The sequence below is a fragment of the Arthrobacter sp. zg-Y238 genome, assembly GCF_024385525.1.
Classification (GTDB): domain Bacteria; phylum Actinomycetota; class Actinomycetes; order Actinomycetales; family Micrococcaceae; genus Arthrobacter_B; species Arthrobacter_B jinronghuae.
Genome location: NZ_JANFLU010000008.1, coordinates 167,278 through 208,774, shown reverse-complemented (window position 1 = coordinate 208,774; position 41,497 = coordinate 167,278). Strand labels below are relative to the sequence as shown.

Sequence of the window (41,497 nt, the reverse complement as noted above, 5' to 3'; positions counted from 1 at the left end):
GGCCCCAAACCCCCACCCCCGAATAAAAGAGTACCAAGGGGGGGCGGGTCCTGCGGCCCCGCCCACGCTGTGTTTTAACCGGCGCGTCCGGACTGTTCCGGCCAGCGTGGTGTGCCGGTCCGAATAGGCCGACTGAGCCAACGCGGGCCGAGCGGGCGCATACCGCCCGACCAACCCGGGCCGAGTGGGTGTAGGCCGGCTGAGTCAACGCCGGCCGAGCGGGCGCATACCGCCCGACCAACCCGGGCCAAGCGGGCGCATACCGGCTGACCAATGCGGGCCTGCGGGCAGCCGCCGCTAGCGCCCGGACGCCGCCAGTGCGATGACGGTGACGGCCCGTTCCACGGCATACACCGGGTCCCGTCCGGCTCCCTTGACCTGTGCATCGGCTTCGGCGAGGGCCTGGACGGCTTCGATCAGGGATTCCGAGGTAAACCGCTGCGCATCCCGCCGCGCCTTGTCCACCTGCCACGGCGCCATGGACAGGTCCTTGGCCATCGAGGCGGAGGATCCACGCAGGTTGGCCACCCGCGCCACTGCGCGGACCTTCATGGCCAGGGCGCCAACCAGCGGCACCGGATCCACTCCGGTGTCCAGCGCGTGCCGGAGCATGGACAGCGCCTGCGCCGCGCGGCCGGCCAGGGCCGCGTCGGCAACTTTAAAGGCCGTGGCCTCGACCCGCCCGCCGTAATAGCGCTCTACCAGTTCCTCGGTGACCTCGCCGGTGGAATCGCTGATCAGCTGCTGGCAGGAGGCTGCAAGTTCGGAGAGGCTGGACCCGACGGCGTTTACCAGCGCCCGGGCCGCACCCGGGTCGATTCTGCGGCGGGCAGTGCGGAACTCCGAAGTGACGAAGTCCAGCTTCTCAGCATCCTTCTTGAAGGGCTGGCACTCGACGACAGGCGCTCCGGCAGCCTTAACTGCATCCAGCAGCTTCTTGCCCCGGTTGCCGCCAGCGTGGTGCAGCACCAGAACGGCATCCGGAGACGGATCCTTCAAATAGGCCAGCGTTTCGGTGAGGAAATCCTCGTTCATCGACGCGAGATTCACGGCCTCGATAAGTTTGGCTTCCCCGAACAGCGAGGGGCTCGACTGCAGTGTGAGTTCCCCGGAGACATAGGTGGAAGCGTCGAAGTGCACCAGTTCCGTGTCGGGCTGCTTCTCCCGGAGCAGTCCGCGCAGCCGGTCCCGGGCCCGGGAGGCCAGATAGTCCTCGGGGCCTGCCAGCAGGACCACCGGGGCTGGTTCGACCTCGCGCCAGGAGACCGTCGCTGAGGACTTGCTTGCGGAGGACTTGCTTGCGGAGCTGCGTTTGGAAGGGACTGCCGGATTCACAGCTGGTGCTCCTGGGATTGTGCGGCGGCCTGTTTCGGCCTGCCGGGGGTAAAGGATTGAAAGGTACCCGCACCGCGGATAGCCTCCCTCCAAGATTGCCACGGTCCCGGTCCGCGGCCAATTTTTCGGCCTGCGGCGGCCGTGTCTCCCGATCCTCTGCGCTGCGGGTTCTACGGGATCTACGGGCACTGCAGGTTCTACGGCGGGAGGCTCTGGACCTCAAGACCGTTGCCTTCACGCACCACCACTACTGTGCCGTGCTGGTCGGTGCGCGCCACCGCTGTGCCGGCGGCCCTGAGCTGCGTCAGGATTTCAGGTGCCGGGTGCCCGTACTCGTTGTCGGCACCAACGGAAATCAGTGCCAGGGACGGTCGGACTGCACGGATCCAGCCTTCACCGCCGTTGCGTGCCCCATGGTGGGCTACCTTCAACACGTCGACGCCGGCACGAAGATTGGCGTGTGTTGCGAGAATCGTTGCGGCGGCCTCCTCCTCGGCATCACCGGTGAACAGTATCCGCAGCGGCCGCTCCCCCTGGCCCGGACCCCCGACAGTCACCAGCAGGACGGCACTGGCGTTGTTCTCCTCCCCGTCTCCGGCAGCAGGCACCGCACTGTCCGGAGCGGGCGGCCAGAGGACCTCCCACTGCACGAGGCCGGCCGTTCCGGCCATCCCCTGGGCCAGGCGTGTCCGGGGTGCTGCCGTTCCGGCCAACACCCCGGTCAGTTCTTCCGGCAGTTCACGCTCCGCCGACGAGTAGCCCACCTGCAGCACGGACCGTCCGGAAAGCACTCCGGCAGCACCGCCGTAATGGTCCAGGTGGGCATGAGTGAACACCAGGAACTCAACGGTCCGCACCCCCAGCCGGTCAAGGCAGGCATCCATGGGGTCGGGCTCTCCGCCGGCATCGATCACCACCGCGCTGTCCGGACCAGCACGGACGGCAAACCCGTCCCCCTGCCCGACGTCGCAGGCGGCCAGCATCCACTCATCTTCCTGGTCCGGTTCTCCCTGCAGTGCACGGACAGCAAGGACCGCGCCGCCCGGCAGGACCAGCGAAGCGGCTGCACCTGCCGCTACCCAGCGCCGACGGGGCAAATACCACCCCGCGAAGCCTCCCCGCGGGTTTGCCGTCGAAGCCCGGCGCCGGGGCCCGGCGCGCCTGTTCGCGTCGCCCTCCCCGTTCGCCTCTGGCGCCTGTTCTTCCCCGTTCGCCCTTTCCGCCCGTCCCGGGAATACCCAGCCAGCCGTGCGCCGCGAGAGATACAGGATTCCAACAACCGATGCGCCCGCACACACGCCCATGAGCACCACGCCAAGGCTGCCCTCCGGCCAGGCCACCAATGCACCGGGAACGGACTCAAAGAACCGGGCAGTTTTAGCCACCCACAAGGCTCCGGCAGCCGCAAGCAGAAGCGGCGGCGCCGCCAGAAAAGGAGCAAGACCCACCAGTGCGACGGCAAGCATCCCGGCAACGGTCACGGCAGGAACGACGGGCGCAGCCACCAGATTCGCAGGGACCGAATACACCGGCAGCTGAGGTTGCAGGAGCACCAGGACCGGAGAGCAAAACAGCTGGGCTGCGACGGGTATGGCCAGGGCCGCTGCCAACCAGCGGGGCAGACGCATCGACAGCACCCGCACCAGATGGGGTCCCAAAACAATAAGCCCCAACGTCGCGCAGACCGACAGGATGAAGGCGTAGCTTCCGCACAACCAGGGATCCACGCACAGCAGTACGGAGATCGATAGGAAGAGCAGTGCTGCCGACAGACGTCCTCGTCCGGAGAGCACGGCGAGGGCGCCCAGCCCGCCCATTACCGCTGCACGCAGCACGCTGGGATCCGGCCTTACAAGGAGTACGAACGCAACTAGCCCGGTCAAGGCCAGCAGCACCGCCGGCGCAGGGGGCATCCGCAGCGCCCGGGCGCCCAGGAAGATGAATGCCAGCAGATAGCTGCAGTTGGCGCCCGAGACAGCTGTCAGATGGGTCAGGCCAGTATTCTTCATCGCCTGCTCCAAGGCGGGATCGAGGCCGCCCCGGTCACCGAGCACCATGCCCGGAAGCAGTCCCTCGACGTCCGCACCCCGGTCTTCGGCCGCCTGGACGAAGGCACCGCGGAGTCCTGCCGTTGCGGCGTACCACCCCTCGGCAGGTGTGACGTCGGGCGGAGCGGCAGCCCGCAGGAGGGCAAGGTTCCTGTCCCCTGCAGGGAGGGCCTGCAGGGAACCGGCACTGCTGAACCTGTCCCCCAACCTGATGGGGGCATAATCCTCCCCGCCGACAACCAGGAGCGTTGCCGAAGCGCCGAACCGCTGGCCGTCCGCAGCGCCCGATTCCGCCACGGCGTCGATGAGATATCGCGGCTTTCCCGTGAATCGGTCCGCCGCTGCCGGTCGTGCGTCTGAGGCGGCCCGCAGTTCCGCGGTAATCACGGCTTCGGCTGTGATGAGCTCCGAAATAGGGCCGCTCGTACGGTTGGCCAAGCTGCCGGCCGCACTGGCACAGACCAGGGCCGCTGCGGCCATGGGAACAGCCGTGCCGCGGAGGAACGCGGCAGTTCCCCCGGTTACGCGGGAGGCCGTCAGGAGCATAAGGACCGCTAGGACGGCCGCCAAACAAGCCAAGGCCCAGCCCGCGGGCATGGGCACCCGAAGAACGGCTACGGCAGCCGCCCATACCGCCGCTGCGGCAGGCAGGAGCCGAAGCTCGCGGAGGGGCTCCGGCGGCGATGCGTCTGACGCGGCCTTACGATTGCTCCAGGCTTCACGCACTGCCCGGTTAACTCCGGTTGTCCGCACTGCCACGGCAACCTCTGTCGTCCGGACCCCCGCCACAGTGATCCCTAGAGGCGGCTCAGATTCCCCGTCTTCCGGCCGGTCGGAGCCGCGGCCGCCGGGATTCAGCGCCGAGGCCACATATCGTGACCACCTGCTCTCGCTCCGGGCCATCCGGTACCCGCTAGACCATGACCAGTGGAAGCAATGCCGCCATCATTGCTTTACCGATTCCCGGTATTGCGTCCAGGTCTTCCGGCCGGCTGAACCTCCCATGCTCGGTGCGCCACGCCATGATCCGTTCAGCCAGCACCGGCCCGACCCTCGGGAGTGTTTGCAGCTGGGCGGAGTCCGCCGTGTTCAGGTTGACGCTGCCGGAAGCCGCACCCGTCCCGTCCGCAGCGGGGGGACTCCCGCCGGCCGGGTTGCCTCCCGGGCTGCCGGCTTCGAGACCCGACGCGCTCTCATCGATCCGCGGAACTAGCACCATCACACCGTCCTCCGCGACCGCAGCCAGATTCACTCTGGCAAGGTCGGCATCCGGCGCCGTTCCCCCGGCGGCCTCCACCGCATCAACGATCCGGCTGCCCGGATCCAGCCGCACCACCCCCGGATGCTGCACAGCCCCGGCGACGTGGACCATGATCATTGCTGTGCCCGCCTTCGGCTCGGCTGCACCGGACGGAACCTGCGCCGACGCAGCGGAAGGAACAGTAGACGGAGTAACGGTATTGCTGCTCCCCGCTTCAGGAAGCGGCGAGGGAGCAGTGCCGGGCGGGGACATTCCGACACTGGCCACCGGAACAGGCTCCCGGTCGCGCAGCACCAGGATGGCCAGCCCGCAGCCCAGCATCATGCAAACTGCCAGGACCGCCGCAGGCAGGGAAAAGGCCCACCGACGCCGCGGCTCTTCAAGGTCCCGATCCCAGGGCCCGGGGCCGTCAGCGTCCTGGCTGTCGACGGTGTCCCAACGGTGTTGTGCCATGGCCCAAAGGTAGCTATCCCGGCTGTCCGGTCCCGTGTTCACTATCGGACAGGTGGAGGACCGGGTCCTGTCCGCGGCCTAAAGCCGGCGTGTGGAGGACCGGACGGTCTATCTTGCGACGCCTTAGCCCGAACCGGTTGCGTCAGCTAGCAACCAGCACTATGACGCCCGCGTCTTCGAAGCTCTTCACGACAATCGCGTCGACTTCGTCGTCCACTATTACATGAGTAAATTCATCAATACCGCCCAAACGGTGCAACGCTCCATGGTCAATCTTACTGTGATCTACCATGAGGACTCTTGTTTGCGCAGCAGCCATCATGGCCCTTTTCGCAGTGACGATTTGCTGGTCCTGGTGGTACACGTCGAGCCCCCTCACTGCGGAAGATGATGCAAAAAGAACGTCTGCATAGAGGTCGGCAATGCTCCGCTCACACATGAGGCCCAGGAACGACTGGTATCGCGGCACGTACTCGCCCCCAAGAGCGATGAGGTGCACATCCGGATTATTAGTTACCTGCTGCATAGCAGGCATGAAGTTGGTGATTATGGTCAGCGGAGATCGGCCAATTAGCAGCGGAACGACCTCCAGTGACGTTGTTGAGTCGTCCACCATCACGACATCGCCTTCGGAGACGAGTTCCACAGCCACCCGTGCCATTTTCTTCTTCTCTTCAACCGCGCTCATTGCGCGAAACTGCACGTCGCTTTCAAATTGCGTCGATCGGTGGACAGACGCACCCCCACGAACCTTGCGCAGCGCGCTGACGCGCTGCAACTCATCGAGATCCCGGTGTACCGTCATGCGGCTAACCCCGAGCTGCTCAGTAAGGTCATCGACGCTTACAAATCCACGCTGATTTACGACCTCGCCGATGAGGCTGAGGCGGGCAGCCTTACTGCGAGGTTTGGGGTGATGAGCGTCATGGGACTGGGCATCGTGGTCTAGGGCATCAATCATGTTGTTGGGTGGATTGTCTGCACGTTCAACACCCGTCCTTTCCGTTCGTCACGTCATTTTATCTCGCCCTATGCGCCAAAGGGCGCCGGCTGGCGGGGCAGCCTCAGGCAGCCAGTCTGGCCTGGGTTTGCTGGAATTTGGCGACTTGATTCCTGTCCACAATTCCGGCATCTGATCCCAGTCCAGTCGCGACGAGACTGCCACAAGCCAATCCCCGTTCCGCTGCACCCATGACATCCAGGCCGTCGAGCAACCCGGAAATCAGCCCGGCACTGAATGCGTCTCCACAACCAGTAGTATCCACGACGCTGATGTCGTAAGCGGGCAGTACAGTTTCCTTGTCACCATTGGCCGCGACACTCACCCCGCCGCCGCCCATCGTTAGCAGAGTGTGCCCCACGCCTTGGGTGTGCAGCCATTCAATGATCTCTTGGCGATCTTCGGTACCGACCAACCACCCGGCTTCCTCGATGTTGGGCATGAGGTAATCCACATATCGTAAGGACGGACCAATTACCCTTTGGGCGTCATCCCGCGGGCTCATCAGGAAGTCCATGGTGACGGTTAGGCCGAGTTCCTTCACTCGCTTCAGGACCCGCCCCATAGGGGCACCATCCAATCCCGGCAGGATAAAGGCACCACCAAGATGGAAAATCTGAGCCTTTTCAACGATTGACCAGGGAACATCTGTTTCAGTCAGGCCCGCATTGGCGCCGATAACATGGAGCGCCGGGCGTGAGCCGTCACGGCGAATCGGCAGAAGACTTGCGGAGGTCTGTCTCCTTGCATCGACCACCAAATTGTCAGTGTTGACCCCGTAACTGTTCATGGTGGAACGAACAAAGTCACCAATGGTGTCGTTGCCGATCCGACCGACGGCACCAACCTCAACACCAAGCTTGGCCAGGTTCACCGCTGGCGCAGCGGCGGTGCCGGCCACAGTAAATTTGATCTGCTCCATGAATTCGAGGCGTTGGCCAGGCGGTACGGACGTGAACGGCCAGCCGAGCGCGTCGGCAATGTGTGCACCCATTGAAATCACTTGAGACGTCATCATTCCTCCATCAATTAGGTCCAGAGATCCATTTGACTTCTGGTACAGCCCTTCATCGCCTAGCGGGCAGATCTCTAGATGACCCTGTCGTTGCCCCCATCGACGGGCACCTGAGCACCAGTCGTTGATTGGAAAGCCGGCGTGCACATTGCTCCTACCATCTGAGCCACGTGGAGGCTTGATACCTCCGTGGAAAGTAAGTTACGGCGCTTGTATTCCTCAACGCTCACTCCGTATCTAGCCGCGCGTTCGGCGAGCAGTTCCGGAGCCCATAGGCCGGTGTCGAAGACGGCGTCGGGATGCACGGTATTGACCCGGATTCCGTCCACTGCCCACTCCAGAGCAGCAACTCGGGCCAGCTGGGTCAGCGCGGCCTTCGACGCGGAGTAGGCGGCGGCTCCCGGACCAGGTGCGGCCACGTTTTTGGAACCGATGACGACAACCCGTCCGTAGGTGGGTGACTCGGCCAATAGCGGCTGAGCGAGCCCGAAGAGAGCCTGAACTGAACCGACGTTGATGGCCAGGGTTCGGTCCCACGCCCTTCCGTCAAGGCCGGTTATCGGCACGCTTTCCGGGAAAACTCCCGCGGCAACTATGAGCATGTCCAGGCCGCCAAAGCGCTGCACAGTCTGTCGCAGCGCGCCTTCTATGGCAAAAAGTTCTTGTACGTCTGCCTGAATGCCCAACCAGGAGTCACACGAAAAGGTGGTCGTGACATCCTCGGAGATGTCGACTCCGACCACGCATGCACCCAGGTCAAGCAGTTTGTTGGCGATGCTGCGACCAATACCGGAGGCTGCCCCGGTTACAAACGCCACTTGGCCGGCCAACTCAGGTGAGACACCACCCCTGCGCAGCTTTGCTTGTTCGAGCTCCCAGTACTCTATATCGAAGAGCTTGTCCTCAGTCAGGGATGTGTACCGCCCGATTTTTTCGGCTGCCTCGATGACATCAAACGTGTGCATGGCTATGTCACGCACTATGTTGGCTTCTTTCACAGTCCTGCCGACCGTGAACATACCCCTCTTTGAATCGAGCATAAATCTGGGCGTGGGATCCAGCATGGTGAGCGGCACAGGTGACCGATCACGGTTTCGCTCGAAGTAAGCCTGATAATCCTGGACGTAGGCTTCAACGTCGTAACCATCGATGTCCCGGCCCACCAGCGGAATGCGCTTCGTGTGAATGATGTGATCGGGGGTTGCAGGTCCACGAGAAACTATCCGAGTCAGGTCCTTCCGTCCTAAAAAGTTCCGGACTCTAGGGCCGATGTGCTGGCACATGATCATCGACTGCCCAGCGTGCCGGGAAATTGCTCCGCGCAGGCGGGCGACAGCCAGCAGATCGACGCTGTCCATGTCGTGCCTTGCAGTTGATGCGTCGGTCTCCGTCAGGGCTTCAATGGACAAGGGCACGGACGGGGCAGGCCCTTCCGTTTCCGAGATGAACCTAAGGTGGTCTTCAGCCGCTGAAATGATCTCTACATGCCGGCTGTACGCTTCCTCCATAGTGTCGCCGAACGTGAAAAGTCCGTGATTGAGCAGCACCATTCCCCGGGTTTCAGGGGTCGCGAGTTGCGGCCAGAGTTCATTGCAACGACGGGCGAGGTCGAATCCAGGCTTGACATAAGGAACCAGTACCAGCTTGTGCCCGAAAAGGGCAGAGACGACGGCTGCTGGGTCAGGTTGATTGGTCAGCGAGACGATTACGTCGGCGTGGGAATGCAGCACAGCCCGATAAGGCAGGAGTGCATGCAATAGAGACTCTATTGACGGGTCAGGAGCAGATGCGTCGACCAGCGCACTTCGCAGTTCATTGACGAGCGCAGTATCAGTGATCGATTTGACCGTCAGGAGCTGTCGCAGGCGGTCCATGCGAAGCGGAGCGAATCCCTGCGGCTCGATGGAGGCCATGTCCCAGCCGCTGCCCTTTACATAAAGGGTTTCGATGTCGTCGCCAGTGACGTCCACAACTGTGGCTTTGATGGATGAGTTGCCTCCGCCGTGGAGCACGAGGGATTTGTGTGCACCTATCGTGCGTGATCCCTGCACGCATTCGTCGACGGCGTTCTGTCCGCTCTTCAGCGGTTGCCACAGGCTTTTCACTGGAACTCCTTTGTTCGCGTACGGTCGCCACGATGGTGTGTGTCGTTACAAATCAGCGAGAAGACCGACGATATAACGGAAACATACCAGAAGCCGTACAGCCGGCATCCCAGCATCGTGAACCTCGCACCTACCTGCCTTTGTCCGGACTTACAGGCAAATTTGGCCAAAACGTTGCGAAGCAAAATTTCGACCACATTGTCTGAATCCGTGTTTTACTGTTACAACCGTCACGGCCGGTACGACCGCAGCGGGCGTTTGTAACACGGCTACGTTCAAAGGAGAACAACTATGAAGCGTCCAGCGAGCTTGCTCAGCCTCGCGGCGACCGCGATTGCGGCAACCGTCCTCTTGTCCGGGTGCGGCACCCTAGGAGACACGGGTAGCGGAACTAAGGCATCCGGTTCCGATGACGGCGTTTTCCGAATCGCGACCGTGTCAAAAGTCGAGGGAATCTCTTGGTTCGAAGCAATGCGTACCGGCGTTGACCAGTTCAACACCGACAACGGCGACGTGGTCGAAGCATGGCAGACCGGCCCGGACTCAGGGGATCCTGCAAAGCAGGTTCAAATCGTCGAAGACCTTATTGCACAGGGTGTCGACGCCTTGGTCGTTGTTCCAAACGATCCGCAGTCCATCGCCCCCGTCCTGAAGAAGGCCCGCGACGCCGGCATCGTTGTCGTAACTCATGAGGCACCGGCGCTTGCCGCAACAGACAGCGTCGACTACGATCTCGAGGCCTTCGACAACGTCGAGTTCGGAGAAAAGATGTTCGAGCAGCTCGCCGACCAGATGGGTGGCTCGGGAACGTTCGTAGGCGAGGTGGGCTCTCTCACCAGCGAAACTCATATGGCTTGGTACAACGCGGGCCTCGACTATCTCAAGGAGAACTACCCAGAGATAACCCCTGTATCGGCTCAGCCCTATGAGGACGATAACGATGACTCCAAAGCCCGCGATAATGCCCTTGAAATCCTCAAGGCCTACCCTGACTTGAACGGCTTCATCGGCACATCGGTTTCTGCCGGGGCCAATTTCGCAGCGGTACTGAAAGAGAAGAACCTGACCAACATCGCCACGTCCATGCTAAGCCTGCCTTCCGTTGCAGGTCCGTATCTCGAGGACGATGTAGTCGGCTCGGCACAAGCATGGAACCCTGCCGGTGCAGGCTACGCCGCAAACGAGGTGGCCTTGGCCGTACTCCAGGAGCGGGCTATCGAGTCAGGTAGCGATCTCAAGTTCGAGGGCTACGAAGACGTCACAGTAGATGGCAAGCTCATCAGCGGCTCTGCGATTTTGATGATCAAGAAGGGCCAATACCCCGACGGCAAGTACCCGTTCTAAGGCTCCAGAAGCCTCACTTCGCTGCGGTGGTGGCGTCTTTCCAGGTGACGACGCCACCGCACGGAGTGTTCACTCTTTCATCCCTATGTGCGGCCTCTCTCCGACCCTGCCGCACATCTTTCTCGACTAGCGAATAGAGCGATCATGGGTGACTCAATCCTCACCGCGGAGAATCTCTCCATAGACTTCGGTGGCGTAACCGCACTAGAAAATATCAACCTGTCGATAGGCCAGGGTGAAATCCTCTGTCTTGCCGGCGAAAATGGATCGGGCAAATCGACATTCGTCAAGATCGTGTCCGGTGTCTACTCGCCTAGCTCCGGCAGTGTTTCGATCGACGGATCCCTAGTCGATTCGCATGGCCCGCGGGGCGCGATCAGTGCCGGGGTTCAGGTTATTTATCAGGATCTCTCCCTCTTTGATCACCTCACGGTGGCAGAGAACATCTCTATTAATCGCATGATGCACGATGGATCCAAGCTCGTGAAGCGTTCCGCTATGCGGACTATTGCTGCGGAACAGCTTGCCCGAGTTGGTGTCGAACTCCCCCTGGATGAGAGGGTCTCCACGCTCTCAGTGGCCAACAAACAACTAGTCGCCATCGCGCGGGCGCTCAGCATGGACGCCCGGATCCTTTTCATGGACGAACCCACCACCGCGCTGACCACCAACGAGGTAAAACGGTTACTGAAGATCGTATTGGAGCTCAAAAACCGCGGATTGTCGATCGTATTTATTAGCCACAAACTCGACGAAGTTTTCGCCATCGCGGATCGGATCATCATTTTTCGCAACGGGCACAAGGTTGGCGACTTTCCCGCTCATGAACTTGACGAAGAATCGCTGAGCTTTCACATGACCGGTCGCCGTGTCTCCTACGCACGCTACCACCGGGAACCCAATGATGAGGCTCCACTTTTGCAGGTCCAAGGCCTCAGCAGGCAAGGGAACTACAGCGACGTCAGTTTCGATTTGCGCAAGGGAGACATTCTGGGGCTCACCGGGCTTCTCGGTGCTGGCCGCACAGAACTGGCGCTTTCGTTGTTCGGCCTCAACACCCCTGACTCCGGGCAGATTCTGATCGATGGAAAACTAACCAGCATCAGCTCTCCACTTCATGCCATGGGCCATGGGATCGCGCTGGTACCCGAGGATCGAAAGGCCCAGGGTCTGTTTGGGGCACAGTCAATCCGAAACAACGTCTCGTCAAATGTGATCGACTCGCTGGTTGGCCGTACCCGCCTGATCGACCGGAAAGCGGAGAAGGCTCTCGCAGAGACAACGGTGCAGAAAATGAACGTTAACAACAAAGATATCGACACTCCCGTCGAGAACCTTTCCGGCGGCAACCAGCAGAAGGTAGTGATCGGCAAATGGATCGCCCGGGAACCCACGATTTTCATCCTCGATAGTCCAACAGTCGGCATAGACATTGGATCAAAACAGGAGATATATGACCGCATTCACGCCCTTGCCGCAAGTGGAATCGGCGTAATCGTGATTTCCGACGAACCCGAGGAGATCATTGCCAATTGCAACAGGGTGCTGGTGATGCATGAGGGAGTTGTACTCGACCGCTTCGGTGAGGCCGATCTCCGTGCCCCCGAATTCAAAGATCGCCTCGCAACGATCATCAGTGACCCCGGCGCCCACGTGAAACACGTAACGGTCCCCCTAACGTCGACCTCAGGAAATCAGCAATGAAGACCAGTCCGTTTCGCGTCATCTTCAACCGGCCCTCCACCGCGATGGAGAAGTATCTGCTAACCATTATCCTTGCGTACATAGTGATCGTGGCCTTGAAGAACCCGCTGTTCTTCAGCCTGGAGACCTTGTTTGACATGCTTCGGAGTGGGTCCGGCGTTATGATCCTCGCCGTCGGCGTACTCCTCGTGCTCATATCGGGCGGCATTGACGTCTCGTTCACAGCAATCGCGGTGGTCTCGGGCTACACATCGGTGCAGCTCATGATGGCGTTGGGGATCGACAACGTTCTGTTCGCATTCATGGTGTCCATTGCTGTGGGATGTCTGCTCGGCGCCGTCAATGCTCTGCTTATTTCCAGATTCAAACTCCCAACCCTAATCGTGACCCTCGGTACCGCCAGCGCCTACCACGGCCTGATGGCAACAGTTCTCGGCACAAAGTCCTACCCCACTGGTGCGATGCCTCAGTCCATGGTCGAGTTCGGGTCCGCCAACTTAGTGGTCATAAACTCCGAGACCGGCAGATACGGCCTCACGGTGTTCCTGCCGATAGTGATTTTTGTGCTCGGACTCACCTGGTTCATCCTCTACCGCACGATGCTTGGCCGACAGATCTTCGCCGTCGGTAGCAATGAGGAATCCGCCTCACGTCTCGGAATTAATATCACCCGCACCAAGTTGTTTGTCTACTCCTACTCCGGCGCTCTCTCCGGATTGATGGGAATCATTTATTTCAGCGAACTAAAGTACGTCAATCCTGTCTCCCTCGTGGGCAGCGAGCTGATGATTATCGCCGCTGTCGTCATTGGGGGTGCGAAGCTCACGGGCGGCGAAGGAACGATTCTCGGCACAATTCTAGGCATCGTTGTTGTGCAGTTGTTTCAATCCACTCTGGTATTCCTCGGCTTGGGATCCTCGTGGAATGACCTATTCTTCGGTGCTGTATTGCTAATGAGTTTGGGCGTTATGTACTACCGCCAACGCATCCAGGACCGAAAGAGTCTCGTCTTCGCGACGAGCTAAACCGGAGAGCAAGGGGAACCAAAAAATGAATTTAGTCGCCCGTATCGTCGCCCGGGACAAAAACCTGTCCGTGCTGGTCCTCATGACAGCCAGTACACTAACGGTCCTTGTTGCCTTGCTCGGCGGTCGATTCCTTTCCGCCGGCAATCTGCAGTCGATGTCCTCTCAAGTCAGTGAATTCGGCTTTCTTGCGCTCGCAATGGGCCTGGCCATGCTCACCGGTGGCATCGATCTGTCTATTGTGTCAGCCGCGGTGCTAGCCGGCATCATGGGTGCCACCGTTATGAGCGGGCAACTCGTACCGGTAACGGAGTCAAACTCGAACGCACTAATGCTCGCCGGCATCCTAGCGGCGCTCGTCACCGGCATGATGTGCGGCTTGCTCAACGGTGTGTTAGTGGCCAAGTTATCGATTCCACCCATCCTCGCCACTTTGGGCACTATGATCCTGTTCACCGGCATTGGCATGGTCATTACAGACGGGCAGAGTGTACCGATCTCCATCGTCAGCTATTCCGCCCTCGGCGCGACTACGATCGCGAACATCCCGCTTATTTTCCTTCTCATGACCGTCGCATTTCTCGTCATGGGCTTTGCGCTTAGCCGCACCCGCTTTGGCCGCCGCATCTACCTTTTCGGTGAAAACAGCGTTGCACTGCGCTTTTCCGGAGTACGCAATGAACGAGTGATCATCCTGACATATGTCACGATCGGCCTGCTCGTGGGGATCGCCGCTGTAATTATGGTATCCAGGGTCAACTCGGCCCGTGTCGGTTTCGGCGAGTCATACCTGCTGCAGGCGATTCTCGTGGTTGTCCTCGCAGGTTACAACCCGTACGGCGGCCGAGGACGGGTTATCAGCTTGGCCCTGGGGCTCATTCTGTTGCAATCCCTTCAGAGCGCATTCACCATCCTGCAATTCAACCCTTACGTAAAAAATCTCATCTGGGGTTCGCTGCTGTTGCTGGTGATGGTGGTCAACTACTACGTTGCTCGCTGGAATCCGCTTCCTGTGTCCCCATCCCTTGGGCCGAAGGAGCCAGGATCCGCATCAGGCTCCACCGGCTCATCGGTAGCCGTCACGCACCGACCACTCGGTAAGGATGCGGACCCGGATCCCCGCGCATCGGTTGAGGCGGGCGGGCAACCAGGATGAGCGCCTTCCACCACCAAGCTGCCGAAATAGTCTCCGAGCTTGATGCGACCGTCGCCCGGGTAAGTACCGACGAGGTGGAGAACACCCTTAATGCGTTGATGACCGCCAATACCATTTTCGTGATTGGTGTAGGCCGGGAAGGACTTGCTGCCAAGGGGTTCGCAATGCGCCTGGCTCACCTCGGCCTTCGTGTGCATTGGGCATGGGATGACACCACTCCCGCTGTCACCGCTGATGATGCACTGCTCATGGTCAACGGGCCCGGAAATATCGGGCATCTCGACTATGTCTTTGATCGGGTGAGAGAGGTGGGAGCAACGACAATCGTGGTTTCTGCACTAGCCGGCGCCCGCACCCCAGGTATGGCCGATGTGACACTTATCGTGCCAGCGACGGTTTATCGAGGGAAGGGAGACCTTGTCCCCTCCATGCAGCCGATGGGCAGCCTGTTCGAGCAGGCAACCCTTTTGGTCTTCGACACGCTAATACTGCAGCTAATTGAGCGTCTAGGCATCCATTCCTACGCCGAATTAGCACCGCGACACCGCAACTTCGAATAGCCGCTCAACGAGGAGTGACCGTAATGACCCACATTTACAACGACCCCGCCGACTTTGCCGAAGAGGCCCTTGCCGGATTCGTGGCGCTGCACAAATCTTACGTACGACCTGTGCCCGGCGGCGTCGTTCGCCGGCAGCCAGGCCCGAGAGGCAAGACCGTAGTAATTTTCGGTGGCGGCAGTGGCCACTACCCAGCTTTTGCCGGACTGGTTGGGCCCGGATTCGGAGACGGATCCGTAGTGGGCAACATCTTCACTTCGCCGTCCGCACAATACGCATACTCTGTGGGCCGACACGCTAACCGTGGCGGTGGCGTCATTTTCAGCTTCGGTAACTACGCAGGAGATGTCATGAATTTCGGCATCGCGTGCGAGCAACTTACTGCCGAGGGCATCGACGCGCGAAATGTAGTCGTCACGGACGATGTGCTGAGCGCCTCAATGGATGAAATCCACAAACGCCGCGGGATCGCGGGCGATTTCGCTGTTTTCAAGGTGCTGGCCGCGGCCGCCGAGACCGGCGCTGATATTGATGAGGTGGAGCGGCTAGGCCGTCTGGCCAACGACCGAACCCGCACAGCCGGAATTGCGTTCTCCGGCTGCACGTTCCCAGGCGCATCCGGCCCGCTGTTCGCCGTGCAGCACAGCCAGATGGCTGTGGGCCTCGGTATTCACGGAGAGCCCGGCCTTCGAACCGTACCGCTGCAGACCGCTACCGAGATTGGTGACTTACTCGTAACCTCTCTACTTTCCGAACGACCCCCCGCCAGCGGTGAACGAGTGGGCGTGATCCTCAACGGCCTCGGCTCCACGAAATATGAAGAGCTATTCCTTCTCTGGGGCGAGATCTCCCCTCGGCTGGAACAGGCAGGCCTTCAACTCGTGGAGCCTCAAGTGGGAGAACTAGTCACCAGCTTGGATATGGCGGGCGTTTCGCTGAGTCTCGTTTGGCTCGACGATGAGCTCGAGCCACTGTGGTGCGCACCTGCAGATACGCCTGCTTTCCGCAAAGGTTCAGCTCTCGCCGATCGTACCGAAACCGAAGATGATGCCTTGATTGACGACTCCTACATCGACAACGTTGCGCAAGGTACACCAACCTCTCAGAAGAGCGCGGCACACGTTGTTGCTTTCGCCTCCGCGGCTCTAAACACCATCCGGGAACATGAAGAGACCCTCGCCCAAATGGACGCTATCGCTGGAGATGGCGATCATGGTCGGGGCATGGTGCGTGGTCTGGACGCTGCTCTGACGGCCGCCATATGGGCATCCAAGGGCGGAGCCGGAGTTGGGAGCACATTGACGCGCGCAGGTGATGCCTGGGCAGAACATGCTGGTGGAACCTCAGGAGTACTCTGGGGCTCAGCCCTACGTGCAGCAGGCCGAATAATAGGTGACGACAACGAAATCGGCTTTCCGGAAATCCTTCAGGCATCCGACGCATTCGCCGACGCACTTACCCGATTGGGCAAGGCATCCTTGGGCGACAAAACCATGGTGGACGCAGTGGTTCCATTCGTGGTTGAACTGCGTAACGCTTCCGACGGCGGGCAAACCTTACCAAACGCCTTGCACCTCGCAGCGGCTGCATCCTTTTCGGCTGCCAGGGCCACTGCAAATCTGTTACCCAAAATGGGCCGTGCAAGGCCTCACGCCGAAAAAAGCCTGGGTAACCCAGATCCCGGAGCCATTTCATTCGCCCTTATTGTGACCGCCCTAGCAGACAACGCCGCTCATGAACGAAAGGTGGAAGTCGAATGACTACACAACCTCTAACTATTGTCATCGGCGCCGATGACGCCGGATACGACTACAAGGAAGTCCTGAAACGCGACCTTGAAGCGAATCCCTTGGTCGACGCCGTGATCGACATCGGCGTGGATGCCTCAAGCCACACTGCCTATCCGAGCGTTGCGATAGAAGCTGCCACTATGGTGGCCAATGGCCAGGCGGACCGGGCCCTTCTGATCTGCGGCACCGGCTTAGGCATGGCCATCGCGGCAAATAAAGTGCCTTCCATTCGAGCTGTGACGGCACATGACGGTTACTCCGTCGAACGGGGGGTGCTGAGCAACAATGCGCAGGTGCTCGCCTTTGGCCAGCGCGTAGTGGGTTTGGAGCTGGCGCGACGCCTGACTCAGGAGTGGTTGCACTATCGCTTCGATGAAAGCTCCGCTTCTGCCGAAAAAGTTCAACTAATCAATGACTTCGATGAAGCCACGTCCTAGATCAAGTGTGGAGGCCAGATGGACTAATCATTCCCTGCGCCTTACTTGAAGATGTTCTTGAACCCCGCATCCATAACAACCTGGCCATTCTGCCAGGCCGGACGGAATTCGCTCAGGGACTTCGAGTACGTTTCCAGTGACTCTACGACAACCCCATCAGCGGTGTTGCGAATAACTCAGATCGCAACCGTGAATACACTCATCCGCTTGGAAGCGTTGGCGGAGGCGATGGTTACGCGGGTCCAGAGCCATTGTCGATTCCCAGGGATACTCCATACTTACGGAAAGAACCCATCCGGTTGGACCGGGCCGAGTAAGAGATGGGAACAACCGCTTCGATCTCGTCCGTCAGCTTGATTTCAATGGTTTCCTGGGCCTTGCCGTTCTGCCCTCGCCCCACGTCACCCAGGTGGCGAACTGCACCGCCGAGCAGTTCCGGCGTCGGCTCCGGCTGTGCTTCGGAGCCGAAAGTGGAACAAACCAGTTCCGTTCCATCCTTGAGAATGTCCAGGGCGTAAAGATAGTAGTCAGTGTTGGATGACCATTCACAGCGAGCCGTGACTACAGGGGTTTTTGCAATGGTGACGCGGTTACCTTTTCAAGGGAAATAGCACCGGCTTTTGACGCCTCTACCGCCGTCGTGCACCCTGTTCTTTGGCGCCGCCGGAAGACTTGCTGCCCTTAGCTTTGGTCTCGGCAGACCTGGTCCGGGATGCCGCACCTGGGGCCGCCGGTTTCCCGGCTGCGTTCCCGGCTGGTTTCCCGGCTGCGTTGCCGGTGTCCGTGCGGCCGCCTTCGTCGTCCGTGGCAACCCCGTCCGCAGCAACCCCGTCCGCCGGCACGCCGGCACCAGCCGGCCCCGCGCCCTGCACTATGTGGCCGGCAGCATCACTTCGGTCTCCTGCAACGGCGACGGCCAGCACCCCCAGCCCGGCATGGGCGGCCAGGACGGCGGGCAGCGGGCAGATCAGGATCTCTACCTCGGGCGCGGCGGCACCGACAATTCCGGCCAGCCGTTCGGCTTCCGAGGCGTTGCCGAAGTGGTGCACCGCGGCGCGGACCTTCCCGTCGCGTCCGGCAATGTCCTGCTGCACCAGTTCGGCCAGCCGTGCCAGCGCTTTGGGTGCAGTCCGAACACGTTCCAGCGGAACAACCATGCCGTCGCGGACCACCAGGATCGGCTTTACGGCAAGCAGGGTACCCAGCCAGCCTGCCGCAGCACCGATCCGCCCGCCACGGCGCAGCTGGTCAAGGCTGGGGACGTAAAAGAGGATAGTGGCATCGGCCGCTACCGAGCGGGCATCTGCCGCTACCTCCGCCGCCGAATAACCGGCCCGGGCCCTCTCCGTCGCCGCCGCCACGGCAAAACCGAGGCCCATGGCCGCCGTCGCACTGTCGATGACCTCGACCGGAATTTCAGCCGAACGCGCGGCAAGCCGCGCCGAATCCACGGTCCCGGAAAGCTGCCCGGAAAGGTGGATTGACACCGCGGAGGTGCACCCGGCGGCAGCAAGCTCGCGGTAGGCCGCTTCGAACTGCCCGGGTGCCGGCCGGGAAGTCCGCACTTCATGGCCCTGCGCCATGGCCAGGGCAAGGGCAGGAATCAGTTCCGCGGATCCTTCGCCGTAGATCTGGTCCCCGATCATGACGGGCATGGGAACCACCCGGACGAAATCGGCGGCATTGGCCGCTTCCGCCCAGCCACCCGGCAGCGCCGACGCCGAATCGGTCACCACCCCCACGGACGGCCCGGGGACGGCCGCGGTTTCCCGCTGCCGTCCCCTGGCCCGCGATGCGAGCCGTTCCAGCCAGTCCATGGTTTCCGGCGCCTAGGCCGGGACGATGTTGACGAGCTTCGGCGCCCGGACGATTACCGTGCGGATGCCGCGTCCGTCTAGGAACCGCTGCACCGCGTCGGACGCCAAAGCGGCCTCCCGCAGGTCCTCCTCGCTGATGTCCGCAGCGACTTCCAGCCGGTCGCGGACCTTGCCCTGCACCTGGACAACGGCGGTGACCGTGTCCTGCACCAGCAGGGTTTCATCGACCACGGGCCAGCCCGCATTTACGACGGAGGCTTCGCGGCCCAGCAGGTTCCAGAGGTCCTCGGCCGTGTAGGGCGCGAAGAGGCTCAGGATGACGGCGACGGCTTCCGCTGCCTCGCGCACTGCCGGATCGGCGGCACCCGCGCCGGAGTCGATGGCCTTGCGGGTCGCGTTGACCAACTCCATCAGCTTGGCCACCACGACGTTGAACTTGTTGTTCTCCAACAGCTCGGTGGCATCGGCGACGGTCCGGTGCGTGAGCGCACGCAGCTTCCGGTCCCCGGCCGAGTAGTCCACGCCGGGTTCGCTGGTGATGTCCTGCCCCAGGCGCCACGCGCGGGCCAGGAACTTCGCAGAGCCCGACGGCGACACATCGGCCCAGTCGACGTCGTCTTCCGGCGGGGAAGCGAAGATCATGGTCAGGCGCACCGCGTCCACGCCGTACTTGTCCAGCTGCTGGCCCAGGTCCACACCGTTGCCCAGCGACTTGGACATGGCCTTGCCGCCGTTGAGCACCTGGCCCTGGTTCAGCAGCGAAGCGAACGGCTCGCTGGCTTCCAGCAGCCCCATGTCGTGGACCACCTTGGTGAAGAACCGCGCATAGAGCAGGTGCAGGATCGCGTGTTCGACGCCGCCCACATACTGCCCGACCGGCATCCAGTTCTTCGCTGCCTCGGGATCGAACGGTCCGTCCGTGAAGTGCGGGGACACGAAGCGCATGAAGTACCAGGACGAATCCACGAACGTGTCCATGGTGTCCGTGTCGCGCTTGGCGGGACCGTCGCACTTCGGGCAGGCCACGTTGACCCACTCCTCGGCCGAAGCCAGCGGAGAGGTGCCCTTCGGCGCCAGTGCTTCGCCGCGCAGCCCGGTGGGCAGCGTGACGGGCAGCTGGTCATCGGGGACCGGAACCTCGCCGCAGCTTTCGCAGTGGATGATCGGGATGGGCGTGCCCCAGAAACGCTGCCGGGACAGCAGCCAGTCACGCAGGCGGAAGTTCACGAACTTCTCGCCGGTGCCCTGTTCCTCGAGCATCCGGACGGCGGCCGGAATGGCTTCTGCCTTCGGCAGGCCGTCCAGGGCGCCGGAGTTGATCAGGGTGCCTTCGCCGGTGGTGGCCACACCGCTGACGGCGGGATCCTCTTCGCCGGTGTCCAGGACAGCCTTGACGGGCAGGTCGAAGGTCTTGGCGAAGTCCAGGTCACGCTGGTCGTGTGCCGGGACGGCCATGATGGCACCGGTGCCGTAGTCCGCCAGCACGTAGTCGGCGGCCCAGACGGGCAGCTTCTCGCCGTTCAGCGGGTTCACGGCGTACCGGCCGGTGAAGATACCGGTCTTGACGCGTTCGGTGGACTGGCGCTCGATGTCCGAAAGTGCCTTCACCGATTCGCGGTAGTCCAGCAACGCATCGCGGTTTTCGTCCGTCACCAGGTCCAGCGCCAGCGGGGCGTCGGCGGCGACAACGAAGAAGGTGGCGCCGGCCAGCGTGTCCGGACGGGTGGTGAAGACGGTGACCTGCTCGGCGGGCTTGCCGCCGTCGGCCTCGATGTTGAACCGGACGTGCGCGCCCTCGGAGCGGCCGATCCAGTTTTTCTGCATGGCCAGGACACGCTCGGGCCAGTGGCCCTTGAGCTGTTCCATGTCATCGAGCAGGCGGTCGGCATAATCGGTGATCTTGAAGTACCACTGGTTCAGCGACTTCTTGGTGACCTGGGTTCCGCAGCGTTCGCAGGCACCGTTGACTACCTGTTCGTTGGCCAGCACGGTCTGGTCCTTGGGGCACCAGTTGACCGGGGAATTCTTGCGGTAGGCCAGGCCTCGCTCGTAGAAGCGGGTGAACAGCCACTGGGTCCAGCGGTAGTACTCGGGATCCGAGGTGTGGATCCGGCGGGACCAGTCAACGCTGATGGCGTAGCGCTTGAAGGACTCCGCCTGCGTCTCGATGTTGCGGTAGGTCCAGTCACTGGGGTGCGCGTTGTTCTTGATGGCTGCGTTTTCCGCGGGCAGGCCGAAGGAGTCCCAGCCGATCGGGTGCAGCACGTCGTAGCCGAGCTGGCGCCAGTACCGGGCGACGACGTCGCCCATCGCGAACGCTTCGGCGTGGCCCATGTGCAGGTCGCCGGAGGGGTACGGGAACATGTCCAGTACATAGCGTCGTTCGCGCGAGCCGTCGTCGGCAGGGGTGAAAACACCGAGGTCATCCCAGACCTTCGGCCATTTCTGCTCGATGGCCGCGAAACTGTAGACGGCCTCTTCCTGCTGATCAGTCTGTGACTGCGTGCTCACTATGCTTCGCCTCTGTCCTCAAAGAAAATCGATCCGCGCTGCGGGCCGTCGGTAAATCCGGCCCTTAAATTTTTGGGTCCTCCCCAGACACACAAAAGCCCCTCGACAAGCAAGGGGCGGCCGCGCACTGACGGTGCGCGGCTAGCTAAGGAGGAGTACTGCGATCATTTCTCCACTTTACAACAGCGCACGGCCCTCGGAGCCAGTGTGTTCGGGTGAGCCGCAGGTCGGATGGACCCCGGCGTATCTTTTGTCCCTTCCCGTGCGTCTACCCGGTAGGACCAACGCAGGAATGCCATTGTTATCGCAGGTGCCGCCGGGGCGGCCGAACGGAATGGAGCCAGGAATGTCAGTAGCAGCAACGAAGCCGGAACCGGTAAACATCCAGGCCGGAGAACTTCGGCAGGCCAGGAGGAATTTCCTCGTAGCGCTCGAGCCTGTGCGCCCGGCCGTTTACCGTTACTGCCGCAGATTGACCGGCACTGTCTGGGACGCCGAGGACCTGTTGCAGGAAACCCTGGTGAAGGCCCTCTCCGATGCCTCCCAGCGGCATGAACCCATCAGCAACGTGGAGGCCTGGCTGATCCGGATCGCCACGAATACCTGGCTGGACACCCTGCGCCGCAGTGGCCGGACAGCGGTGCAGGACTTCAGCGAACCGGGTGTGGACGTGCCCGACGACGGCGCCGCGGATCCCCTGACGTCTCTGGAGGTGGAGTCGGCGCTGGAGCATTTGCTGCTGGTCCTGCCCCCTCAGGAACGGGCCTGCGTGGTCCTCAAGGACGTGTTTCGCTACTCCCTGGCCGAGATCGCGGAAACGCTGGACACCAGCGCCGGGGCGGTAAAGTCCGCGCTTCACCGCGGCCGGAGCACGCTGGCAACGGCCCGGGCGGGAGGATCCGTGCCCGCCGACGACGACGGCGCTGCCGCCGGCTCCGGGACCAAACCACCGCAGCCGGAAGGACACCCGGAGCTGCTGCGCCGCCTCGCCGATGCCTTCAACTCCTACGACATCGATGCGATGGTCAGCCTGTTCCTGACCGGCGGGCGCACGGTGGTGATCGGCAACGTCAGCGAAACCGGGCACGAGGAGATCCGAACCGGCTCCATGACCCACACCTTCGGGCCGGATGCCGCAGAGCTCTACCGGGCCAGCGTGCACAGCTATGACGGCGAGGACGTAATCCTCCTGTGGGAACGCCCCAAGGATGCGCCTAAGACGCCCGAGGTTGTCGCCGATGTTCTTCGTCTCAGCGGTGCCCTCGGGGAACCCCTGATTGCCGAACTTCGGTTGTACTTCTTCTGCCCCGAAGTCCTGGCCGAGGTGGCCGGCGGCCTGGGACTGCCCTTCAAGACGAACGGCGTGTCCTACTTCTGACGTATGTCCCGGGCGGCGTCCCGGGCTGCACGGAACGCGAGGAACGCTTCCCGGCTGGTGCGGGTGGGGGTAAACCCGAACTCCTGCTTAAGCGCGGTGTTGTCCAGCACCGGCCGGTAGCGCAGGAACCTCACCTGCTCCGGCCCGTGGACGGTCAGCCGCAGCAGGTGTCCCAGCCAGAGGGCGGCGGCCAGGGCCGGTGCCGGAACCGTGATGGTGCCGCGCCCCAGCAGCCCTGCGATTTCCCGGACGGTCAGGGCACCGTCTCCGGCGACGTTGAAAATGCCGCTGCGTCCCGTGACGACGGCCTGCACCATAATGCCGGCCACGTCTTCATCCCAGATGAACACGAACGGGGAATCGCTGCCGGCTACCCGCAGCAGTTTCCGTGCGTCGAAAAGGGCGGTGATCTGGTTGCGGACCCGTTCGCCGAGGATGGTGCCGATCCGGAAGATGGTCTGCTGCAGCTCGGGATGTTCCTCGCGGAGCCTGGCCAGCTCCTCCTCGACCAGCCTTTTATGCCGGGAGTAGGCAAACTCGTCATTGCCGCGGAGCGGATCGGATTCCTTCAGCCACGAGGGGTTGTCCGGGTGGTAACCGTATGCGGCGCCGGAAGAGGAAATGACCACATGCTTCACTCCGGAGGAGATACAGGCCGCCAGGACATTCCGTGAACCCAGCACGTCCACAGAGAATTCCTGTTCGGGGGTGGTGTGCTTGCCGGGATTCACAATGGCGGCCAGATGGACCACGGTGTCGATCCGGTGCGACTGCAGCAGCCGGGCCACGTCCGGGGAACACACATCCGCGAGGGCGTACTCGACCCCGGCGAGCCGGCGTTCCTCCGCCGGTTCCCGGATGTCCAGGCTAAGGACATACGAGACCTCCGGATGTCCTGCCAATCCGGCAACCACCGCGCTGCCCAGGAAACCGTTGCCGCCGGTCACGCAGACCCGGGTCATCGTCCCCTCCCCCGCTTCCCGGTCGATCCGACCGACCCTGCCGATCCTTCCGACTCGGCTGACGAGGCCGCCGCACTGCGGCGCGCATCCCGCCGTCGCCACCAGGCGGCCAGCAGCAGTCCGGCCAGGATGTCCCAGATGCCCCACCAGGCGGCAACCATGGCCATCCCGCCCAGCCCGGCGAAGAAGGTCAGGGTCAGCCCGAGCCCGAGCCCGGTATTGCGGGCACCTACCTCGAAGGTAAACGCCCGCCGGCTGGGCTCGTCCAGCCGCACCGCCGCTGCGGTCCAGTAGCCAACAGCCAGTGCCACCGCATCATGCAGCAGCACCACCAGGAAGATGGTCCCAAGATGCTCGCGGAGCGGGCCCAGGTTGCTGGCCGTCCCGGCAACGATGAAAACGAGCAGGGCCAGCAGGCCGATCCGCTGCACCCAGGGCCGCAGGATGTCGGTCACCGCGGGGAAGCGCCGGGCCAACGGCATGCCCACTGCAAAGGGCACGCCGATGATAAGCAGGACCTGGACCAGCATTTCCCAGCGGTCCAGGGAGAAGTCCCGCATCAATCCGGCAGTGGCCGGATTCAGCCGTGCCCACAGCGCCACGTTCAGCGGCATCACGGCGATGGCCACCAGGTTCGAGACAGCGGTCATGGAAGCGGACAGGGCAACATTGCCGTGCGCCCGGTGCGTAAGCACGTTCGAAATGCCGCCGGGCGGACAGCAGGCAACGAGGATCATGCCCAGGGCGATCGATGCCGGGACCTGCAGGAGGAGCGCCAGCCCCACCGTCACCGCGGGAAGCACCAGGTACTGGGCGCAGATCCCCAGCAGCACTGCCTTCGGGCTGCGCGCCACGGTCCGGAAGTCCGCCGGACGCACCTCGAGGGCGATGCCCAGAATGATGACCGCCAGCACTACGTTCAGGATCAGCAGGGAGGCTGGCGTGAAGCTCAGGACGACGTCGTCGATGGGCATCAGCGGTTCACCTCTTCACGCACTGCGGACCCGGCGGAGGCCAGCCGGTCCAGGTGCGCTTCGAGTTCGGCCCGGTAGGCGTCCTTGTTTACGTAGTAGCTCATCCGGTCCAGGCCCAGGTAACGGTAGCCGCCGGTGACATCCGGGGACTTCTCCGCCAGCAGCTGCCGGAACTCCCCCGCCGCCTCCGGGGAGTGTTTTTGGGCTGCTAGGTAGGCGGCTGCCAGTTCGGCCTGCCGGAACCTTCCTTCCCAGCCCAGTCCGGAGGCTTCCACCATGCCGATGACGAAGAGGTTCTCCGCCTGGCGGCTGAAGATGTTCAGGTACAACGACGGCGACGGGCCGTCCCAGCCGAGCAGCGCCGGGTCCAGGAACGGATAGTCCAGGGCGTAGCCGGTGGCGAGCAGGAGGAGGTCATACTCCCCCGTGCTGCCGTCCCGGAAGTGCACGGTGTGCCCGTCCAGCCGGGCAATGTCGCCCTTGACCTGAAGATCCCCGTGTCCCAGATGGTGCAGGATCAGGGAGTTCACCACGGGGTGGGACTCGTAGATGCGGTAGTCGGGCTTCGGGAAGCCGAAGCGGTGCGGATCTCCGGTGAACATGCGCAGCAGCCGCTTGTCGAAGAACTGCTTCAGCGGCCGGGGCAGCGGCTTGCCCTGGTTCAGGGTGTCGGTGGGCCGGCCGAAGACGTACTTGGGAATGAAGTAGTAACCGCGCCGGACGCTGATGTCGACGGCGGCGGCGTGGTGGACGGCGTCCACGGCAATGTCGCAGCCGCTGTTGCCGGCGCCGACAATCAGCACCCGCTTCCCCGCGAGCTCCCGGGCATCCTTGTACTCTGCGGAATGGCGGATCTCTCCGGCAAACCGGCCGGGCAGGGCGGGCACGGCCGGCGTGTGCAGGGTGCCGGACGCAACGATGACGGCACCGAAACGGCCGCTGCCGGGACCGTCGGGGCCATCCCACGAAACCGTCCAGGCGCCGTCGTCGGCCGGCACCGCTGCAGTGACCTTTACACCGAACCGGATGGCAGGCCGCAGACCGAAATGGTCCGCATAGGAACGGAAATAGGCGTGCAGTCGGCGGTGCCCGGGATAGTCGGGAGTGTCCCGGGGCATGGGGAACTCGGAGAACTGGGTGGTGGATTTCGAGGAGATCAGGTGCGCCGATTCATAAACGGTGCTGGCGGGATTCTCGATGTTCCAGAGTCCACCGACGTCCGTGTGCTGTTCAAAGCCCACAAAGTCCAGTCCCCGTTTCGACAAGGCACGCATGGCGGCAAGGCCGCTGGGTCCGGAGCCGATGACGGCGACGGGCAGTTCCGATCGTATGGCGTTTGCTGCGGGAGACACTTCCACCTGCTTCTGTGACCTGCATCACTAGCGATGCTGCCCGAACGCTACCGAAGGGTGGATGTGCGGGTCAAACCGGCCCCGCCCGTGCGGGGAAACGAAAGGCCCCGGCAGTCTCGCTGCCGGGGCCATTCACTACTCTGCGGTTGACTTACTGAACGTCGTCGTCAACCCAGTCGAAGGTCTTGGTGACGGCCTTCTTCCAGAGACGCATCTGGCGCTCACGCTCAGCGTCATCCATCTGCGGGGTCCAGCGCTTGCCTTCGGCCCAGTTCTGCTCGAGCTCGTCGGTGCCGTTCCAGAACCCGACGGCCAGGCCTGCGGCGTAGGCAGCACCCAGGGCAGTGGTCTCGATGACCTTGGGCCGGACCACGTCCACACCGAGGATGTCTGCCTGGAACTGCATCAGGGCATCGTTGGCAACCATGCCGCCGTCCACCCGCAGCTCGGACAGCGGGACACCGGAGTCGGCGTTCACGGCGTCGAGCACTTCCCGGGTCTGGAACGCGGTGGCTTCCAGTGCGGCCCGGGCAATGTGGTTCTTGTTCACGTAGCGGGTCAGGCCCACCATCGCACCGCGGGCATCCGCACGCCAGTACGGTGCGAACAGTCCGGAGAACGCGGGCACAATGTACACGCCGCCGTTGTCCTCCACCTTGCGGGCAAGCTCTTCGATTTCCGGGGCGCTGTTGATGATGCCCAGGTTGTCGCGGAGCCACTGGACCAGGGAACCGGTGACGGCAATGGAACCCTCGAGGGCGTAGACCGGCTTGGCGTCACCCAGCTGGTAGGCAACGGTGGTGATGAGGCCGTTCTCGGAACGGACAATCTCCTCGCCGGTGTTGAAGATCAGGAAGCAGCCTGTTCCGTAGGTGTTCTTGGCATTGCCCTTCTCGAACGCGGCCTGGCCGAACGTGGCGGCCTGCTGGTCGCCGAGGATGCCGGCCACCGGGGTTTCGCGCAGCAGCTGCGAGCCTGCAACCATGCCGTAGACCTCGGAGGAGGACTTGATTTCCGGCAGCATCGACCGCGGAATCCCGAATTCCTTGAGAATGTCCTCATCCCAGGTGAGTGTCTCAAGGTTCATGAACAGGGTGCGGGACGCATTGGTCACATCGGTGATGTGCACGCCTCCGTCGGTCCCGCCGGTGAGGTTCCAGACAATCCAGGAGTCCGTGTTGCCGAACATGAGGTCCCCCGCCTCTGCCCGTTCACGTGCCCCCTCTACGTTGTCCAGGATCCACTTGATCTTCGTGCCCGAAAAATACGTGGCCAGCGGCAGGCCGACGGTGTCCTTGAAGCGGTCCAGGCCGCCGTTTTCCGCCAGCTCGTTGACGATGGGCTGCGTGCGGGTGTCCTGCCAGACAATGGCGTTGTAGACGGGCTCACCCGTGTTGCGGTCCCAGACCACTGCCGTCTCACGCTGGTTGGTGATACCGACGGCGGCAATGTCGTGCCGGGTCAGGTTGGCCTTGGACAGGGCACTGCCGACAACTTCGCGGACGTTCGTCCAGATCTCCATCGGATCGTGCTCCACCCAGCCGGCGTGCGGGAAGATCTGCTCGTGTTCCTTCTGCCCGGTGGAAATGATGTTTCCGTCGTGGCCGAAGACGATGGCCCGGCTGCTGGTGGTGCCTTGGTCGATGGCGATGATGTACCTGGGATTGTCAGGCATTGTTTCTGCTCCTTGCGGTGGGGGTCTTTGGGGTGGCAGACCAAGAGGACTGCCGCTGCGCTTATACCGGAAGCGGGAGGGGGATCTGGGCGCCGATCCAGCCGCCGAGTGCGCCGCCGATCAGCGGACCGACGACGGGCACCCAGGCGTAGGCCCAGTCGCTGCTGCCCTTGCCCGGGATGGGCAACAGGGCGTGCACGATGCGGGGTCCAAGGTCACGGGCCGGGTTGATGGCGTAGCCGGTCGGGCCGCCGAGCGATGCGCCGATGCCGAGCACCACGAGGGCCACGGCCAGCGGGCCGAGCTCCGTGGGGGTTCCTGCGAAGGCAACGATGGTGAAGACGAGGACGAAGGTGCCTACGACCTCGGTCACAACGTTCCAGCCGTAGGACCGGATAGCCGGACCGGTGGAGAAGACACCCAGGATGTTGGCTGCGTCGGGCTCGTCGTCGAACTGCTTCTTGTAGGCGAGCCACGCCACAAAGGCACCAATGATGGCACCGGCCATCTGCCCGGCGAAGTAAACCATGGCCGCGCCGAAGGAGACCTCGACGCCCGGCGCGAATTCCTCATTGCCTGCCGCCCAGAGACCTACCGTGACGGCGGGGTTGATGTGTGCGCCGGAAATAGCGGCCGCATACACGCCGGCAAAAACACCGATGGCCCACCCCCAGTTGACCATCAGGAACCCGCCGCCGGCACCCTTCGTTTTTGCCAGCGCCACGTTGGCCACGACACCGCAGCCCAGAATAATGAGGATGGCCGTTCCGGCCAGCTCACTGATGAAAACTTCTCCGAGAGTCACCATCGACTCCTCCGATCATTCGTATCTGTCCGCGACCCAAGTGGGAGGGCGGACTGTTGGTTTCTATGCAACCAATCTTTTGCAAGAAGCGCCATTACCTTAGCCGACCTGTTTGGCGCCACGCCAATCTTCACGCGGCGAAACAGGTAGTCAGGGCACGATTCGGCACCGTGCCCGCACCTCGGTAAAGTCGTCATATGCAGCCTGCAGCTCGAGTTCCGCTCAATAACGGCGTCATGATGGATCAGGTCGGCTTCGGCACCTACAAGATCCCGGCCGACGACGCCGCCCGGCTGTGCCTTGAGGCGCTCGGGGCAGGCTACCGGCACCTCGATACGGCGGCCCTGTACGGCAATGAAGCCGGGGTGGGAGAGGCCGTGAACACCTTCGTCCGCGCGAACGAAGCCGAGCGCAGCGACATTTTCGTTACCTCGAAGGTCTGGAACACCGACCAGGGCTACGACTCCACTCTGCGTGCCTTTGACGCGTCCCTCTCCCGGCTGGGCCTGGACTACTTGGATCTGTACCTCATCCACTGGCCGTGCCCGCAGCGGGGGCAGTTCGTCGATACGTACCGGGCGTTGGAGGAGCTCTACGCCGCAGGCCGGGTCCGTGCCATCGGCGTCTCCAATTTCCAGCCCGGCCATCTGCATCAGCTGCTGGACGCGACCGGAATTGTCCCGGCGGTAAACCAGATTGAACTGCACCCGTGGCTGGCACAGGAGGAACTGCGGCAGCTGCACCAGCGGCTCGGAATCCGAACGGCTGCGTGGAGTCCGCTGGGCCGCGGTGCAGTCCTCGCGGACCCGGTAGTTGTGCGGATTGCCGCTGAACTCGGCCGCACCCCCGCGCAGGTGATCCTCCGCTGGCACCTGGACCTCGGCAACATCGTTATCCCCAAGGCCAGCAGCCCCGAGCGGATTGCCGGAAACCTGGACCTGTACTCCTTCGAGCTGACCGACGATCACCGGACGGCGTTGAACGGACTGGACCGGGGCCAGCGGTCCGGATCGAATCCCGACGAGGTGAACTGAATGTCCGGTACTGCAGCGCGGAGTTCGGCGACGCCGTCGGGCGCCCCTGCGCCTTTCTCCCGCAAGGCCGCAGTGCGGTCCTTTTCCGTGTACGGCACCGAACAGGTCTGCCGGGACTTCGCGCCGGTAACGGAGGACGACGCCGGCCTGCCGCCGATCTTCATGGTCCACGGTTTCCGCGGCGACCACCACGGACTGCTGCGGGTTGTCGAAGCACTCCCCCGCCACCGTGTCCTGGTGCCTGACCTTCCCGGTTTCGGCGCCGGAGCCGCCCTTCCCGGCCCGCACGATGTCCCCGCCTACACCGCATTTGTCCGCGAAGCACTGGCGGACCTGGGTCTGGGTGCGGACACCGTCCTGCTCGGCCACTCCTTCGGCTCCATCATTGCCGCGCACCTGGCGGCCCAGTCGCCGGAGCTGATCAGTGAGCTGGTGCTCGTCAACCCGATCTGCGAGCCTGCACTGGAAGGTCCCAAGGGGATCACCAGCAAGGCGGCTGAACTCTACTATCGGCTGGCGGCGGCACTGCCGGAGAAATCCGGCATGGCACTGCTCCGCAGCCCGGTAATTGTCCGGGGCATGAGCATGCTGATGGCAAAGACGAAGGACCCGGGCCTGCGCCGCTGGATCCATGCCCAGCACGATGCGTACTTCAGCGCCTTCGCGAACCGCCGGGTGGTCCTGGATGCCTTCCGGGCATCCATTTCGGCCACGGTGCGCGACGTCGCCGCGCAGCTTTCCGTGCCGGTGCTGCTGATCGCGGCGGAACAGGACGACATCGGATCGGTTCGGGGACAGCGCCTGCTTGCGGATCGGATCCCCGACGCGGAACTGCAGATGCTCCGCGGTGTCGGCCACCTGGTGCACTATGAAAAGCCGGCTGAGGCAGCCGACAAGATCGAGGATTTCCTGTCGCGGAGGCATGTATGAGGATGCGCCTGGCCGTAGACGCACGGTTTACCCGCACCGACCACCACGACGGCATCAGCCGCTACGGCGCCAGCCTGATCGAGGCGGTGAGCCGGCACGCCGACGTCGTGATGCTGATTTCGGATGAACGCCAGCTGGGCCTGCTGCCGGACCTGCCGTGGGTGAAGGTCAACAGCCCGCTTTCCCCCGCGGAACTGTTCGTGGCTTTCCGGATTAACCGCCTCGGCGCCGATGCGGTTTTCTGCCCGATGCAGACCATGGGCAGCTGGGGCCGGAAGTATCCGCTGATCCTGACCCTGCATGACCTGATCTATTACCAGAACCCGACGCCGCCGTCGTTCCTTCCGCCGGCGGTTCGCTGGCTGTGGCGGCTGTACCATCTGGCCTACTGGCCGCAGCGGCTGCTGCTGGACAGGGCCGACGTCGTTGCCACCATCAGCGGGACTACGCGGGAGCTGATGTCCCGCCACCGGTTGACGAAACGCCCCGTCCGGATAGTGGCCAACGCACCCCAGGCGGGTGCCGTGCCGCGGGACCCGGATGCGAAGGCCGAGGCGTCGCTGCTGTATATGGGGTCCTTCATGCCGTACAAGAACGTGGAGACCATCGTCCGCGGCATGGAATACCTGCCCGATTTCACGCTGCACCTGCTGAGCCGGATCTCCGATGCGCGGCGAAGCGAGCTTGAGGCGCTGATTCCCGCCGGAGCGCGCGTAAGGTTCCACAACGGGGTCACCGATGAGGAGTATGACGCCCTCCTGCGCCGCACCACGGCCCTGGTGACGCTGTCGAAAGCGGAGGGCTACGGGCTGCCGGTGATCGAGGCAATGGCCGTGGGCACACCGGTGATTGCCAGTGACATTCCGATTTTCCGCGAGGTTTCCGGCGGTGCGGCGGTGCTGGTTGATCCGGATGATCCGTCCGCCTTCGCCGGGGCCGTACGGCACCTTGACGAGCCGGGGCGCTGGCAGAAGGCGTCCGACGCCGGCGTGCAGCGGGCCGCCGACTACAGCTGGGGTGCCTCTGCCGCCCAGCTCATGGAAACGGCCGGGGAGGCTGTCCGCCTGTTCCCCGGCCGCCGCCGTCGTCGTTGATCCCTACTTGCCCAGGTTCACGATCATCTTGCCCTTGTTGGCACCCTTCATCAGGTCAATGAAGGCCTGCGGGGAGTTTTCGAGTCCGTCCATGAACGTCTCGTCATAGCGGACCAGGCCGTCCTGCATCCAGCGGGTCATCAGGGCGGCGAACTCTTCTGCGTACTGGTTGTAGCTGCCCACCAGGAACCCCCGGAGCGTGATTTCCTTGCCGATGGCAATGGCCAGGTTCCGCGGGCCGACGGGCGCATCGTTGTACTGCGAAATGGCGCCGCACATGGCGATCCGCCCGAACTTGTTCATCACCGACAGGGCCGCTTCCAGGTGCTCGCCGCCCACGTTGTCGAAGTAGACGTCAATGCCGTCGGCCCCGGCAGCCTTCTTCAGCGAATCCTTCACGGGACCGTCGTGGTAGTTGAACGCTTCGTCGAAGCCCAGGTCGAGCAGCCGCTGGACCTTTTCGGCGGAACCGGCACTGCCGATGACCTTCTTGGCACCCAGGGCCTTGGCAATCTGGCCGACCAGCGAACCCACGGCGCCCGCGGCACCCGAGACGAAGACGACGTCGCCTTCCTTAAACTCCGCCACCTTGGTCAGGCCGGCGTAGGCGGTCTGGCCGGTCATGCCCAGCACCCCGAGGTACGCGCTGGCCGGAGCGGCATCCGTGTCGATGACACGGGCACGGCGCCCGTCAAGGACGGCGTAGTCGCGCCAGCCGAGGCCGTGCAGCACCTTGTCCCCCGGCTTGTGCTTCGGTGAGCGTGACTCCACGACTTCACCGACGGCGCCGCCCTCCAGCGCTTCGTCGAGCTGGAACGGCGGTACATAGGACTTCGCGTCATTCATCCGGCCGCGCATATACGGGTCCACGGACATGTGCAGGTTGCGGACCAGGACCTGGCCCTCCTGCAGTTCGGGTACCGGTACCTCCGCCAGCCGGAAGTTCTGCTCCGTCGGCCACCCTTCGGGGCGGGAAGCAAGCTGGATTTCGCGGCCGGTTTCGGGGTAACTGCTCATGGAATGAACCTTACTGTCGGGGTTGATGGTAGGTATTGGTGCCGGGCATTGGTGCCGGGTATTGGTGCCGTCACTTCGCCGCGGCCTGCCGCAGTGCGGCAGTAACCTTGGCGAGTGTGTCCTGCAGGCTCTGCAGGTCCTGCGGTGCCAGTCCGGCGGAGGCTGCGAGCCGGTCCGGCAGGTTCCTGGCGTCATTTTGAAGTGCGCGTCCGGCATCCGTGAGGTTGATACGGACGCGCCTCTCGTCCTCGACGGCACGACGCCGCTGCACCAGGTCCGCTGCCTCCAGCCGCTTGAGCAGCGGGGAAAGCGTGCCGGAGTCCAGGTCCAGTGCCTCGCCCAGGTCCCGGACGCTTTGGGCGTCTTTCTCCCAGAGCAGCGACATCACCAGGTACTGCGGGTAGGTCAGCCCCATCTCTTCGAGCATCGGACGATAGAGGGCCGTAGCCGCCCGGGAGGCGGAGTACAGCGAGAAGCACACCTGCCGCTGTAGGGATTCGTTCATGAGCCCACCGTAGGGCACAATTCAATTGTGCACAACCCGTTTGTGGCGGCTCGCTGGATGCGCCCTTGCCTGCTTGGGCACAAGTGCTGCCCTAGGCTGTTCCGAATGCAGAGCATCCCCGATTACCGCCGCACGGCCGCCAGGCGTCCCTGGGCCGGGTTGCCGGCAGTCCTGCAGTTGCGGCTCCGTACATATCTGGGCGGCAGCATCACATCGGTGCAGCCGGCGGGCGGCGGCTTCACGCCCGGTTTCGCCGCGGTTCTCGGGAACGACGCCGGGGTGCGCGTCTTCGTGAAGGCGGCACCGGCGTCGGACACTGTCACTTACCCGTCATGCGTGCGCGAATCGCAGGTGGTGCCCTTGATGCCTGCGGGCATGCCCATGCCGGCGCTGCTTGCCGCCGAATGCCTGGCGGCGGAGGGCACCGACTGGCAGCTGCTCGTTTATGAGGCGGTGGACGGACGCATGCCAGGCCAGCCGTGGACCAGCGGCGACCTGCTCGCCGTCGAGGACTCCTGCAACACCGCCGCCGGCCTCTTGGCGAACTTCCCGCAGGATGCTGCCGGCCGTCCCGTTACAGAAGACGTGGCCCGGATACCCTCCACTTTCGAGCCGGTAGCCGAGGGCGGTCCGGCGCCGTGGTTCCTGCCGACGCTGAGTGCCGAATAGGCCCGGACGTTTTCCGGACTGCTGGAACTGTGTCCCGAGGCCCTGGCAGGTGATGCAGTCCTTCACGGAGACCTGCGCCCGGACAATATCCTGGTCAGCTCCGGGCGGGCACTGTTCTGCGATTGGAATTTCCTCGGGACCGGCGCTCCCTGGCTGGACTGGGTCGGGGTACTTCCTTACGTGCGTGGTGACGGGCTCGACGTCGACGCCGAACTCCGGCGGTCGGCGCTTACCCGGGACGTCCCGGCTGACCATATTGACGCGTGGCTGGCGTCGCTGCTCAACTGCATGATCGACTCGGGCTGCAAGCCCGAGGTGGCATCAAGTCCGCACCTGCGCAGCCACGGCAGGCATACGGCACGGCTGATCTACGCCTGGCTGGCCGCCCGGCGCGGGCTGGCCGGGTGAGGCCCAGGCTTTGATGGAAACAGCGCGGGCTTCGGCCGACCGGGGAACGGAGCGGCAGCGGCGCTTTCGGGTCGGACAACACCGTAAAGACTGATGACACTTCCAATGACGAAGGCTGCGACCAGCCAGGCGTCGACTGATAGTGCTGGTACCTAATGGGTTTCGAAGCGCGGTGCAACCGGCTCCGGAGGACCATCTGGGTCTGTGACCGACGCCGCTCCCACAGCGCACAGTGCCCGTCAAAAAACAGGTATTGAGTCGCGTAGTTTTGGCCTTTTATGCAGTCAAACCGAACACTAGACTCGAACACATGTTCGAATATCTGCCATCGGTTGATCATCATCGGAAGGGCCCGCTGGAGGCCCAATCCGCAGTGTTTGACGCCTGGGTGGAGTACTTGGCAGCTGAGTTCGAACCTAACCCCCTTCCGACGCAGGAGGGCTCAATTTCGGAAATCGCATCGGATTCGGAACTGATCGACCAACTGCGGGCGCTTGAGGAACTGAAGGGTGCCGCTGCCGCAGCGCAGGCACGGATCGCAGCGGCATTCGACGCCTCACAGCGGAGCAAGCAGAAACACGCCGGCCTGCGGAAGGAAGAGTTGGGGCGAGGGGTAGCTTCACAGATCGCACTGGCCCGGCGGGAATCCGCCAACAAGGGCGGACGGCTGCTCGGCTTGGCAAAAGCCCTGACCTCGGAGATGCCGTACACAATGCAGGCTCTGTCCTTCGGAAAGATCAGCGAATGGCGGGCCACACTCCTGGTGCGCGAGACAGCTTGCCTCTCCCTCGAAGACCGGCGGCAAGTGGATGAAGAAGTGGCAGGTGATGCCGGCCTGCTGGAGTCCCTGGGTGACCGGCAGATCATCGCCCGCGCCAAGGCTGCCGCATACCGATTGGACCCGCGGGCGGCAGTGAACCGCGCCGCGAAAGCAGCCTCTGAACGGTTTGTCTCCTGCCGTCCGGCGCCGGACACCATGACGTATCTCACCGGATTACTGCCCGTGGCGCAGGGAGTGGGCGTCTACACGGCGCTATCTCACGAGGCTGACCGGCTGCGCGCCGCCGGCGACTCAAGGGGGCGGGGCCAGATCATGGCGGACACCCTGGTGGAACGGATCACCGGGCTGGGAGATGCGGGCTCGACGAAGGTGGAGATCCAGCTGGTAATGACCGACCGGACCTTACTGGCAGGCGATTCGGAACCGGCGCTGGTACCCGGGTACGGTCCGGTGCCGGCGCAGTGGGCTAGGGATCTGGTTCGGCGTCGGAGCCGGCGGGGCCCGAGCAGACGGCACCAGAGCAGCCGGGGCCGGACTAAGGACCAAGCCATGGGCGGCTCCGACAAGCACGCGGAACACTGGGTCCGGAGGCTGTACACGGCTCCGGACACCGGAGAGCTGGTGGCGATGGATTCCCGCGCACGGCTGTTTCCCAAGTCCCTGGCACGGTTCATCGCGGCCCGGGACACTGCCTGCCGAATGCCCTGGTGCGGAGCACCAATCCGCCATCTGGACCATATCCGCCCTCACAACCGCGGCGGACCCACCAGTGCCTCCAACGGGCAGGGACTATGCGAGGCATGTAACCATGCAAAGGAAGCGCCCGGGTGGCGTGCAGAACCAGTCCGAAGGAGCAGGCCGGAGGCCGAAGCAGACACCGGCATCAACGCGGGACCCGGACGCCCGGTAAACACAGCGACCGAAGGACACACGGTGGACACGACGACGCCGACCGGCCACACGTATCGTTCCACCGCTCCGCCCCTGCCCGGGACGACATTGCCCGGGACTGCGTTGGCCGGGACTGCTTTACCAGGGGCGGAGCCGCCCGGAACACTACCGCGGCTGGCACGTCCGCAAGACCACCCGGCTCACCTGCAAGAGAACCCGACGCCTCCCCTGGCCCGTCCCCCGGCGCGTTCACCGGACTCCCCCGTTGAAGCATGCATAGCTGATTTTGTCTGGGCCGCCTAAAGGCGAACCCCGGAGGGCTGCCGCAGATGGAAGCACGTGGCTATAGTGGCGGCCAACCAGCTAGCGAGGGCCAGAAGCCAGTTGCCAACTCAGCCCTCACGGATCGGCTAATTGTCATCAGAAGGAGGACCCGTGAAGCTTGGACCGCATCTGCACCGCATCGGAAACGACATCGTGGCTGCTTATTTGGTCGACACCGACGACGGGATTACCGTGATCGACACGGGACTCCCCGGGCACTGGAACGATCTGCTCGCCGAGCTTAAATCCATGGGTCGAAGCCTGGATGACATACGCGGGGTGGTCCTGACCCACGGCGACAGCGACCACATCGGCTTTGCAGAAAGACTGCGCCGAAGCCAGAACGTGCCCGTCTTCGTCCATTCCGAAGACGCAGACCGTGCTCGCGGCGGCAAGAAGCCAAAGCCTGCAATGGGCCCCATGCGGCCGGGCCCCGTGGTTCGGTTCTTCGCCTACGCGCTGCGCAAGCGGGGCTGGCGCCCAACGTACCTCACCCAGGTATCCGAAGTGGCCGACGGAGATGTCCTCCCGCTTCCGGGTTCACCGCGCGTCATCGCCCTGCCGGGACACTCTCCGGGGAGCGTCGCCGTGTACGTTCCGGTTGCGGATGCGGTCTTTGTCGGGGATGCCCTCACCACGCGCGACGTACTGACAGGGCAGACCGGCATCCGGCCCGCACCGTTCACCGATGACCCTGCATTAGCCCTCAATTCCCTGAACCGACTGGCCGGCCTCGACGCCACATGGGTGCTCCCCGGACACGGGGCTCCCTGGCGCGGTTCCCCGGGCGAGGTTCAGGAACTGGCACGCCTGGCGGCAGTTCGGACGGATCGCTCCGGCAGCCGCTAAGGCCACAAATTCATCACCAGAAAAAGTAGTTGGCACTCGCCCCACGAGAGTGCTAATCTCATTTTCGCAAGTTGAGTGTTGCTGACTCAACTTTGGAACTGAATCTCGGCACCGCTGAAAAAGCGATCACGTAGAAGGAGTTGGTACCACCATGGCTATGAAGTTTGATCCGTTCCAGGAACTGGACCGCATGGCTCAGGCACTGCGTGGCGAAGGAACCCTGCGCGGCATGCCCATGGACCTCTACCGGCAAGGCGACCAGTACATCCTCGCAGCAGATCTCCCCGGGATCGATCCCGGATCCATCGACATTGACGTCGACGGCCAGCTGCTGACAATCCGGGCCCAGCGCACACTGCAGAACGCGGACGGGGTCAAGTGGCTCACGCGTGAACGGGAAGCCGGTAACTTCCTGCGCCAGCTCAACCTTGGCCAGGGGATCGACACTGAACAGATTTCCGCCCAGTACGAGAACGGCGTCCTCAGTGTCATCATCCCCGTGGTTGAGCGGGCCAAGCCCCGCAAGATCGCCGTCCAAACCTCAACGGAATCTTCCGCCATCAACGGCGAAACAGTCGAAAGCAGCGCAGTCGAAGGTACCAGCCGTGAAACCGTTGGGGCCTAATCCCTGACCACATTTTCTGCGACGAAGGGCTCCGGAGATCCGGAGCCCTTCGTTGTACCCGCCACCGGTGCACACCCAGTGGCAAACTTCACCCCGATTCCGGTCAATTCCGCTTTCCACGGGGCGGGATACTGGGAAATGTACGCCATGAAACGGATCGGGCCGGGGCAAGAAGGTGGCAGCCACAGCTGCAGCCACTAGATTCCGGCGACCGGGAAAGGGGACGCAGCAGTGAGGCTGCCAACTGTCAATCATCGGTACTGGATGATCCACGGAGTACCCCGTGGACTGTTTGGCCGTTTGTCCCGGTTGGGCGGCGCCGCCCAGCTGGCTTTGCTTTCCCTCCTCGGCGCCAGCGCGGTCCTGTTCGAGCTGCTGTAAGTAGGAACTGCCCCAGGAACTCGAGCTGCCGTAAGTAAGAATTGCTTCAGGAACTCGCCAGCTGTAAGCAAGAACTGCCGCAGGAACCCGCCGCCGGACGCCTGGATCTAAAGGACGTTAAAGGACGTCAGTTCCGTCCACTCGAATGTAGACGGGATCGCCCGTCCGGCGGGCAGAGGCAGCAGCCTTGGTAGAACGCAGGGCCGCCGTAATCGCAGGTGCGGCCGTGTACGGGAAAAACAGGAGTGTCCGGTAGCGTCCACCGGCCCCGCCCAGCTGGCCTTCCGGAGACCTGCTGTCCCGTTGCTGGGAGTTGCCGGACGGCGGAACCACTGCGGGTGCCAGAGGCGCCGGCCCCACGGCCCGGACACCCTCAGGCAGCTCGAGCCGAGTGATAAACGCGTCAAGCCCTTCCCTCGACCCGCTCAGTTCGGCATACCGTACGGCCGGAGGCAAACCCAGTTCACGCCGCAGCTCCAGTTCGCGTTCCGCCGCCGAAGCCGGGTCCCAACGGAGCAGATGGCCGACCGTTGCCGAATCATCGGCTGTGACAACCACGAGGCCTTTTTCCGTTGCCGGGCGGACCAGCGCTGCCGCCGTAAACCAGCGGCGCAGGGTGTCCTCCCCCGCCCGCAGCGATTCCCGGGACAGCATCGCATTGCCGTCCAGCAGGATGGCTGCGGCGTAGCCGCCCGGAGCTACGGGTTCGGCTCCGGGGGTGGCGACGACCAGGGCCGGGGTGTCCGGAATCTCGGTCCGGATGTGGTCGCCGGCGGACGAAATCACAGTGGTGGAGGGGAACGCACGGCCCAGTTCCTCGGCGGTGCGCCCGGCACCGGCGGTGGAGCCCCGCAGCTGGGTTCCGCCGCAGTTGCCGCAATGCCACATGGGTTCCGGCCGCCCGCACCAGCGGCATGCCGGAATACCGTTCCTGCTGGCCAGGCCCAACGGACCGGAGCAGTTCCGGCAGCGGGCGGGTTCCCGGCATTCCTGGCAGGACAACGCCGGCGAGAAACCGGTCCGGGCCACCTGGACCAGCACCGGTCCGCGCGTCAGTCCGTCCTGCGCCGCCTTCCACGCTGCGTGCGGTATCCGGGCCCGGGCAGCCAAGGGATCGCGTTCCATCGTGAAGGAATCGGTAGTGCTGACCACCCGCGGGGCATGCGCCCGGACGGTGGAGCGTTCGGCGGCTATACCGGCCGCCCAGCCGCTGGCGACCAGCCGTTGTGCCTCAGTGCTGCGCGAATGGGATGCCAGGAGCAGGGCTGCGCCTTCCAGCTCGGCACGCAGCAGGAGTACGTCGCGGGTGTGCTGGTAGGGCGCCCGCTGTTCGGCGTGCAGGTCGTCTGCGTCATCCCAGATAACGGCCAGGCCGAGATCCCGCACCGGCGCATAGGCGGCCGAACGGGTACCGATGGCCACGCGGACATCACCGTGCAGCAGCTGGAGGAAACTGCGGTAGCGCGGCGTGGGTCCGTCTTCGGCCGTCAACCGGACAAAGGCATCTGCCCCGATCCGGGCAGTAAGCGCGGACTGCACCCGGGAGAGGTCCTTGTTGTCGGGAACGACGACGACGGCGCCCCGCCCGGAGAGCAGCGTGGACCGGACAGCCTCGGCAATTTCGGCAGGCCAATCCTGCGGGCCGTAGCCGCCCAGCGAGGAGAGCACAGCGCGGGGGCGGTGGCCCGCGGCCAGATGGGTCAGGAACCGCGGTCCGTGCGGATAGCGTGCCAGCGGGTTGGCTCCGGCCCCTTCCGGTCCAGGCACGGCGTCGGCCGGTCCGGGCACGGCGACGGCCGGCACCGCCGACGAGCCGCCGCCCGTACCGGAGTCGTCGCCCGTACCGGACTCGCCGTCGGCACCAGAGCCGGCGTCAGCGGATTCCGCCCGGGCCTCGGGAGTAAATTCCTTCTCCACCCGCGCCGCACGCGGCGGAATGGCTACGCGCAGCACATCGTGGACCGTTCCGGCGTAGCGTGCGGCGACGGCCTCGGCCAGGCGCAGGATCTGCGGGGAAAGCACGGGCTGCGGGGAGATTACCTTCCCCAGCGGCATCAACCGGGCAGTGGTGTCCGCTTCGGCCACCCGTTCGGTGATGAATCCCGGGAGTTCCTGGCCGCCGAACCGGACTTTGACCCGGGCGCCCGGCACAGCGTCGGTGTCGAGGTCAGCCGGGACCAGATAGTCAAAGGGACGGTCCAGGTGCGGCAGCGGGGAATCCAGCAGGACGCGGGCAATCGGCAGGGCGGAAGCCGGCTGCGCCTTGCCCACGGGTTTTGCCGACGGCGTGAAGCCGTGCAGCAGGGAAAGCTGCACGGCCTCAGTGGTGTCGTCGGCGGCCATGGCCGGCTACACGTTGAAGTAGCTGCGGAGGTCCTCGACCTTGTCCTTGCGCTCCCAGGTGAAACCTTCGTCCTCGCGGCCGAAGTGGCCGTGGGCGGCAGTCCGCTGGTAGATGGGACGCTTGAGGTCCAGGCCGTTGATGATGCCCAGCGGACGCAGGTCGAAGACTTCCTTCACAGCGTCGGCAATCCGGGCCGGGTCCACTGTTTCGGTGCCGAAGGTTTCAACATAGATGCCTACGGGGCGGGCCATGCCGATGGCGTAGGCAATCTGGATTTCGGCACGCCGGGCCAGACCGGCGGCAACCACGTTCTTGGCTACCCAGCGCATGGCGTAGGCCGCGGAACGGTCTACCTTGCTCGGGTCCTTGCCGCTGAAGGCACCGCCGCCGTGGCGGGCGAATCCGCCGTAGGTGTCAACGATGATCTTGCGGCCGGTGAGGCCGGCATCACCGACGGGGCCGCCGATGACGAACGGGCCGCCCGGGTTGATGATGTGCTCGACGTCCGAGATGTCGAGGTCGGTGCCGGCGAGGACGGGGTTGACCACGTACTCCACCATGTCGGCCCGCAGTTGTTCCAGGTCCAGCTCCGCAGCGTGCTGCGTGGAGACAACCACGGAGTCCACGGAAACCGGCCGGTCGCCGTCGTACCCCACGGTGACCTGGGTCTTGCCGTCAGGGCGCAGGTACGGAAGGGTGCCGTCCTTGCGGACAGTGGTGAGGCGTTCGGAGAGCCGGTGTGCCAGCCAGATAGGCGTGGGCATAAGTACCGAGGTCTCGTCGCTGGCGTAGCCGAACATGATACCCTGGTCCCCCGCGCCCTGGGCGTCATAGGGGTCAACGACCTTCCCGGTCCGGTTCTCCAGGGAGTTGAACACGCCTGAAGCAATTTCCGGGGACTGCTGGCCGATGGAGACGGACACGCCGCAGCGGGCGCC

The 41,497-nt window shown here is 63.6% G+C and carries 34 protein-coding genes and 1 pseudogene (1 of these 35 cut by a window edge); 17 read left to right on the top strand and 18 right to left on the bottom strand.

The features are described from left to right. Nucleotides 1-297 precede the first annotated feature (297 nt). The 7 genes and pseudogenes from holA to NNX38_RS08620 all read right to left on the bottom strand — a co-directional run bounded on the left by holA (nucleotide 298) and on the right by NNX38_RS08620 (nucleotide 9,217). Complete coding sequence (gene holA / locus NNX38_RS08650; protein WP_255797620.1) at nucleotides 298-1,335, bottom strand: DNA polymerase III subunit delta; 1,038 nt, start codon at nucleotides 1,333-1,335, stop codon at nucleotides 298-300. Nucleotides 1,336-1,532: 197 nt separating this feature from the next. Continuing rightward, on the bottom strand, nucleotides 1,533-3,863 hold the full coding sequence (locus NNX38_RS08645) for a ComEC/Rec2 family competence protein (RefSeq protein WP_255797619.1): 2,331 nt from the start codon (nucleotides 3,861-3,863) through the stop codon (nucleotides 1,533-1,535). Nucleotides 3,864-4,296: 433 nt separating this feature from the next. Further along, a complete protein-coding gene (locus tag NNX38_RS08640; protein WP_255797618.1) occupies nucleotides 4,297-5,097 on the bottom strand; it encodes a helix-hairpin-helix domain-containing protein in 801 nt (266 codons plus the stop codon). A 142-nt stretch (nucleotides 5,098-5,239) separates the two neighbouring features. Continuing rightward, nucleotides 5,240-5,785 (bottom strand): DeoR/GlpR family DNA-binding transcription regulator, encoded by a 546-nt coding sequence (locus NNX38_RS08635; protein WP_255797617.1) that lies wholly within the window; start codon nucleotides 5,783-5,785, stop codon nucleotides 5,240-5,242. 93 nt (nucleotides 5,786-5,878) lie between these two features. Continuing rightward, nucleotides 5,879-6,058: pseudogene (locus NNX38_RS16915) on the bottom strand (DeoR family transcriptional regulator); the annotation flags it as partial. A gap of 103 nt (nucleotides 6,059-6,161) precedes the next feature. Further along, on the bottom strand, nucleotides 6,162-7,112 hold the full coding sequence (locus tag NNX38_RS08625) for a carbohydrate kinase family protein (protein WP_255797615.1): 951 nt from the start codon (nucleotides 7,110-7,112) through the stop codon (nucleotides 6,162-6,164). A 74-nt stretch (nucleotides 7,113-7,186) separates the two neighbouring features. Beyond that, nucleotides 7,187-9,217 carry a bifunctional aldolase/short-chain dehydrogenase gene (locus tag NNX38_RS08620; RefSeq protein ID WP_255797614.1) on the bottom strand — a complete coding sequence of 677 codons (2,031 nt, stop codon included), beginning with the start codon at nucleotides 9,215-9,217 and terminating at the stop codon, nucleotides 7,187-7,189. A 291-nt stretch (nucleotides 9,218-9,508) separates the two neighbouring features. On the opposite strand from NNX38_RS08620, the gene NNX38_RS08615 reads away from it, so the two are divergent. The 7 genes from NNX38_RS08615 (at nucleotide 9,509) to NNX38_RS08585 (ending at nucleotide 17,233) form a co-directional block, all read left to right on the top strand. Then, a complete protein-coding gene (locus NNX38_RS08615) occupies nucleotides 9,509-10,561 on the top strand; it encodes a substrate-binding domain-containing protein (protein WP_255797613.1) in 1,053 nt (350 codons plus the stop codon). A gap of 144 nt (nucleotides 10,562-10,705) precedes the next feature. After that, nucleotides 10,706-12,265, top strand: coding sequence for a sugar ABC transporter ATP-binding protein (locus tag NNX38_RS08610; RefSeq protein WP_255797612.1), 1,560 nt, complete (start codon nucleotides 10,706-10,708; stop codon nucleotides 12,263-12,265). Next, nucleotides 12,262-13,290 carry an ABC transporter permease gene (locus NNX38_RS08605; RefSeq protein WP_255797611.1) on the top strand — a complete coding sequence of 343 codons (1,029 nt, stop codon included), beginning with the start codon at nucleotides 12,262-12,264 and terminating at the stop codon, nucleotides 13,288-13,290. The genes NNX38_RS08610 and NNX38_RS08605 overlap by 4 nt, the downstream gene beginning before the upstream one ends. Before the next feature lie 25 nt (nucleotides 13,291-13,315). Beyond that, nucleotides 13,316-14,446 carry an ABC transporter permease gene (locus NNX38_RS08600; RefSeq protein WP_255797610.1) on the top strand — a complete coding sequence of 377 codons (1,131 nt, stop codon included), beginning with the start codon at nucleotides 13,316-13,318 and terminating at the stop codon, nucleotides 14,444-14,446. Further along, complete coding sequence (locus NNX38_RS08595; RefSeq protein WP_255797609.1) at nucleotides 14,443-15,006, top strand: SIS domain-containing protein; 564 nt, start codon at nucleotides 14,443-14,445, stop codon at nucleotides 15,004-15,006. Before NNX38_RS08600 ends, NNX38_RS08595 begins: the two co-directional genes overlap by 4 nt. A gap of 23 nt (nucleotides 15,007-15,029) precedes the next feature. Further along, nucleotides 15,030-16,766, top strand: a complete 1,737-nt coding sequence (locus tag NNX38_RS08590; RefSeq protein ID WP_255797608.1) for a dihydroxyacetone kinase family protein — start codon at nucleotides 15,030-15,032, stop codon at nucleotides 16,764-16,766. After that, a complete protein-coding gene (locus NNX38_RS08585) occupies nucleotides 16,763-17,233 on the top strand; it encodes a ribose-5-phosphate isomerase (protein ID WP_255797607.1) in 471 nt (156 codons plus the stop codon). Before NNX38_RS08590 ends, NNX38_RS08585 begins: the two co-directional genes overlap by 4 nt. Before the next feature lie 629 nt (nucleotides 17,234-17,862). Here NNX38_RS08585 and NNX38_RS08580 read toward each other — a convergent pair. Further along, nucleotides 17,863-19,050: a DegV family protein gene (locus NNX38_RS08580; protein WP_255797606.1), complete on the bottom strand. Its 1,188-nt coding sequence runs from the start codon at nucleotides 19,048-19,050 to the stop codon at nucleotides 17,863-17,865. A 12-nt stretch (nucleotides 19,051-19,062) separates the two neighbouring features. Then, the gene (gene leuS, locus NNX38_RS08575) at nucleotides 19,063-21,564 is read right to left on the bottom strand and encodes a leucine--tRNA ligase (RefSeq protein WP_370646402.1); all 2,502 of its coding nucleotides are present in this window, start codon (nucleotides 21,562-21,564) and stop codon (nucleotides 19,063-19,065) included. 343 nt (nucleotides 21,565-21,907) lie between these two features. Here leuS and NNX38_RS08570 point away from each other — a divergent pair, with 343 nt between their 5' ends. Further along, on the top strand, nucleotides 21,908-22,939 hold the full coding sequence (locus NNX38_RS08570) for a sigma-70 family RNA polymerase sigma factor (protein WP_255797604.1): 1,032 nt from the start codon (nucleotides 21,908-21,910) through the stop codon (nucleotides 22,937-22,939). On the opposite strand, the gene NNX38_RS08565 is transcribed toward NNX38_RS08570, so the two are convergent. The 5 genes from NNX38_RS08565 to NNX38_RS08545 form a co-directional block, all read right to left on the bottom strand. Further along, nucleotides 22,930-23,901: an SDR family oxidoreductase gene (locus NNX38_RS08565; protein ID WP_255797603.1), complete on the bottom strand. Its 972-nt coding sequence runs from the start codon at nucleotides 23,899-23,901 to the stop codon at nucleotides 22,930-22,932. The two genes, NNX38_RS08570 and NNX38_RS08565, sit on opposite strands and share 10 nt — an antisense overlap. Beyond that, the gene (locus tag NNX38_RS08560) at nucleotides 23,898-24,875 is read right to left on the bottom strand and encodes a bile acid:sodium symporter family protein (RefSeq protein WP_255797602.1); all 978 of its coding nucleotides are present in this window, start codon (nucleotides 24,873-24,875) and stop codon (nucleotides 23,898-23,900) included. Before NNX38_RS08560 ends, NNX38_RS08565 begins: the two co-directional genes overlap by 4 nt. Further along, nucleotides 24,875-26,227, bottom strand: a complete 1,353-nt coding sequence (locus NNX38_RS08555; protein ID WP_255797601.1) for an NAD(P)-binding domain-containing protein — start codon at nucleotides 26,225-26,227, stop codon at nucleotides 24,875-24,877. The genes NNX38_RS08560 and NNX38_RS08555 overlap by 1 nt, the downstream gene beginning before the upstream one ends. Before the next feature lie 151 nt (nucleotides 26,228-26,378). Continuing rightward, a complete protein-coding gene (gene glpK / locus NNX38_RS08550) occupies nucleotides 26,379-27,902 on the bottom strand; it encodes a glycerol kinase GlpK (RefSeq protein WP_255797600.1) in 1,524 nt (507 codons plus the stop codon). A 61-nt stretch (nucleotides 27,903-27,963) separates the two neighbouring features. After that, nucleotides 27,964-28,707, bottom strand: a complete 744-nt coding sequence (locus tag NNX38_RS08545) for an MIP/aquaporin family protein (RefSeq protein ID WP_229951808.1) — start codon at nucleotides 28,705-28,707, stop codon at nucleotides 27,964-27,966. Between the two features lie 197 nt (nucleotides 28,708-28,904). On the opposite strand from NNX38_RS08545, the gene NNX38_RS08540 reads away from it, so the two are divergent. From NNX38_RS08540 to NNX38_RS08530, 3 genes are read left to right on the top strand one after another with little or no spacing between them, the layout of a single operon-like run. Then, entirely contained in the window at nucleotides 28,905-29,741 is an 837-nt protein-coding gene (locus NNX38_RS08540) for an aldo/keto reductase (protein WP_255797599.1), read from the top strand. Then, complete coding sequence (locus NNX38_RS08535; protein WP_255797598.1) at nucleotides 29,742-30,671, top strand: alpha/beta fold hydrolase; 930 nt, start codon at nucleotides 29,742-29,744, stop codon at nucleotides 30,669-30,671. It abuts the gene before it with no gap. A gap of 2 nt (nucleotides 30,672-30,673) precedes the next feature. After that, nucleotides 30,674-31,765 carry a glycosyltransferase family 1 protein gene (locus NNX38_RS08530; RefSeq protein ID WP_255797629.1) on the top strand — a complete coding sequence of 364 codons (1,092 nt, stop codon included), beginning with the start codon at nucleotides 30,674-30,676 and terminating at the stop codon, nucleotides 31,763-31,765. 3 nt (nucleotides 31,766-31,768) lie between these two features. Here the strand turns inward: NNX38_RS08530 and NNX38_RS08525 are convergent, their stop codons facing one another. Together NNX38_RS08525 and NNX38_RS08520 are read right to left on the bottom strand one after the other, a co-directional pair. Next, a complete protein-coding gene (locus tag NNX38_RS08525) occupies nucleotides 31,769-32,782 on the bottom strand; it encodes an NADP-dependent oxidoreductase (RefSeq protein WP_255797597.1) in 1,014 nt (337 codons plus the stop codon). 70 nt (nucleotides 32,783-32,852) lie between these two features. Next, entirely contained in the window at nucleotides 32,853-33,287 is a 435-nt protein-coding gene (locus NNX38_RS08520) for a MarR family winged helix-turn-helix transcriptional regulator (protein ID WP_255797596.1), read from the bottom strand. 105 nt (nucleotides 33,288-33,392) lie between these two features. On the opposite strand from NNX38_RS08520, the gene NNX38_RS08515 reads away from it, so the two are divergent. The 6 genes from NNX38_RS08515 to NNX38_RS08490 all read left to right on the top strand — a co-directional run bounded on the left by NNX38_RS08515 (nucleotide 33,393) and on the right by NNX38_RS08490 (nucleotide 38,215). Continuing rightward, nucleotides 33,393-33,956, top strand: a complete 564-nt coding sequence (locus NNX38_RS08515; protein WP_255797595.1) for a hypothetical protein — start codon at nucleotides 33,393-33,395, stop codon at nucleotides 33,954-33,956. An 18-nt stretch (nucleotides 33,957-33,974) separates the two neighbouring features. Further along, on the top strand, nucleotides 33,975-34,364 hold the full coding sequence (locus NNX38_RS08510; RefSeq protein ID WP_370646401.1) for a phosphotransferase: 390 nt from the start codon (nucleotides 33,975-33,977) through the stop codon (nucleotides 34,362-34,364). A 310-nt stretch (nucleotides 34,365-34,674) separates the two neighbouring features. After that, nucleotides 34,675-36,339 carry an HNH endonuclease signature motif containing protein gene (locus NNX38_RS08505; RefSeq protein ID WP_255797594.1) on the top strand — a complete coding sequence of 555 codons (1,665 nt, stop codon included), beginning with the start codon at nucleotides 34,675-34,677 and terminating at the stop codon, nucleotides 36,337-36,339. Between the two features lie 132 nt (nucleotides 36,340-36,471). Further along, nucleotides 36,472-37,209, top strand: coding sequence for an MBL fold metallo-hydrolase (locus NNX38_RS08500; RefSeq protein ID WP_255797593.1), 738 nt, complete (start codon nucleotides 36,472-36,474; stop codon nucleotides 37,207-37,209). A 151-nt stretch (nucleotides 37,210-37,360) separates the two neighbouring features. Continuing rightward, complete coding sequence (locus tag NNX38_RS08495) at nucleotides 37,361-37,834, top strand: Hsp20/alpha crystallin family protein (protein ID WP_255797592.1); 474 nt, start codon at nucleotides 37,361-37,363, stop codon at nucleotides 37,832-37,834. 231 nt (nucleotides 37,835-38,065) lie between these two features. After that, entirely contained in the window at nucleotides 38,066-38,215 is a 150-nt protein-coding gene (locus NNX38_RS08490; protein WP_255797591.1) for a hypothetical protein, read from the top strand. Between the two features lie 117 nt (nucleotides 38,216-38,332). Here the strand turns inward: NNX38_RS08490 and NNX38_RS08485 are convergent, their stop codons facing one another. After that, entirely contained in the window at nucleotides 38,333-40,558 is a 2,226-nt protein-coding gene (locus NNX38_RS08485; protein WP_255797590.1) for a primosomal protein N', read from the bottom strand. A gap of 6 nt (nucleotides 40,559-40,564) precedes the next feature. Then, nucleotides 40,565-41,497: the 3' portion of a methionine adenosyltransferase gene (gene metK / locus NNX38_RS08480; RefSeq protein WP_255797589.1), read on the bottom strand. The gene runs 291 nt beyond the window's last position; only the last 933 of its 1,224 coding nucleotides appear in the window; its start codon lies beyond the right edge, outside the window; its stop codon occupies nucleotides 40,565-40,567.

What these genes read in the sequence shown, in the direction of transcription:
- NNX38_RS08495 (WP_255797592.1), top strand. Translation starts at nt 37,361, where the DNA reads ATGGCTATGAAGTTTGATCCGTTCCAGGAACTGGACCGCATGGCTCAG.
- NNX38_RS08485 (WP_255797590.1), bottom strand. Translation starts at nt 40,558, where the DNA reads ATGGCCGCCGACGACACCACTGAGGCCGTGCAGCTTTCCCTGCTGCAC.
- NNX38_RS08600 (WP_255797610.1), top strand. Translation starts at nt 13,316, where the DNA reads ATGAATTTAGTCGCCCGTATCGTCGCCCGGGACAAAAACCTGTCCGTG.
- NNX38_RS08590 (WP_255797608.1), top strand. Translation starts at nt 15,030, where the DNA reads ATGACCCACATTTACAACGACCCCGCCGACTTTGCCGAAGAGGCCCTT.
- NNX38_RS08505 (WP_255797594.1), top strand. Translation starts at nt 34,675, where the DNA reads ATGTTCGAATATCTGCCATCGGTTGATCATCATCGGAAGGGCCCGCTG.
- NNX38_RS08605 (WP_255797611.1), top strand. Translation starts at nt 12,262, where the DNA reads ATGAAGACCAGTCCGTTTCGCGTCATCTTCAACCGGCCCTCCACCGCG.
- NNX38_RS08615 (WP_255797613.1), top strand. Translation starts at nt 9,509, where the DNA reads ATGAAGCGTCCAGCGAGCTTGCTCAGCCTCGCGGCGACCGCGATTGCG.
- NNX38_RS08610 (WP_255797612.1), top strand. Translation starts at nt 10,706, where the DNA reads ATGGGTGACTCAATCCTCACCGCGGAGAATCTCTCCATAGACTTCGGT.
- NNX38_RS08640 (WP_255797618.1), bottom strand. Translation starts at nt 5,097, where the DNA reads ATGGCACAACACCGTTGGGACACCGTCGACAGCCAGGACGCTGACGGC.
- NNX38_RS08585 (WP_255797607.1), top strand. Translation starts at nt 16,763, where the DNA reads ATGACTACACAACCTCTAACTATTGTCATCGGCGCCGATGACGCCGGA.
- NNX38_RS08515 (WP_255797595.1), top strand. Translation starts at nt 33,393, where the DNA reads ATGCAGAGCATCCCCGATTACCGCCGCACGGCCGCCAGGCGTCCCTGG.
- NNX38_RS08520 (WP_255797596.1), bottom strand. Translation starts at nt 33,287, where the DNA reads ATGAACGAATCCCTACAGCGGCAGGTGTGCTTCTCGCTGTACTCCGCC.
- NNX38_RS08525 (WP_255797597.1), bottom strand. Translation starts at nt 32,782, where the DNA reads ATGAGCAGTTACCCCGAAACCGGCCGCGAAATCCAGCTTGCTTCCCGC.
- glpK (WP_255797600.1), bottom strand. Translation starts at nt 27,902, where the DNA reads ATGCCTGACAATCCCAGGTACATCATCGCCATCGACCAAGGCACCACC.
- NNX38_RS08570 (WP_255797604.1), top strand. Translation starts at nt 21,908, where the DNA reads ATGTCAGTAGCAGCAACGAAGCCGGAACCGGTAAACATCCAGGCCGGA.
- NNX38_RS08565 (WP_255797603.1), bottom strand. Translation starts at nt 23,901, where the DNA reads ATGACCCGGGTCTGCGTGACCGGCGGCAACGGTTTCCTGGGCAGCGCG.
- NNX38_RS08530 (WP_255797629.1), top strand. Translation starts at nt 30,674, where the DNA reads ATGCGCCTGGCCGTAGACGCACGGTTTACCCGCACCGACCACCACGAC.
- NNX38_RS08595 (WP_255797609.1), top strand. Translation starts at nt 14,443, where the DNA reads ATGAGCGCCTTCCACCACCAAGCTGCCGAAATAGTCTCCGAGCTTGAT.
- NNX38_RS08535 (WP_255797598.1), top strand. Translation starts at nt 29,742, where the DNA reads ATGTCCGGTACTGCAGCGCGGAGTTCGGCGACGCCGTCGGGCGCCCCT.
- NNX38_RS08580 (WP_255797606.1), bottom strand. Translation starts at nt 19,050, where the DNA reads ATGGACTGGCTGGAACGGCTCGCATCGCGGGCCAGGGGACGGCAGCGG.
- NNX38_RS08625 (WP_255797615.1), bottom strand. Translation starts at nt 7,112, where the DNA reads ATGACGTCTCAAGTGATTTCAATGGGTGCACACATTGCCGACGCGCTC.
- NNX38_RS08540 (WP_255797599.1), top strand. Translation starts at nt 28,905, where the DNA reads ATGCAGCCTGCAGCTCGAGTTCCGCTCAATAACGGCGTCATGATGGAT.
- NNX38_RS08560 (WP_255797602.1), bottom strand. Translation starts at nt 24,875, where the DNA reads ATGCCCATCGACGACGTCGTCCTGAGCTTCACGCCAGCCTCCCTGCTG.
- NNX38_RS08635 (WP_255797617.1), bottom strand. Translation starts at nt 5,785, where the DNA reads ATGAGCGCGGTTGAAGAGAAGAAGAAAATGGCACGGGTGGCTGTGGAA.
- NNX38_RS08645 (WP_255797619.1), bottom strand. Translation starts at nt 3,863, where the DNA reads ATGGCCGCAGCGGCCCTGGTCTGTGCCAGTGCGGCCGGCAGCTTGGCC.